Annotated in this window: 60 protein-coding genes; 44 read left to right on the forward strand and 16 right to left on the reverse strand. The window is 41.4% G+C overall.

Going from position 1 to position 56,423, the window contains the following annotated elements; genetic code table 11:
• From CRO04_RS22150 to CRO04_RS22160, 3 genes are all read right to left on the reverse strand, one after another.
• A partial coding sequence (locus CRO04_RS22150) for a restriction endonuclease subunit S (protein ID WP_207654500.1) occupies window positions 1–875 on the reverse strand: 875 nt, incomplete at its 3' end.
• Between the two features lie 196 nt (window positions 876–1,071).
• On the reverse strand, window positions 1,072–1,350 hold the full coding sequence (locus CRO04_RS22155) for a helix-turn-helix domain-containing protein (RefSeq protein ID WP_097006430.1): 279 nt from the start codon (window positions 1,348–1,350) through the stop codon (window positions 1,072–1,074).
• Window positions 1,351–1,722: 372 nt separating this feature from the next.
• Complete coding sequence (locus tag CRO04_RS22160) at window positions 1,723–2,937, reverse strand: IS110 family transposase (protein ID WP_166432654.1); 1,215 nt, start codon at window positions 2,935–2,937, stop codon at window positions 1,723–1,725.
• 303 nt (window positions 2,938–3,240) lie between these two features.
• On the opposite strand from CRO04_RS22160, the gene CRO04_RS22165 reads away from it, so the two are divergent.
• Both CRO04_RS22165 and CRO04_RS22170 read left to right on the forward strand, forming a co-directional pair.
• On the forward strand, window positions 3,241–3,540 hold the full coding sequence (locus CRO04_RS22165; protein ID WP_097006432.1) for a plasmid mobilization protein: 300 nt from the start codon (window positions 3,241–3,243) through the stop codon (window positions 3,538–3,540).
• Window positions 3,522–4,031, forward strand: a complete 510-nt coding sequence (locus tag CRO04_RS22170; RefSeq protein ID WP_097006433.1) for a relaxase/mobilization nuclease domain-containing protein — start codon at window positions 3,522–3,524, stop codon at window positions 4,029–4,031. The genes CRO04_RS22165 and CRO04_RS22170 overlap by 19 nt, the downstream gene beginning before the upstream one ends.
• Before the next feature lie 234 nt (window positions 4,032–4,265).
• Here the strand turns inward: CRO04_RS22170 and CRO04_RS22175 are convergent, their stop codons facing one another.
• From CRO04_RS22175 to CRO04_RS22185, 4 genes are all read right to left on the reverse strand, one after another.
• The gene (locus CRO04_RS22175) at window positions 4,266–4,607 is read right to left on the reverse strand and encodes an IS66 family transposase (RefSeq protein WP_242974600.1); all 342 of its coding nucleotides are present in this window, start codon (window positions 4,605–4,607) and stop codon (window positions 4,266–4,268) included.
• A complete protein-coding gene (locus tag CRO04_RS27070; protein ID WP_166432645.1) occupies window positions 4,544–4,927 on the reverse strand; it encodes an IS66 family transposase in 384 nt (127 codons plus the stop codon). The genes CRO04_RS22175 and CRO04_RS27070 overlap by 64 nt, the downstream gene beginning before the upstream one ends.
• A gap of 23 nt (window positions 4,928–4,950) precedes the next feature.
• A complete protein-coding gene (locus CRO04_RS27340; protein WP_166432646.1) occupies window positions 4,951–5,163 on the reverse strand; it encodes an IS66 family transposase in 213 nt (70 codons plus the stop codon).
• 540 nt (window positions 5,164–5,703) lie between these two features.
• Complete coding sequence (locus tag CRO04_RS22185; RefSeq protein WP_097006436.1) at window positions 5,704–6,642, reverse strand: LysR family transcriptional regulator; 939 nt, start codon at window positions 6,640–6,642, stop codon at window positions 5,704–5,706.
• A gap of 177 nt (window positions 6,643–6,819) precedes the next feature.
• Between CRO04_RS22185 and CRO04_RS22190 the strand changes: the two genes are divergently transcribed.
• From CRO04_RS22190 to galE, 10 genes are all read left to right on the forward strand, one after another.
• Window positions 6,820–8,085: an SLC13 family permease gene (locus tag CRO04_RS22190; RefSeq protein ID WP_166432647.1), complete on the forward strand. Its 1,266-nt coding sequence runs from the start codon at window positions 6,820–6,822 to the stop codon at window positions 8,083–8,085.
• 36 nt (window positions 8,086–8,121) lie between these two features.
• Window positions 8,122–9,033 (forward strand): alpha/beta fold hydrolase, encoded by a 912-nt coding sequence (locus tag CRO04_RS22195; RefSeq protein ID WP_097006438.1) that lies wholly within the window; start codon window positions 8,122–8,124, stop codon window positions 9,031–9,033.
• 11 nt (window positions 9,034–9,044) lie between these two features.
• Window positions 9,045–10,304 (forward strand): 3-isopropylmalate dehydratase large subunit, encoded by a 1,260-nt coding sequence (locus CRO04_RS22200; protein WP_097006439.1) that lies wholly within the window; start codon window positions 9,045–9,047, stop codon window positions 10,302–10,304.
• An 11-nt stretch (window positions 10,305–10,315) separates the two neighbouring features.
• The gene (locus tag CRO04_RS22205; protein WP_097006440.1) at window positions 10,316–10,822 is read left to right on the forward strand and encodes a 3-isopropylmalate dehydratase; all 507 of its coding nucleotides are present in this window, start codon (window positions 10,316–10,318) and stop codon (window positions 10,820–10,822) included.
• Window positions 10,823–11,192: 370 nt separating this feature from the next.
• Window positions 11,193–11,315: a hypothetical protein gene (locus tag CRO04_RS27080; RefSeq protein ID WP_278321381.1), complete on the forward strand. Its 123-nt coding sequence runs from the start codon at window positions 11,193–11,195 to the stop codon at window positions 11,313–11,315.
• A gap of 405 nt (window positions 11,316–11,720) precedes the next feature.
• Window positions 11,721–11,948: a hypothetical protein gene (locus tag CRO04_RS22210; RefSeq protein WP_097006441.1), complete on the forward strand. Its 228-nt coding sequence runs from the start codon at window positions 11,721–11,723 to the stop codon at window positions 11,946–11,948.
• A gap of 130 nt (window positions 11,949–12,078) precedes the next feature.
• Window positions 12,079–13,326 (forward strand): L-fucose/L-arabinose isomerase family protein, encoded by a 1,248-nt coding sequence (locus tag CRO04_RS22215; protein ID WP_278321382.1) that lies wholly within the window; start codon window positions 12,079–12,081, stop codon window positions 13,324–13,326.
• 409 nt (window positions 13,327–13,735) lie between these two features.
• The gene (locus tag CRO04_RS22220) at window positions 13,736–17,257 is read left to right on the forward strand and encodes an InlB B-repeat-containing protein (RefSeq protein WP_166432648.1); all 3,522 of its coding nucleotides are present in this window, start codon (window positions 13,736–13,738) and stop codon (window positions 17,255–17,257) included.
• Between the two features lie 301 nt (window positions 17,258–17,558).
• Window positions 17,559–17,765: a winged helix-turn-helix domain-containing protein gene (locus CRO04_RS22225; protein WP_334293631.1), complete on the forward strand. Its 207-nt coding sequence runs from the start codon at window positions 17,559–17,561 to the stop codon at window positions 17,763–17,765.
• Window positions 17,766–17,860: 95 nt separating this feature from the next.
• Window positions 17,861–18,880, forward strand: a complete 1,020-nt coding sequence (gene galE / locus CRO04_RS22230; protein WP_097006444.1) for a UDP-glucose 4-epimerase GalE — start codon at window positions 17,861–17,863, stop codon at window positions 18,878–18,880.
• 520 nt (window positions 18,881–19,400) lie between these two features.
• On the opposite strand, the gene CRO04_RS22240 is transcribed toward galE, so the two are convergent.
• The 3 genes from CRO04_RS22240 to CRO04_RS22250 all read right to left on the reverse strand — a co-directional run bounded on the left by CRO04_RS22240 (window position 19,401) and on the right by CRO04_RS22250 (window position 21,156).
• On the reverse strand, window positions 19,401–20,042 hold the full coding sequence (locus CRO04_RS22240) for a DUF3841 domain-containing protein (RefSeq protein ID WP_242974602.1): 642 nt from the start codon (window positions 20,040–20,042) through the stop codon (window positions 19,401–19,403).
• 258 nt (window positions 20,043–20,300) lie between these two features.
• On the reverse strand, window positions 20,301–20,636 hold the full coding sequence (locus tag CRO04_RS22245; protein WP_242974604.1) for a multidrug transporter: 336 nt from the start codon (window positions 20,634–20,636) through the stop codon (window positions 20,301–20,303).
• Between the two features lie 205 nt (window positions 20,637–20,841).
• Window positions 20,842–21,156 (reverse strand): helix-turn-helix domain-containing protein, encoded by a 315-nt coding sequence (locus tag CRO04_RS22250; protein ID WP_054739833.1) that lies wholly within the window; start codon window positions 21,154–21,156, stop codon window positions 20,842–20,844.
• Between the two features lie 138 nt (window positions 21,157–21,294).
• Here CRO04_RS22250 and CRO04_RS22255 point away from each other — a divergent pair, with 138 nt between their 5' ends.
• The 5 genes from CRO04_RS22255 to CRO04_RS26945 all read left to right on the forward strand — a co-directional run bounded on the left by CRO04_RS22255 (window position 21,295) and on the right by CRO04_RS26945 (window position 25,720).
• Window positions 21,295–21,495: a hypothetical protein gene (locus CRO04_RS22255; RefSeq protein ID WP_054739831.1), complete on the forward strand. Its 201-nt coding sequence runs from the start codon at window positions 21,295–21,297 to the stop codon at window positions 21,493–21,495.
• A gap of 20 nt (window positions 21,496–21,515) precedes the next feature.
• Complete coding sequence (locus tag CRO04_RS22260; RefSeq protein ID WP_207654501.1) at window positions 21,516–21,878, forward strand: hypothetical protein; 363 nt, start codon at window positions 21,516–21,518, stop codon at window positions 21,876–21,878.
• 2 nt (window positions 21,879–21,880) lie between these two features.
• Window positions 21,881–22,045 carry a hypothetical protein gene (locus CRO04_RS26410; RefSeq protein WP_166432649.1) on the forward strand — a complete coding sequence of 55 codons (165 nt, stop codon included), beginning with the start codon at window positions 21,881–21,883 and terminating at the stop codon, window positions 22,043–22,045.
• Window positions 22,046–22,244: 199 nt separating this feature from the next.
• The gene (locus CRO04_RS22265; protein WP_097006449.1) at window positions 22,245–24,569 is read left to right on the forward strand and encodes a hypothetical protein; all 2,325 of its coding nucleotides are present in this window, start codon (window positions 22,245–22,247) and stop codon (window positions 24,567–24,569) included.
• 329 nt (window positions 24,570–24,898) lie between these two features.
• On the forward strand, window positions 24,899–25,720 hold the full coding sequence (locus tag CRO04_RS26945) for an SH3 domain-containing protein (protein WP_242974605.1): 822 nt from the start codon (window positions 24,899–24,901) through the stop codon (window positions 25,718–25,720).
• Between the two features lie 234 nt (window positions 25,721–25,954).
• Here the strand turns inward: CRO04_RS26945 and CRO04_RS22275 are convergent, their stop codons facing one another.
• Window positions 25,955–26,281 (reverse strand): hypothetical protein, encoded by a 327-nt coding sequence (locus CRO04_RS22275; RefSeq protein WP_097006450.1) that lies wholly within the window; start codon window positions 26,279–26,281, stop codon window positions 25,955–25,957.
• 20 nt (window positions 26,282–26,301) lie between these two features.
• Between CRO04_RS22275 and CRO04_RS26020 the strand changes: the two genes are divergently transcribed.
• Window positions 26,302–26,559 carry a hypothetical protein gene (locus tag CRO04_RS26020; protein WP_141401019.1) on the forward strand — a complete coding sequence of 86 codons (258 nt, stop codon included), beginning with the start codon at window positions 26,302–26,304 and terminating at the stop codon, window positions 26,557–26,559.
• A 515-nt stretch (window positions 26,560–27,074) separates the two neighbouring features.
• On the opposite strand, the gene CRO04_RS22280 is transcribed toward CRO04_RS26020, so the two are convergent.
• Window positions 27,075–27,968 carry a LysR family transcriptional regulator gene (locus tag CRO04_RS22280; protein WP_097006451.1) on the reverse strand — a complete coding sequence of 298 codons (894 nt, stop codon included), beginning with the start codon at window positions 27,966–27,968 and terminating at the stop codon, window positions 27,075–27,077.
• 133 nt (window positions 27,969–28,101) lie between these two features.
• On the opposite strand from CRO04_RS22280, the gene CRO04_RS22285 reads away from it, so the two are divergent.
• From CRO04_RS22285 to CRO04_RS22370, 18 genes are all read left to right on the forward strand, one after another.
• On the forward strand, window positions 28,102–29,274 hold the full coding sequence (locus CRO04_RS22285; RefSeq protein WP_207654502.1) for an enolase C-terminal domain-like protein: 1,173 nt from the start codon (window positions 28,102–28,104) through the stop codon (window positions 29,272–29,274).
• Between the two features lie 11 nt (window positions 29,275–29,285).
• Window positions 29,286–30,536, forward strand: a complete 1,251-nt coding sequence (locus tag CRO04_RS22290; protein WP_097006452.1) for an SLC13 family permease — start codon at window positions 29,286–29,288, stop codon at window positions 30,534–30,536.
• Between the two features lie 364 nt (window positions 30,537–30,900).
• Window positions 30,901–31,836, forward strand: coding sequence for a DUF932 domain-containing protein (locus CRO04_RS22295; RefSeq protein WP_097006453.1), 936 nt, complete (start codon window positions 30,901–30,903; stop codon window positions 31,834–31,836).
• A 14-nt stretch (window positions 31,837–31,850) separates the two neighbouring features.
• Window positions 31,851–32,225 carry a hypothetical protein gene (locus CRO04_RS22300; protein ID WP_097006454.1) on the forward strand — a complete coding sequence of 125 codons (375 nt, stop codon included), beginning with the start codon at window positions 31,851–31,853 and terminating at the stop codon, window positions 32,223–32,225.
• An 84-nt stretch (window positions 32,226–32,309) separates the two neighbouring features.
• Complete coding sequence (locus CRO04_RS22305; RefSeq protein WP_097006455.1) at window positions 32,310–32,576, forward strand: hypothetical protein; 267 nt, start codon at window positions 32,310–32,312, stop codon at window positions 32,574–32,576.
• 109 nt (window positions 32,577–32,685) lie between these two features.
• The gene (locus CRO04_RS22310) at window positions 32,686–33,207 is read left to right on the forward strand and encodes a JAB domain-containing protein (protein ID WP_242974606.1); all 522 of its coding nucleotides are present in this window, start codon (window positions 32,686–32,688) and stop codon (window positions 33,205–33,207) included.
• 62 nt (window positions 33,208–33,269) lie between these two features.
• The gene (locus CRO04_RS22315; protein ID WP_097006456.1) at window positions 33,270–34,199 is read left to right on the forward strand and encodes a YqaJ viral recombinase family protein; all 930 of its coding nucleotides are present in this window, start codon (window positions 33,270–33,272) and stop codon (window positions 34,197–34,199) included.
• Between the two features lie 198 nt (window positions 34,200–34,397).
• Window positions 34,398–35,198, forward strand: a complete 801-nt coding sequence (locus CRO04_RS22325) for a recombinase RecT (protein WP_097006457.1) — start codon at window positions 34,398–34,400, stop codon at window positions 35,196–35,198.
• A complete protein-coding gene (locus CRO04_RS22330; RefSeq protein WP_097006458.1) occupies window positions 35,195–35,557 on the forward strand; it encodes a hypothetical protein in 363 nt (120 codons plus the stop codon). The genes CRO04_RS22325 and CRO04_RS22330 overlap by 4 nt, the downstream gene beginning before the upstream one ends.
• A gap of 87 nt (window positions 35,558–35,644) precedes the next feature.
• The gene (locus tag CRO04_RS22335; protein WP_097006459.1) at window positions 35,645–35,914 is read left to right on the forward strand and encodes a hypothetical protein; all 270 of its coding nucleotides are present in this window, start codon (window positions 35,645–35,647) and stop codon (window positions 35,912–35,914) included.
• Window positions 35,915–36,111: 197 nt separating this feature from the next.
• Window positions 36,112–36,270, forward strand: a complete 159-nt coding sequence (locus tag CRO04_RS26415; RefSeq protein WP_166432650.1) for a hypothetical protein — start codon at window positions 36,112–36,114, stop codon at window positions 36,268–36,270.
• Between the two features lie 151 nt (window positions 36,271–36,421).
• Complete coding sequence (locus CRO04_RS22340; protein WP_097006460.1) at window positions 36,422–37,381, forward strand: DUF5688 family protein; 960 nt, start codon at window positions 36,422–36,424, stop codon at window positions 37,379–37,381.
• Window positions 37,382–37,552: 171 nt separating this feature from the next.
• Window positions 37,553–38,308: a phosphoadenosine phosphosulfate reductase gene (locus CRO04_RS22345; RefSeq protein WP_097006461.1), complete on the forward strand. Its 756-nt coding sequence runs from the start codon at window positions 37,553–37,555 to the stop codon at window positions 38,306–38,308.
• A gap of 16 nt (window positions 38,309–38,324) precedes the next feature.
• Window positions 38,325–38,558: a hypothetical protein gene (locus CRO04_RS22350; protein ID WP_097006462.1), complete on the forward strand. Its 234-nt coding sequence runs from the start codon at window positions 38,325–38,327 to the stop codon at window positions 38,556–38,558.
• 102 nt (window positions 38,559–38,660) lie between these two features.
• The gene (locus CRO04_RS22355) at window positions 38,661–39,485 is read left to right on the forward strand and encodes a hypothetical protein (protein ID WP_097006463.1); all 825 of its coding nucleotides are present in this window, start codon (window positions 38,661–38,663) and stop codon (window positions 39,483–39,485) included.
• 13 nt (window positions 39,486–39,498) lie between these two features.
• Entirely contained in the window at window positions 39,499–40,200 is a 702-nt protein-coding gene (locus CRO04_RS22360; protein WP_097006464.1) for a protein-tyrosine phosphatase family protein, read from the forward strand.
• 118 nt (window positions 40,201–40,318) lie between these two features.
• Complete coding sequence (locus CRO04_RS22365; protein ID WP_207654503.1) at window positions 40,319–41,269, forward strand: hypothetical protein; 951 nt, start codon at window positions 40,319–40,321, stop codon at window positions 41,267–41,269.
• Between the two features lie 145 nt (window positions 41,270–41,414).
• Window positions 41,415–42,167, forward strand: a complete 753-nt coding sequence (locus tag CRO04_RS22370; protein WP_141401020.1) for an SAM-dependent methyltransferase — start codon at window positions 41,415–41,417, stop codon at window positions 42,165–42,167.
• Window positions 42,168–42,578: 411 nt separating this feature from the next.
• Here CRO04_RS22370 and CRO04_RS22375 read toward each other — a convergent pair whose 3' ends face one another.
• Window positions 42,579–44,237, reverse strand: a complete 1,659-nt coding sequence (locus tag CRO04_RS22375; RefSeq protein WP_097006466.1) for a hypothetical protein — start codon at window positions 44,235–44,237, stop codon at window positions 42,579–42,581.
• A 175-nt stretch (window positions 44,238–44,412) separates the two neighbouring features.
• On the opposite strand from CRO04_RS22375, the gene CRO04_RS22380 reads away from it, so the two are divergent.
• From CRO04_RS22380 to CRO04_RS22415, 8 genes are all read left to right on the forward strand, one after another.
• Complete coding sequence (locus CRO04_RS22380; RefSeq protein WP_097006467.1) at window positions 44,413–45,114, forward strand: hypothetical protein; 702 nt, start codon at window positions 44,413–44,415, stop codon at window positions 45,112–45,114.
• Window positions 45,104–46,249 (forward strand): hypothetical protein, encoded by a 1,146-nt coding sequence (locus CRO04_RS22385; RefSeq protein WP_097006468.1) that lies wholly within the window; start codon window positions 45,104–45,106, stop codon window positions 46,247–46,249. Before CRO04_RS22380 ends, CRO04_RS22385 begins: the two co-directional genes overlap by 11 nt.
• 1 nt (window position 46,250) lies before the next feature.
• Window positions 46,251–47,297 carry an ATP-binding protein gene (locus tag CRO04_RS22390; protein ID WP_166432651.1) on the forward strand — a complete coding sequence of 349 codons (1,047 nt, stop codon included), beginning with the start codon at window positions 46,251–46,253 and terminating at the stop codon, window positions 47,295–47,297.
• 62 nt (window positions 47,298–47,359) lie between these two features.
• Complete coding sequence (locus tag CRO04_RS22395; protein WP_097006470.1) at window positions 47,360–47,539, forward strand: helix-turn-helix domain-containing protein; 180 nt, start codon at window positions 47,360–47,362, stop codon at window positions 47,537–47,539.
• Between the two features lie 49 nt (window positions 47,540–47,588).
• Window positions 47,589–48,968 (forward strand): tyrosine-type recombinase/integrase, encoded by a 1,380-nt coding sequence (locus CRO04_RS22400; protein WP_097006471.1) that lies wholly within the window; start codon window positions 47,589–47,591, stop codon window positions 48,966–48,968.
• Between the two features lie 59 nt (window positions 48,969–49,027).
• The gene (locus tag CRO04_RS22405; RefSeq protein WP_097006472.1) at window positions 49,028–50,392 is read left to right on the forward strand and encodes an AAA family ATPase; all 1,365 of its coding nucleotides are present in this window, start codon (window positions 49,028–49,030) and stop codon (window positions 50,390–50,392) included.
• A 199-nt stretch (window positions 50,393–50,591) separates the two neighbouring features.
• Window positions 50,592–51,323: a DUF5986 family protein gene (locus CRO04_RS22410; protein ID WP_097006473.1), complete on the forward strand. Its 732-nt coding sequence runs from the start codon at window positions 50,592–50,594 to the stop codon at window positions 51,321–51,323.
• A gap of 15 nt (window positions 51,324–51,338) precedes the next feature.
• Window positions 51,339–52,547, forward strand: a complete 1,209-nt coding sequence (locus CRO04_RS22415) for a helix-turn-helix domain-containing protein (protein ID WP_097006474.1) — start codon at window positions 51,339–51,341, stop codon at window positions 52,545–52,547.
• Between the two features lie 397 nt (window positions 52,548–52,944).
• Here the strand turns inward: CRO04_RS22415 and CRO04_RS22420 are convergent, their stop codons facing one another.
• The 3 genes from CRO04_RS22420 to CRO04_RS22430 form a co-directional block, all read right to left on the reverse strand.
• Window positions 52,945–53,706 carry a hypothetical protein gene (locus CRO04_RS22420; RefSeq protein ID WP_097006475.1) on the reverse strand — a complete coding sequence of 254 codons (762 nt, stop codon included), beginning with the start codon at window positions 53,704–53,706 and terminating at the stop codon, window positions 52,945–52,947.
• 232 nt (window positions 53,707–53,938) lie between these two features.
• Window positions 53,939–54,904, reverse strand: a complete 966-nt coding sequence (locus tag CRO04_RS22425; protein ID WP_166432652.1) for a tyrosine-type recombinase/integrase — start codon at window positions 54,902–54,904, stop codon at window positions 53,939–53,941.
• The coding region (locus tag CRO04_RS22430) for a hypothetical protein (RefSeq protein ID WP_207654504.1) at window positions 54,897–56,423 on the reverse strand (1,527 nt) is incomplete at its 5' end. The genes CRO04_RS22425 and CRO04_RS22430, both read right to left, overlap by 8 nt.

Genomic DNA, 56,423 nt, shown 5'->3' on the forward strand with positions numbered 1-56,423 from the left:
ATGTCAAAGGGTATCTCATCGTCAATACACCGCTCATTTCCGTTCAACTTCTCATAATGAGAATTATCCCGTCTGAATATGACGCTCTCGCGCTTATCCCGCTTGATTTTGCCCGCTTTGATGAGGGCCTCCTTTTCCGCCCGTATGCGCTCCAATAAAACTGGCGCAGGTTCATCAGCGGGATCTTGCGGGACGAGCTTGCCCATCACCGCCGCTTGAAGAATGGACTTCTTCAAGTCGCTGGGGAACGCCGCGTTAAGGGCGGTCAGCTTTTGCTCGGCGGCGGCGTAGTCCGCGATGTTCGGGAGCAGTTTCTCTATGCGGGCGACTATGCGGTATTGCTCGGCGAGCGGCGGGAGGGGGAGCAACAGATGACGTAGTGAGCTTAACGACACGGTTTTTTGTGCTGTACCTGTCGCACTATCGTCGCATTGTTGCTTTATGAGTGGAGTTTGAAGTAGCATCATCAGATAATCGATGTTATCAATGATTGGTTTAATCAATGCAATATGGCGCTGAAAACAAAACTTTCGGCTATTTTCCACCACAAGTGGTATTCCATATGACCCAGTAACAGTAAACAGAATATCACCAATTTCCGCTTTCCGCTGGGGCTGAATATTATTATAGTATTCCTCTGATACGAAGCGCGTATTGCTCCAATCAAAATAACCTTGCGATACATTAGAAATCACAAGAAATGGAATTCCTGACGATGTTTGCGGCGGCGGTTGGTGGTCACCATCTGTAATTGAAGAGCAGATGTTTTCAAGCCGCACCCAAACCCATCCCTCCGGCACGTCAAACGGCAAGTCGGCATAAGGCAAATTATCTGAATCAGTAAATGACAAGTGCGGCGGAACTTTACCCTGCACGATATCAAATGTGGCTCATTTTATGAAAAACGAGGAAATTCCATTTCACCGTTAAGAGCTCAATTAATCAGTAAAGGTATTATTTACTCCACAGGGCATGGAGAGATAGATTTTACGGTGCCACTTTTTGATGAATATTTAAAGCGAATTAATCCAGGACTTAAAATTGATAAAGAGTAGTAACAAAGGCAGACGGCTATAAAAAAAATAAAAACAGTACTGATGTTCTCCCGCATATTTTTGCGGGAGTTTTTTCTTGGGATGTTTTGAAAATATAAATTGTGAAACTACTTTGACAATTTACATTTATCATAATGTATTCTTCCACGGCCTTTTTCGGCATCTTCCAGGCTCGGCCGATGTGAAAGGTTTTAATCTTTTTCCCTCGGAGTAATTCATAGGCAGCATTCTTGCCAATTCCAAGCATTTCGCATAAATCTTCAATCGTTACTAAATCATCGTAAGATTCAAACATATAATATTTCCTTTCGTCTTTTATTTTTTATAAGCATGTTAGTTGAAGATAAAAATCAAATCATTTAAGACGGGAATAATTAATCTTAGCTGGAGCATTTTGTATGACAAAATCGTTATCCTGTGTATATAAGAGAATAGATAAATCTATCTAATATGAAATGAGTACCAAAAGGGAAATAGAGTGATGAAGTATATTAAAATTAACACTATATCTAACTAACTAATAGATAAAAAATATTTAGTTAGTTAGCCTGCAAATAAAAAATCAAGTTAAATTTTAAAAAACTTTGAAAATTTTATGCAGGTTGAAAAATAGGTATTAAAATAAGACCGCCAGATTATGCCGGTCTGAAAGAAAGCTATGTGATGGTTAGTCCGATGTGGGAAGAGTGGCAAGATATTCTTTGACCCTTCCGTAGTAAATACGTAAAAACTTATTGGCACCTGCGGTCATGTAGACGTAATAAGGCTTGCCTTGAGTACGTTTCTTGTCCATGAATAGATATACCGCATCATCCGGTTTGGTCTTGATCAGTACATCCATGACCTGAAACAAGGTCTTGCGTAACACTGGCGAGCCGTGTTTGGAAGCATGTACGCTTTTCTGGGAATAATCCCCGGAATCATTTACGCCGGGATCCACTCCAGCAAATGCCGTGATAGCGCCTTTGTGGGTAAAACGTGCCACATCCCCGATTTCAGCCATAAGCTGAGGCCCTAGAGATGGACCCACGCCCTTCATCGCCATGACAACCGAATATTCCGGCAGTTTGGAGGCAGTTTCATTCATAAGTGAGCGCAGCTGCTCAACGGTCTGGGAAGCGGCGTTTAATTGCTGGATTGCCTGTTTGACGATGCGCTTGGTAAAATTGTCCTTTGGAAGTACGGGAATAAGCTCCTTAGCTGTCCTGTAGATTTCTTCGGCTTTTGACTTGCTGAAGTTGAACTTCTTGCGGCCACACCACTTTTGATAGCGGTCTGTAAAAGCATTCAGGGACATTTTACGGCCACAATCCACATGCCAGTATGTATCAAGGAAATCAACCCATTTCTGGCTGCCATCCTCACGGGCTGGACTGTCAAAGTAAGTGTTGGCCCCCGGATGAGTCTGATCGATAAGGCCAATCAGGTTGTTTTTCATGGCGGTTTTGTGCTTCATGTAAAAATCAAACTGTCGGTTCATGGTTTTTAGTTGGGTACGTAATTCATCCATAAGATTATACTGTTTCAGATTTGCCCAACAGTCAAGAGTGTAACGTGCGATTTTTACGGAATCTGCCTTATCCGTCTTTACCCTGCGGAGAGGATTGTCCTGTCCCTGAAAGTTATGAATGATCTGAGGATTCACAGCGCTTACGAAAAAGCCTGCCTGTGACAGTTGGCGAGCAACGGGTTCATAGTAGCGTCCGGTGCATTCCATGACAATGCGTGTTTCACCGTCAAGAGAATTAATAAGTTCAGTTAATGATTGGAAACCAGTTGACCGATGTGGAACATCAAATGGTTTTACCACAACTTCCCCGCCGGGACGTAAGACGGCTATCGTGCTTTTTCTCTTGGAAACATCAATACCTACTGCGTTCATGTTCATAAAAATGTCACTCCTTATTTTTGGATTGCAAATGGTCAGTGCCAGTTTTACTCATTGCCCATTCAATCTACTGTGATGTGACACGAACGCACCCATAAGGCGGATCAACCTGCGTAAAACGAACGCTGCGAATGAAGAGCTGGTTAGCAGACTAACTTACGGACGCGAAGTCCAAGGAGGTGACCGCTATACCGATTGCTCTTATCATTCTAACAGCTTAAGCAACAAGATGGATAATTCCTTACTGGCTGTAAGGGATATTAACCATAAATATATTGTAGTAGGAGGAAATGTCATATGAAAAAATCTAAAAGCCTTACGATTCGCTATACGGAAAAGGAGGATGCGAAGATTAGGAAAGGGGCGGAAAAATCGGGTATGACTGCTTCGGAATATGTAAGACGTGCTTCTTTAAATTCCAGAACAAGGGTGAGAAAAATTCCGGAAGAAAAAGTGCGGATGATATCTCAGACGCAGGCTAGCCTCAATGATCTTATGATAATGGAAGAGAATGGAAGTGAACCTTCCGAAGCAATAAAATTAAAGATTAAAGAAATACAGGAAGGGCTGAATAACATATGGACATTGTTAAGTTAGAAACAGGGAAAAACGGGTATAGAGACCGTAATGCATTAAGAGTCTTAATTGCTTATGCAACTTGTCCGGAGAAGACAAAGGGGTATATCGGAGCGATTGGAACCAATCCTGATGATCCGGCTAAAATGCTGGAACAAATGCAATTTGTAAAGAAAGCATATGGGAAGAACGATAGAAATTATAGACAACTCAGGCATATCATAATTTCTCCAGATCCCAAGTGGGGGATTACCGCAGACGTTGCTTACAGAATGGCTTATGATATCGCGAAATTTTATGGGAACCGTTATCAGATTTGTTTTGGCGTTCATTCCGACACAGACCATATACATATCCATCTGGTTCAAAATACAGTTAGCTATATAGACGGAAAGCTGTTTAGTGGAGCGTGGGTAGAGTTGAATGAGTTTAAGATGCATGTAAAACAGGTCGTATACCGTTATTTACCGCAGATCCAGACAACTATGGAAGAATTTGAATTTATGGAATAAATCCATTTTTAAGACCAATTTTAAACCAGCTTTGGGTTGCTGAGTTATGTTTTTTAGACAGGATTTAAACAATTAGAGATTCCGTTTTAATGGGAAATATGATTTATAAAAAGCATGATAAGCCCTGCCAAAAAGATAGAACAGTCTTGCTGCATGTGATCATGTTAAATATGTCTCTTGAATAACCATGAAGGGGGTGGCGGGACATAAAATGGATACAAGTAATAAATTTGTCTATTGCATATTTAATGTTTCCGCAATACTATACAGCGCGGCACTGGCCTCTGCACCATTCTCTGAATCGATGATGTGCCAGTTGTGATTCCCAACAGGCACCGCTTTCACACTTCTTTCCGCGTCGTTGTTATCGGGCGGTATTTCTGGATCTTCCAGAAATACTCCTAAAAATGGTTCCTGGTTAATCGAGTAATCAAGCGCACCGGCCAGGTTGGAACTTTTATCTAAGCCCTTTTTACCAGCCTGTTCCTTAACCCACGCAAAATAAGCATCTACTAAAGGGCGGACGGATCGTTTCCTGTTATCCAATCGTTCCTCTTTCGATGATTCTTTATCCATGTGATCGACATGGTAGATGGCTGCGATTCTCTTGATTGCTTCCGCAGCTGCCTTTTGTCCAGGAGTAGAAGGTCCTTTTTTCCGCCGGCTTTGATGATTTCAGCATACCTGCGTCTAATATGAGCCCAACATCCTGCAACTTTTAAGTCCTCAGTCCGCTCCTTCACCAGCGTATGGTATACCTGGTAGCCATCCGTTACAAGTGTTTCTCTGTATCCTTTTAAAAACTCTCTTGAAGCGGCAGTCCCTCTCGTTCCAGCATACTCGTGAAGGAATACTGGTGATTTTTTCTTCCTTTCTGACGAATGATAAACCCACATATACTGCTTCCCTTTCTCTGGCATTACAAAAGGTGTTCATCGCAGTGTATAAGTTCTGCTTTCATCATGCCTGTCACTGGGCCAAGATAGTATTGAAAGATGTGGAACATCCAACCTGCCATGTCCTGTCTTGGAATGTCTGCGTCAAGCCTTAAAAACTCCTCGGACAGCCTGTTCAGAGAGATTGCATTGACGTACTTGGCATGAAAGATAGCGGAGGCCAGCTCCGGAGTCAAGTTGCTGTGACTTAATAGAATCAGCAGAATCCCTGTGCGGAGAATCCCGCTTGTATCATGACTTCCAACATATACCTTGATGTAATGCTACAGTACTTCGAAGTAAGTCGGTACATGTTTAAGATCCTTGTATATTACACCCGGCAGATAATGTCAGCCCTTTGGAACGAAGTTTGCGCCTACTAACGAGGACTGTTTCCATATCCAGTTCTTCGGAAATTCCATTCTCATCAGTGACTCAGCCTCATTGAGGATACACAGGTTTTCAAGGTCAAATAAAATGAATATGTGATTAGGTCTAAATTATTCAGACCGTCCGCTGGAAGAACTTACGGAAAAAGATATGCGGAAATATCATATCAAAAAAAAATCTCAAATCTCTTCTAACTTTCCAAAGAAGTAGATGGATATTTATTCTTCCTCTTGGTTATTAGATAAGTGAATAACCGCTGACCCGTATACGTTGAGTTCGTATTTCTAAGATGACACAAGCATAGGAACGCATTTTTTAGGTTACTTATCCACAGATTATTGGGCACTTCAGATAAGCTGCTGGCATATACGGATAAACTCTGTCGTTGCCTTATTGGTATAGCGTTTTTTGTTAGTCAGGGCGTAGTAATTGCGATAGGTCTTTTTGCTTTTTATCTGATAGTAGACCATATCACAGGCAGGGGAATGAGTGATGATCAAATTGCTTACCCAGACGGCGCCGATACCGGCACGGGCCAGGTTATACGCAGTTGTGGACTGATCCACTTTGAAGAGGATATTAGGTGTAAAGCCGGCATCATGGCAGATTTCCATTGTTATTTGATGCAGATTTGTACCAGGGCTTAAAAATATCATCGGAATATCGGCAAAACATTCAGCCGGAATCTGTGGCCGCTCGTTCCATGAAAATTCTGGGCTGCATATCTGCTCATGCGAAAGGGCGTATTCTTTATATGCTTTATTGATCGCAAAAGAGCAGGGGACGGCCAGCAGGATATAGTCCTGAAAAACCGGAGCCTGGGTGAAAATCTGAGGATCAAAGGTACCGGCGTTGAATGAGACACTGACCCGACCGTTCTGTAAAGCCTGCAGATTAGCCTCAGGGCTGCTTTCATGAATTTTAATCCGGATACCAGGATACCGCTTCATAAACTGATTAATCATAGGAGGAAGAATATAGGAATTAGTATATTGGGTTCCGGCAATATATAATTCACCTGTAGACAAGTCAGAAAGATCTGCCAGCTGCTGTTTGAGTTCATATTCCAGATGCCAGATTTCTTCTGCCTTTTTTATATATAATTCACCCGCCTGGGTCAGTTTAAGCGGGTGGGCATTACGGTCAAAAAAAGCACTTCCCCAAAGCTCTTCTTCCTTGCGGACGGCGATGCTTAAGGCTGGCTGAGAGATGAAGAGCAGTTCTGCGGCCATTGAAAAACTTCTTGTTTTATAAATTGTATAGATATATTTCATGGCATTAGTCATAAAAAAACTCCTTTAATTCAAAATATTACACAAATGATATAAAAATAATTTATGGTTTAATTAATTATATAAATTTGATTTTAACACAAAGTTAGAGTATATTCAAGATACATCACAAGCTTAATGATGATCCAAATTTTCCGGAAGAAATGGAGAACAGAGCAAAAAGGAGGAAACATGTCGCATAGTACAATTGCAATTATTATTTTAATAATCACTATGATGATGGTAATGATAGATAAAATTCCGTTAGCAGCAACAGCTATGTTCGCTGCGCTGGCAATGTCTGTTACAGGGGTACAGCCGCTTAATAAGGCTTTCGAGTATTTTGGTAACTCAACAGTGGTTTTCTGCGGTGCATCCATGATCGTCTGCAATGGATTGTTTCAGACCGGTGCAATTCAAAAAATTACCAATGTATTATTCAGTAAATTATCACAGAGAAGTGAACGTGCAGTCGTAGCCGCCTTTTCTGCATTTACCGGACTGGTAACCGGTTTCACGACTAACACGGCGATTGCCGCAACGATGGTGCCGGTCGCCCGTTCAATTGCTCAGAATTCCAACGGGAAAGTGAAAGCAAAGAATTTGCTGATGCCGGTCGGGACGATGAGCACGATTGGATCCCCGCTGTCACTTTCCGGTGCTGCAGCAGTAGCCGCTGCCGGAGCGATGGTAATTGAGGCAGGAGCGGATATATCATTTTTTGCAATGGCACCCATTGCCATTGTAATGATTATTGCGAGTACGTTGTATTTTGCAACGATCGGCTTCAACATGATGGTGAAATACTTTGATTTTGATGATCCGGTGATTGAAATGGTAGCCGATGACGGCAAGGAGATTCCGAAATGGAAGACGTATCTGAGCCTGATTGTTTTTCTGCTTATGGTAGCGGGATTCATTACCGGTGTATGGAATGTAGCAATCTGCTCGCTGCTCGGCGTATTGATCTTGTGGTTCAGCGGAGCGGTAAGTGTGAAAGAATCCATTAAGAGTTGCGACTGGAATGTTCTGATTGTTATGGCAGGGGTAACCTCCATGGCCGATGGCCTGAATACGAGCGGTGCTGGTGAAGTGATTGCAGACTTTGTGATTGGATTGTTTGGCGGACAGAGTGCCAGTCCATTTACTATTATGATTGCGTTGGGCTTGATTGGATGGCTTCTTTCACAGTTCATGAGTAACACTGCGGCTAATGCAATCGTGGTTCCGATAGCAATATCCATGGCGCTGGCGCTGAATGTCAATCTGTTGTTCTTTTGTGTTCCGGTTATCATCGGTACAGCGATTGCAGTTACGACTCCACTGGCATCACCGACAACTGTAATTGTAATGCAGGGTGGCTTTCGTTTCAAAGATTTTGTCAAGATAGGACTGCCGTTAAGTGTCATATGCCTGATAATCATGTTTCTGATGGTACCGATTCTTTTTCCGGCATAAAAAAGCATCATATTAAAAGGAGTGGAATAACTGTTTATGATAAACGAAAAATATTTTAAAGGATTTAAGCACCAGATAATCGATACCGGTGAAGTGTTGATACATACATGGGTCGCCGGTCATGGAAAAGAAGCGGTTCTTCTGCTTCATGGGCACCCTGAAAGTCATCTGATGTGGCATAAGGTCGCACCGGAGCTGGCGAAAGATTATACCGTAGTGGTGCCGGATCTGCGGGGATATGGCGAAAGTTCAAAGCCGCATGGTAAGGCGGATCATTCAAGCTATTCCAAACGCGCAATGTCAGACGATCAGGTATTTGTGATGAAAGAACTTGGCTTTGAACGCTTCCATATCGTAGGACACGACCGCGGCGGCCGTGTTTGCCACCGGATGATGACCGATCATTCAGATAAGGTAAAGTCTGCGGTAATACTGGATATCATACCGACAATTGATGTATATGAACGTACGGATCAGATGATTGCCACAAAATATTGGCACTGGTTCTTTTATATCCAGGCGGAGCCATTCCCGGAGAATTTCCTGGGATCCCAGCCTGAGTACTTTATTCGCAGCAATATTTTAAAGAAGACGATTCCGGGTTCACTGGCGGAAGATACATTTCCGGAAGATATCGTTCAGGAATATATCCGCTACTATTCCGATCCGGCTACGGTACATGCGATTGCTGAAGACTACCGTGCCAGCGTGACGGTTGACTGGGAACTGGATATGCAGGACCGGAACAAGAAATTGGAAGTTCCGCTGATGTGCATCTGGGGATCAGATGGAAATATCTGCAAGATATGGGATGTTGTTGATATCTGGAGCCGGCTGTCGGTTGATGTAAAGGGATATGGGGTTCCCGGCTGCGGGCATTTTGTCCCGGAAGAAAAACCCGAGGTCACTGTCGAAAAGATCAGAGAACATATAGAACGCAATAAATAGGAGTGAGTTTTATGCATGCATTAGAAAAGATATTTGCTAAAAACAGCGGACGTGAGCAAGTGACAGCGGGAGAAATTGTAACGGCTAAAGTTGACTTTGCTGAGATTAACGATCTGTACCTCCAGACAGTCTATTCATTCTACGAAATAGGGGGCGATAAAGTCTGGGACTCAGAGAAAGCAGCGTTTGTATTTGACCATTATGCGCCGGCACCTGATATAAAAAGTGCAGCAAATCATGCTGAAATGCGGGAATTTGCCAAGAAAAACAACTTGAGATTCCATTTTGATACGAATTGCGGGGTATGCCATCAAGTGATGCCGGAGGCAGGGGTGATTTATCCGGGAATGATTGTTGTTGCAACAGATAGTCATACTACCACGCATGGTGCGTTTGGGGCAATGGGGACAGGCTGTGGAGCAACAGACATGGCAACTATTCTGATGACGGGTGAATTATGGTTCCGGATACCTGAAATCATTGAAGTACGGCTGGAGGGAAATGCACCGAAAGGAGTTTATCCAAAGGATGTAATACTTAGTGTCTTAGGAAAACTAAAGGCCGATGGAGCAGTATATAAAGCCATTGATTTTACTGGAAGCTATGTAGATTCATTAAATGTTGCAGGGAGGATGGTTATCTGCAATATGGCTGTGGAAATTGGTGCAAAGACTGCATATATGCAGCCGAATAAAGATGTCTTGAATTATGTATCAGAACGCGCAGTACGTCCTTATGATGTCCAATACACAGACCCTGACTTTAAGTATGAAGAGAGCTATGTGTTTGATGTATCAGTTCTTGAGCCATTATTAGCCTGTCCTCACAGTGTGGATAATGTGGATACACTGGCCAATGTGATTAAAGGTAAAACAGTTGAATTAGCGCAGGGGTACATTGGAAGCTGTACAGGAGGACGGGAAGAAGATATTGCAGTCGCAGCAGAGATATTGCGGGGAAAAAAAATTCCCAAATATACACGTTTGGTGGTAGTTCCAGCGTCTAATGAGGTGATGCAGTTATGTCTTGAAAAAGGATATATTGGAGATTTGATAAATGCAGGCGCGACTATAACAACCCCAGGGTGTGGCGCGTGTCTCGGTGCTCATGAAGGAATTTTAGCACCAGGTGAAGTATGCATTAGCAGTACAAATCGGAACTTTCCCGGCCGAATGGGTTCTACAAAAGCGGAGATTTATTTGGCAAGTCCTGCAACAGTAGCAGCGAGTATTTTAAATGGAAAAATTACAGACCCAAGAGATTATGTATAGGAGGGACGTATATGAAAAAAGAGATAACGGGAAAAGTTACCATCGTTGGTAACAACATTGATACGGACCAAATATATCCGGGGTGCTTTTTGGCAATTACGGATGAAAAAGAAATAGGAAGCCATTGTCTGGCTGGTGTAGATGAAAATATTGCACCTAATTTTCCAAAAGGCGGAGTTATTGTTGCCGGAACTAATTTTGGGTGCGGATCAAGCAGAGAGCATGCGCCAATTGCATTGCTTAATATGGGAGTATCAGCAGTTGTGGCTGATTCATTCGCAAGGATTTTCTTTAGAAATTCAATTAATCTGGGCCTGCCCCTGATTGTTTGTAAGGGAATCAGCAAAAGGGTAAAAGATGGTCAAACACTATTAATTGATCTTGAAAATGGTACTGTTACCATCAAAGAAACGAATGAAAAGCTTTGCTGTGATAAATTGGGTGATCAGGCAATGAAAATACTGGAGGCCGGCGGAATAAAGCCAATGATGCGCGCTAGATTTGGGAAAAGCGAATGAGAAGAAAAGGGAAAGATTTTCCCGTCAGAATAACTGGTTCCAATACTTGAACGGAAATCTGCAAAGAAGTAAGTCTTATTAAATAAGAAGCTGACAGGGGAGTGTTGCAAAATGATGTGAAATCTTTTTGATTTCATATCAGGAGCAATGCTCCTGTTCTTTTTAACAAGAAAATCAGTCGGCCTATCTTTTCAGAGGTTAATTATATTACCATTAACCGGATACCCTTTGTGGCATTTGATATTGCTAAATTTTACGGAAACCGATATCAAATCTGCTATGGGGTTCATTATAATACAGACGATGTTCATATTCATTTTGTACAGAACAACGTGAATTAATCGATGGAAGGCTGTTCAGCGGTAGCTTTATGGAACTGGAAGCATTTAAGCAGTATGTAAATTCTGTCATTTGCAACTATGCACCGGAATTAAATCCGGTACAAACCATAGAAGATATGGATTCCGATACGATATGGAGAGATGCTATTTAATAACATATTTATTACAAACATAATACGGATGAAAAAATTATTTTATAAATTCTTTAACGATGGTATCATGTGTTCAAACAACCATACAGGCAATGGAAATGATATGCAGGAAACATATAGCTAGATTATTCTTGATGTTTTCGTGTCGGATATGGATGGGAGTGTGCAGCCGCAAATAATCCGAAAGTTGTGTTAAACTTCGATATTGATCTTAACGAAGCAGTTGGGTATCAATTCGCAGAAGAAGACAAAGAAGCAGATTCATCCTTTTGGGAAATGATTGCGCAACGATATAGCCGAATTGAAACCTATCCATTTTATGTTTGGTAAAAATCTTATATAAATCATAGAGTTGTTGTGTTATGCTATAGTTATTGAATGCAAATAGGTAAGAGGAGCGTCTATATGACTAAGAGAATAAGAAAAACATCACTTGAAAAGCTTCAGGAAGAACTGGTTCAGGTGCAGACATCCATGCAGCAGCATAAAAATAATCTGGAAGCATTGAAAAAACAGGAAATGGAAATTCAGGAAAAGATAAAACTGGAGCAAATCAAAGAAATATCGATTATGATGGATGAACATAACGTATCCATTGGGGAGTTAAAAGCACTGCTTACAGGAACAGAATAGCTTCAAATATTAATTGGTATGATTGTGTATCAGGCCCTGTGGAAGTTCTATATTCTGTGTGGCCTGATCGTTTTATTTAGCGTTATGATTATTTAATTGATAATAGTTTGATCTTTATTGTCCGGAAATTATTTTCTCCGCGGGAGAAGGAAAGGAAGCCGCGAGAAAAATCAGGGAACGGGGAATAAAGGCGGTCATCATTCACCTTCCCATATGGGGGACGCCAGCCCTTTGTGAGGCGGCGGCTTTTGCCACGGAGTTTTCTGTTTTGCTTCTGGGAAATCTGCGGTTTGACAGCTCCAGTCTTGTTACTCTTCTGGCAGTTGCCGGTATGCTGGAGCAGGAGGGAAAGACCTGTATCCGAGTATCCGGGGACTTGAATGATGGGGAAATCCAGAAACAGATATCAGACTATGTATCTGCCGCAAATATAGTAGAACATATGAAAAACAGCCATTTTGGCCTGATTGGAGGCAGAAGCATTGGAATCGGGACGACTGTGTTCGACCCTTCTCAGTGGCAGAAAGTATTTGGAGTATCCATGGATCACAGAGACCAGTATGAAATTGTATACCGTGCAGAGGCCATAGAAGGAAAAAGGCTGAACCGGCATATCAATTGGATCAAAGAGAACGCCCGTATGGAGCTTGGCGGGCGGTTTAGCGAAGATTCTCTGATTCGCCAGGTCAGAAGTTATCTGGCGCTAAAGGATATGGCAGAAGAAGCCGGCTTTGATTTTATGGGTGTGAAATGCCAGACTGACATGAGCGATCATTATGCCCTCCAGTGCCTTGCCGTTGCCTTGATGAACAATGACCGGGATGCGGAAGGTGAGAAGCCGGTTATCCCTGTTTCCTGTGAATGTGATGCGGATGGAGCCCTGACCATGCTGCTGCTGTCTCTGTGTGCGGGAAGAACTCCCTCCAATTTAGTGGATATCAAGTTTTTCAGTCCGGAAAAAAAGGAGTTTATCCTGGCAAACTGCGGCTGCATGGCCCCTTATTTTTCAGCAGGGAAAAGCGGAGGCGGGGAATGGGAAGGGATTACACTGATGGAACATTCCTTTGGAAACGCAGGCGGGGCCGCCATGCAGATGATTGCGGCTCCCGGAACAGTAACAGCCGCCCGTTTTTTCCGGAAGAACGGAACCTATTTCTGTGGATTTTTTGAAGGGGAAACAGAGCGGAAGCCTATGGAGGAACTAAAAAAGACTGCCTGGTGTTATCCTCATGCATTTCTCCGGGCGGACATTGACTACGCAAGATTCTATCAGACTATGAATTCCAATCACCTTCATATGGTATATGGGGCCTTTAACGGCGTATTAAAGCAGTACTGTGAAATGATGGGGATTCCTTTCATTTGCTACAATGATTGAAAAGAAAAGGAAAGGTAACGAACTTTATATATTGAAAATATTAAAGGACAGAATGCTTTGGCAGTCAACGATCAAGAGAATGCCAGGCATGGTGACAATTAATTTAAGCAAGAGGGACTGATTATAAATAATTGGTCTCTTTTTTTGAAAAAGATTGTAGGTAGGAAGATGAAATGACTTACAATTTTCCTGATGTAGAGTTTAGTTTGAGGATATGACACCTCTCTTTGAGAGTTTAATGAAAAAATGGCGCTTAAACTTAAAGACAAAGGTTACAAATCGATAAAATACCGCAAAATGGGGGGGGGGGGGATGTAATTAGAAATATGTTATCATATAATCATAAAAATGGCTCAAAGCAGAGCCGACAAAAGGACAAATAAAAAGTCCGGAAAGGAAGATGGTTTTTATGGAACCAAAAAGAAAGTATTTGAGAAGATTAAAACGCGGTGTGGGAAGGCGGCTATGCAGTGTGCTGCTTATCATCAACATGGTGTTTTTGCAAAGTGGGATAACTGCTTTTGCGGAAGAGACAGGAGACCTTGGCGAAGGAATAGAAAGAGAGGTGGCTGATGAGTGGGAGATAATCCCAATGGCAACCCCATCGGAAGCAGAGCCTGAAGAAAGTCCGGAGGCAACCCCATCGATTGTGAGTCCCTCTGAATTCGTTTCTCCGGCACTGAGGGTTCTGGAGGCTAACGCATCAGCAGGAAACGCTGAGGAGTTAGAAGCGGCCATTCGCGCTGCCAGCGGAAGTGGATACGTTATTGAAATCACCTCTGATATTGACGTAAGTAATTTGTCTGCGGTGTGTACCGTTGGGTCAGGGAAAGATATCACGATCCGGTCGGATACAGAAGGGCTGTGGACATTAACTCAGTCCCAAATTAAAAAACGGCACTTTATAGTAGAAGGACAATTGACTCTTGAAAACATTGTATTGGATGGTGACGCAAAGGGCGGCGGCGTAGAAGTGAAATTGAATGGCAGTTTTATCATGAATGATAATTCCAGAATTCAAAACTGCCGAGCATTCAAGGGTGGCGGAGTGTACGTTGCAGGCACATTTACTATGGACGGCAATGCAGTTATCAGTAAAAACTATGCGGAAAAGAGCGATGTATGGGGAGCTGGCGGCGGCGTATATGTAGAAAGCTTGGGTTCTGCAGGAGCCACGTTCCATATGAAAAGCGGCGAGATTTCCGGCAACACGGCAGAAGGACCCGGAGGAGGGGTCTCCTGCCACGGCGTAAAGCAAAACTACCCTATTACATTCAATATGGAAGGCGGCAAGATTTGTGGCAACCAAGCAAGCCATAGTGGTGGTGGTATTTATCTTGAAAGTGGGGCTTCTTCCTCTGCCATTTTAAAGGTTACAGACAGTATGATCAGCGACAACAAAGCGGTGTCGGGCAGTGGAATTTCCGCATATTGCAATAGTAGCCACAATGCAGAACAGGTGTTAACGCTCACAAGAGTTACCGTCGCCAGGAATTGGTCAACGAATGAGTACATGGGAGGTGGGATTGAGATTAGTAGCTTTGATAACAGTGCTGTGGGGCAGACATTGACTGTCAAGGATTGTGAAATCATTGAGAACATAGGAACTGGAGGTGGGTTATCCATAACGTTTGCACGTGCCGTAAAGATTCAAGGAACCGTCTTTGCGGATAACGGGTCGTCGCAATACGGCGGTGGGATATTCATGAACGGTAACAACAATAAGCTCACCCCTGAAGTGGAGATTAAGGATTGTTCTTTCATACGAAATACGGCAACCCTCAATGGTGGAGGGATTGCTCTGTTGTGGAAAGGTGCTTTGAAAGTTGAAAACGTTTCCTTTGAAGGAAACAAATCTGGTCAAAACGGCGGTGGGATATATATTGGGTCCAACAGACCCACTGTAACCGTTCAGGGAGAGACTACCTTCACCAATAACGAGGCAGCAGCCGATGGCGGCGGTATCTATACGAATTATCCCGCTAATTTGACCATCGCCGGTGATACTGAGTTCAGCGATAACAAAGCGTCAGGGGCTTTTGACTACGGTATTGCAAACAAGGGCAGTGCAGGAGCCTATCCGAATATTGACTGGAGCGGCGAAAATAGCATACCACTGACCCATGCCTTAAACAATTACGATATCAGCTGGAAAACAGGGGTTCCCCCAACTGTATATACCCTGACCCTCGATAAGAGCTTCCCCAATGCAGTTAATGGAACTGTAGTGTCCATACCGGTTATCTATGACGGTCCGGCGGTGGATCTGCCGTATACAGCCCCTGAGGCACCAAGCATGGAGGGATACAAATTTGTGAGCTGGAATACCTTCGCTGACAATTCGGGTGTCGCCTATTATCCGCCGGGTAACTCCTGTGGTGCTCCGAGTCAATTTACATATAACGAAGACTCATTGTCGTATTTTCCGGGTGGAACAATTATAGAGGATCAGGGACAACAACCGCCGAGAGAACCTGGCAATATAACCCTCTACGCTTATTTCGAAGCCAATAAGTATACCCTAAACTTTGACAAGAACGGCGGCGATAAAGAGGCTTCACCCCAGTCAAAGCAGGTTACCTATGATGACAAGGTGGGAGACCTGCCGGAAATCGGCACAGGCGCACCCACCAGGGAAGGATATACCTTTGTCGGCCGGGCAACAGAGTCCGATGCCACCACTGCGAATGTTACCGAATCAACTAAAGTGGACTGGACAGATGAAAAGACCGTTTACGCTGTTTGGGAAGCCAATAAGTATACCCTAAACTTTGACAAGAACGGCGGCGATACAGGGGCTTCACTCCCGTCAAAGTCAGTTGCCTATGATGCCTTGGTGGGAGATCTGCCGGGAATTGGCACAGGCGCACCCACCAAAGCGGGATATACCTTTGCCGGTTGGGCAACAGAGCCCACAGCTCCTGCTGAGAACTTTACCGCAGCAACTCTCGTGAACTGGATAGGGGAAAAGACCGTTTATGCTGTCTGGTCGGTGGGTACAAGCCCCTATACAGTAGAGCACCACTTTGTAACATCCGCCGGCACGGCGATAGGTAGCACCGAGGAGAGACACGGCACGACGCTTGACCATGCGACCGCAACCGCACAACCGTTTGCAGGTTATACCTATGACAGGGAAAACAGCGGCAATGTTACAAGCGGTACCATATTGGCAGACGGAAGCCTGAAGCTTAAACTCTATTACAACATCAATATCTACACCGTTCTATTCAAGGATTATGATGGAACTGTGTTGAGCAAACAACTGGTAGAATATGAAAAGAGCGCAACCCCACCTGCAAATCCGGCCCGCGAAGGGTATACCTTCACAGGCTGGGACAAGGATGCTGCAGCTTGGCAAAGCGTGAAAGAAGAAGTTACCGTCACGGCGCTCTATTCTGAGAACGAACCGACCGATCCCGGAACCGGAGGCGGAAGCGGAACCGAAGGCGGAAGCGGAACCGAAGGCGGAGGCGGCACCGGCACAGGTAGCGGAGGCGGAGGAGACGGAAACAGCAGCGGAGGCGGTCCCAGAGTACCGTCTACTCCTTCCGGCGAAGGCGAAAACACTACAGAGCCGTCCAATCCTTCGGAAGCCGGAGATACAGAGGAAACGCAGGATTCTTCTGGTGGAACCGATCCTGAAGCCCTGCCCCGTCCCCAAAGCCCTGACAGTACAATCGTGGCTGGGGATGCTGGAAATTATATTGAAATTGATGCTGATGGAGTGCCTTTAGGTGAGTGGCATTATGACGATAGCCAAGGGACTTGGGTATTTGACACTTATCCACCCCTTGCCGGTATGCCCAAAACAGGAGATGCAGGAACGCCGATTTTGGTATATTTCTCCCTGCTGACAGGAATGCTCCTTCTTGGTGCAGGATTCATCGGCACCGTTCGGAGCAGAGAAGAGGAAAAGAGAAGATTTTAAGGTTATTTTGAAATTAGCCGCAGGATTTAGTGTCCTGCGGCTAATTTCATGCGTAGTCACGATTCCTTTGATTTTAAATTCAATTTCCTTTTGAGAAAATACGATGTGTTTCACTTTACGCTTACTATTAGGGTACAGTTTATCTTTTTTGATAGAAAATTCACAGCCTGGAATCCGTGAGCACAGATGCAACGGAAAAATTTACCGTTGGCGACTTAGAGATCGACTACAGGAAGCGGGCGGTATGTAGGGCCGGAGAGAGAATTCATTTACTCCCATCGAATGCAAGATCCTGGTTTTGTTGTCTAAGAACGCGGGCAAGGTGCTTCCCCATGATTTCATCATACGGGAAATATGGGGAATCTATACGGATGAGATCCATACTTTGCGGGTCAACATGGCAAATATCCGGCGAAAAATTGAGGTAAATCCGGGATCTCTCCGGTATATTCTCACAGAAATGGGCGTCGGATACCGGATGGTGGAGGAACTGTCTGAGAATTTATAAGAAAAAAATATAGGTTTTTCTAAGAATTTTGCATTGTTATTTTTTTCTCAAATGCTTATACTAGTACTAGTCATTTGAGATAGGAGGACAATAAAATGTCAATTTTAGTTACCGGAGGCGCTGGTTATATTGGCAGCCATACCTGTGTGGAGCTGTTAAAAGCGGGTTTTGAAGTAGTGGTTGTTGACAATCTGTGCAATTCCAGCAGAAAGTCAATGGAAAGAGTAATGGAGATTACAGGAAAGAGGCTGACCTTTTATGAAGCCGATTTATTGGACCGGGATGCACTGGAGCAGATATTTGATGAGGAAGCCATCGATGCTGTTATCCATTTTGCAGGCTTAAAAGCGGTTGGAGAATCGGTAGGGAAGCCTCTTGAATATTATCATAACAATATTACAGGAACGCTGGTGCTTTGCGACATCATGAGAAACCATGGGGTGAAGAGCATCGTATTCAGCTCCTCAGCCACAGTCTATGGAGATCCTGCCTTTGTTCCCATTACAGAGGAGTGTCCGAAAGGGGAAATCACCAATCCTTACGGGCGGACGAAAGGCATGCTGGAACAGATTCTGATCGATTTACATACGGCAGACCCGGAGTGGAAGGTCATGATTCTGCGTTATTTCAATCCAATCGGTACCCACAAGTCCGGCAGGATTGGGGAGGACCCAAAGGGAATCCCCAACAACCTGCTGCCTTATATTACCCAGGTGGCAGTCGGAAAGCTGGAGCGCCTGGGCATATTCGGAAGCAATTACGGCACTTCCGACGGCACCTGCATCCGCGATTACATCCATGTGGTGGACTTAGCTGACGGTCATGTAAAGGCTCTGGAGAAAATGGCTCAGAATAAGGGCGGCGTCTGGATTTACAACCTTGGAACAGGTACCGGCTACAGCGTTTTGGATGTCATCCATGCCTTTGAGGAGGCCAATGATTTAAAGATTCCTTACGTGCTTATGGAGAGAAGACCTGGGGATGTCCCCCAATGCTATGCGGCTCCTCTGAAAGCAGAGAAGGAACTGGGCTGGAAAGCGGAACGTGATTTAAAGGATATGTGCCGGGATTCCTGGAATTGGCAGAAGAACAATCCTCAGGGATATGAGGCGTAAGGTAAGGCAAGTAAGACAAGACAACGCAGGGCAAAGAACTCTGGCCTGAGCGAAGTGCATATTTTTGAAAACAAGACGGAATGGTGAAAAGCTGTACCGCCCTGCTTTTGTTATAAACTTTCTCTCCTTTAATTATGGGATCTGTATTGCACAGAATCGATTCAGAGGCGCGGCATGGCCGCATGCAAAGGTCGTTATCTGACTTAATTTAAGCGGATGAAAATTATGGGAGTTATAGAATCAAAAACACCGATCCTCATTCTTTCCTATTGTAATTGTGAAATATATTGCTGCTACCTGGACGGATACAGGTCGGACATCGGTGTCCTGCTTCACCGTCTGTCAAAAATTGAATCGATATTTTTAACTAAGCCTGCAGATACCCAATTCAGGATCTGGTATAACTTGGATGAAAATAATTTAGGAAAACACTGATTTTCTGCTCATTGAACCATTGGGAGGTACAGAAGAGGAGTACTATGGCGAGAAATTGCCCCTTTCCGTTTCTTTTCTTAACCTCTCATTTGGTTGGTTTTGCCTTACCGTAGAACTTTCTTACGCTTATAATTTGTTCTTTCCGCAATTCCCAGAACGTTGCCTGAACAAAAATCCATGGGCTGCAAGTTTTATCAAATATATTTTCCCAGGATTTCCGTTTTTCCCATTCCTGTTCGCAGGCTGGCAGGCGATTAAAATAGTCTTCTTCTGCCTCGTACTCCTTGATTGCATCATTCTTTCCGGCATGTTTGGCAAAATATCCGTTGTTAAGAACCAGATGCCATAATTCCTCGTCACTCAGCAAAACATTGGTATCGGGTATTTCCGCTTCAATGATATACTGTTCTCCTGCATAGTTTTTAAATTCAAATCTTCGCAGATCAGGTTTTGTGTTTTTGCCGAACAAAAGATACCATGCCCATATAGGGTATGCTACGCCATGGGGAGGTTCACCGATACGCTTTTTCATTTCAGAAACGAGCCAGTCATAGGATTGTTTAAAATTGTCTTCCTTTAACCAGTCGGCTAATGCTGCATTACAATGCAGAATACCTTTTTCACATAGGTCATCATATGCCGTTTTATCCTGAATCGTCCATAGACGCATAAATGCTTCATCCACCTTTCTGACATGACAACAATGTCCGTTCCAGTAAAAATCCATTCCTGTTAATCCTCAAATGCGGGATACCCATCTTTGTAAAGCGCCATGGGCCGCCAGGCTTCACATGCAGCCATAAGATGCAGGTTCCGCCTCAGACAAACGGCAGCTTTCATAACCTGCATATTCAGTTATTGTATAAAAGTACAATACACCAGGTCATTTTTAATCTCTGAGGTTCGATTCAAATTCACAACATCTTTAAACGGGAAGCTGTGATCGTTCGCTTTTGTTTCGATCTGAATTCCAATTTAAAACATCCTATACTCTAAACGATCTCTCAACAAAAAAGCTTACAGTTTCTTTCAGCTCATTACTGAACTCTTCTAGATCCTCAAAGTGAATCGCCCCTTCATTGATAAGGGAAATCATGTGATAAATCAGGTCTGATCGTCTCATTTCCAATTGAACGCCAGTTTTCTTCTTGTCTTCCTTTATTCTCTTGTCCAGCTTCCAAAACTTTTCTGATGGATTAGCGTCCTCACTTAGTAATTCTATATATTCCTTACCCAGCCTGTCCATATAGGCTTCCTGCCAGTCAGCAATTTTATTTCTAAAAAGTGTCCAGTCCTTTTTTGTAAATCTCTGTTCTTGCAAAGCCTTAAACCTCCCTTTAAATTCAATTTGTTTCAGCATAACAGAAAAGAAATCAAAAATAAAGCAGTGTACATTTATTATCACAATATACAGTATTTTAAGATGTAAAATATTTTGTCTACAGCCATAGCGTTGATTGTCAAGTTTTAAGTATAAATCAACGCCATAGCAGGCAGGAGCCTTCCTATTTGTTCTATGGCGGTATTTAATCCTCCTGGATGAGCAGGTCCAGGATTTCCAGAACAGCCTGTCTTTTTGAAGGGGTCAAGATCCCCCATTTTGTTAAGATCAGCAATTGCTGTCCGGTCAACTGCTTTTTGTCCCCAATGCTGAAAAAATCGGAAAGAGAGATTTCGAATGTTTCACAAAGAAGCTCTAATTTATCTACAGGCGGCTGTAAGTTTTTTTGATACCAGGTCGCGATTGTTGATTGCGGAATGCCGGAAAGCTTTGACAACTTGTAAACCGTCCATTTTCTTTCTGTTCTTAATTCTGTAATTCTGCCTAAAACATCAAACAAGGAAAATACCTCCCAACCATTCATATATGCGATAATGATATATCGAAAAACTGATAGACAATAGACGGAAAAAGCCGTATAATATATATCGTAAATACGATATATACATATGTATGTGAATGCAAGGGAGGAAACGATATGGCAGGCAAGTTATGCCCCAGTTGTGGACAATTTACCTTTTTTGAAACGGTGAATGGGCGGCAGTGTTCGAAATGCGGATATAAGATGGTTCTACCAGTGAATGCGGGAAAAGGTGGAAAAGGTCAAAAATGTGTCAATTGTGGACAGTTCACGGTATTTGATAACAAATGCCGGACCTGCGGCGCCCGCTACGAATGAACAATGTAAGGGAGGAACAAATGATGACTGATAATCAAAAAGCAAAATGTCATGCAATCATTCATTCTGCCAGTGCGGCGGCCGGCGGTGTTGGGGCGGGACTGGCACAGGTGCCGGGAAGTGATAATCTGATCATTACCCCAATCCAGCTTACCATGACGATCTCTCTGGGAAAGGTCTTTGACCTGACTCTTGGGGAAAGCGCTGCCAAAGCAGCGTTAGCGTCAGCTGCGGCTGCAACGGTCGGAAGAACTGCTTCCCAGCTTTTAATCGGCTGGCTTCCTGGAGTTGGAAATGTAGTCAATGCGACTACGGCGGGTGTGCTGACAGAAACAATCGGCTGGATTCTGGCAAAGGAATTTGAAAAACAGGCAGGTGAATGAGAATGATCGTGAAGATGCTTGACAAGTTCGTAAAACCAACGAACCGGAAGCCGCCGAAAAGCGATTTATATACCGGCAGTCATAACGTGCTCCGCCCGCTGGATAAAAAGGAAGAGAAAAGAAGAAAAAAGGCTGAAAAAGAATGGAAAAAAAATGTGAAGTATTAAAAAATAAATAGCGGTAGATGATCAAAGGCCTGAGAAAGCCTCTCCGGTTCATGGAATTGGGAGGGGATCAGGTCTTTTTCATATCAGTAGGAGTCGGTGGCCTTTTTCTTATTTTAGAAAGTTCTTGTATGCAGTTAAATATTATAGAGGAGATAATCAATAATCAATTACGATCCATTATGAAAGGGGACAAGTTTGTATGAAAGTTTTTCCGTTGGGAAAAGGTAAAGTCGTATACAATGATGATGCCGAATCCTGCCTGCTTTGTGTGAATTATTTTCAGGACCATGCAGTGACTGCAAAAGAAAAATTTGTGAAAGCCATGGAGAACTGCAAATCCATTGAAGAGGTTCTGACCCAGGCACCCATTTATGGGCAGAAGTGTATTGATGAGGAGATTGAGCGGGGAATCGATCTCCTTGTTAAGGCGAAGATTTATGAATATAGCGTTGCCCGGCTCAAAGCAGATTTTGACAATCTGATCTACGAGAATACTTCCGAATACCGGGAATTGCTGAAAAGATATTCGGAACTAAAGGAAGCGAAAGGGCAATATGATGCGTTGAAGAAACTGGAACGTGATAACCGGTCAAAATGGCAGGGCGGCGGCTTTGGAATCGGCGGGGCCATTAAAGGAAGTTTAAAGGCCGGAGCCATGAATGCAGCCACCGGTATGGTGCGGGGAGTAGGGGATACTTTTACCGATATCATGGACAATGCAAAGTTTGAAAATGAAAAGAATGCTTTGAATAATGCTCAGAACTTGGAAAGCCTTGCGGATATCGTGCTCATTACCGTAGGAAATGTATTACCGGCCTGTATCCTGGGTATCTTTGAAAAACATTTGGGAACGGATACTTCCAGTGTCATTGATTGTGATTATGATAAGGTAGACAGCATTCTGGCTAATATAGAAAAAATAGACAGCTGGGATGAAACATATGAACTGATCAGGCAGATCATAGAGACGACACCGCTGGCTGACGAGGCGTGGGTATTCCTGTTAAATAATTACAGTTCTATGGAAGTTGATTTTCATGAGGTCAAGGAGTTGACTCAATTCGTATGCCCGAAGCAATTTGCCTGGTGGGCATTTGCTGAAATGAATTTTATCATGGAAGCTTCCTACCATCAGAAAATCAGTGCCAAGAACGGCTATGATATAGTAAAAGAAAAAGCCATTGCCTATGACTATATGGATGAGAATGGAATTCTGCTTCCTCATGAGAACCAGTATTCGAATGCCATGTCGCTTTATACGGTCATCGCACTTTCCTGTCTGGAAATCCGGATAAGATATAAGGATGAACAAGGTATTCTGCATCTGATTTCTGATGCAGCCAGCGAAAAACTGGAGGAAATGAAAGAAAGTATCACGTTGATTTGCAATCAATACCATGTACTGGATGCATCAAATAGCTGGGCCATTGCCGGGAAATTTGACAGATGTCAACAGATGGATTTCTATAAAGAGCTTTCTTCTTTGCTGTCATTGTTGAAAAAGGGGTATGAAAAAGCCTGCGTTGTGGAAAAGAGGAGCTTTCAGACACTGGCAGAAGCGAACCGTTACAGAGCCGAGCTTAAGAGCTTTCAAGATATTTACATACCCGGTACGGATTATGCAGACTATGAGAGTGGTAAATTAAGTGAAAAAATAGTCCACTTAGATGGGATCGAATTTTATGATGATGAAATAAAACAGAAGGTGCTTGATCTGAAAGAAAAACAGGAACGGCTAAAGGAATACGAGAATACGGAAGTATTCAGACGGGGAGAACGGTTAAAAACTTCTTTTCAAAAATATGAGGTGCCCAATTTATTTGTATATGGAAGCAATCTATTTTTGGAACAAGCCAGTCTGGCAATCAAAAATAAAAATATCCTGTTAGTTGAGAAGGAGCCTTACATCATTGCAGTATACAATGAAGCGGCGAAAGGCAAAATGAAAGGTATTGTGATCACAGAACAATTTATTTACAATCTGACGAACGTGATATCTCTGTCAAACAGCAGTATCGAGCTTGAAAAGATATTGGCTGTAAAAGTGGTCAATGGAACGATCCTTGAGGTTACCTTAAAAGACAAGAAACAGATAAAGTGGAAGCTGTCAGGCGGTATGCCGTTAAATGAGATCGTGGAGGGATTAACAAAAGGTCTTAGCCTTAGTCCGGATATGAATGTGCCGGAAGCAAACGTACTAATAAAGATTCTGGAAGGATCTCAGACACCAAAAGCAGTCAGACTGGAAACGAATCATCGTACTTCTGATGCAGAAAAGCAAAGAGGAGCAATGTGGAAACAGGAATTAATGGCAATTATTTTATCCGGCATCACAATTGCCACAATGATCATCGTTCCCCTGATAGCAGTCAGTATGCTTTTGGTCATCCCCTCCTTTATCATGTGTCTGATTGCCTGGAAGAGCCGTCCATTGCATAAAAAACTGATCATTGCATTCACAATTACAGATGGCTTAATCTTGCTGTTGTATGCGGGAAGCCTAGTTCTGGCTTTTTTTGAATGATTTCCTTTATGATATTTCTCCTATGGGCTAATTCCTATAGGGGATTCCTTGTTATTGAAAAGAGATATATCCTGGTTTTTCTAAATTTGTTCCATTTGGATATTTTTTAGCTGAGTATCAATTATGCCATATTGTTTTATTGGAGTAGGGGATCAATGACTTTCTGTGATGAGATTCCTGTGTATTATAACAAAAATGAAATGGAGAAAAATAATATGAAAGAGAATATAAAAACCTTTGGTTGGTATTTGAAGTAAATCGGAAAAAGTTTACTGGTATTTTGGGTAATTGGATTTATTATATCGCTGATGGCAGGTTGCTCATCAACGGTGGAGACTGTACAAACCACATCAGCTTACGGTTCTCCGGTTTTTGAAACCACTAAGGCCCCGGAAACAACGGCTGTCCCCGTAGCTGAAACAACAGCGGCGGTATCTGTAAAAGATATAAAGTTGTCAAAAGATGAGAAAAAAGAGGATGCATTTAAAAATGAATGTGTGTATCTTCAATTTGAAGACGCATACAGAAATCCCCAGAACTATAAAGATAAAAAAGTTCATGTACAAGGAACGGTTACTAACATTGATGAAGAATTCTTTGTTATGACGACTAATTATGATACTGGCGGTGTATATGCCATTAGTCTGGAAGAGTGGGAGGGTGGGAATTTTATGGCAGGGGACATTCTTGATGTTTATGGATTATACTTAAAAGCAGCACCATATACAGATGATTTCGGAGATACAACAGAGTTTGTTTTCGTTAAATTAGTTTATGCAGACCGGTACGTTGAAATAACGGCAGAAACAGAGATTGAAAATGAATGGACATATTACAATCCCAATATGTGTGTTATAAATGTAGATGAATATACGACATTAAGACAATCACCAGATCCAAATGCGGAAGAGGTTGCGAAACTTCCATTAGATTCATATGTCATGTCACTCGATAGTACTGATGATGGCTGGTATTATGTCATGACCGAAGAAGGGCTTGAGGGATATGCCAAAACGATTAGACGACCTGTACCACAGTTTTTTAAGCAGCAGGATTTTAATGAGCTTAAATTATCCGTGAAGGAAAACCACAAGATTTTAATTGACCGATTGTCAAAGGAAGATAGGAAAAACAGTGCTGCGAATCATTGACGCCTTAGGAATGATTTGTAACTATCAAAGCAAGGCTAGCTTCATCTAAGGTTTCATGCTTGGAATGGAACTTACAAAGGAACTGAAAGATTATAACCACAGTCTTGAGAAGATTCTCAATGACTGTGGTCAATTTTATATGCCGAAGGGAGAAGCCGATGATGAAAAAGAAAGTTAAAATTATTACAGCAGCCTTTGTTGTTTTGCATAGGGAGTTGTGAAACAGGTACCCCATTAATTCGCCTTGATCTTTGTCAGCATTTCTTCGCCCGTAATTTTCCCATCAAGATAATCGTTCCGAGTTTGCCGCGCCAGCTTTGCCCACCGGGCATACTCCTCCGAGGACATGTCCTTGCAGCTAAACTCTTCCGGTATTTTACCGTCCACACGGAAACGGCGTGAGTACACTTTGTTGTACTCGGTCAGGAAAGCCAGCAAATAATCGTTTCCCTGTATGCCCTGATCATAAAACAGCTTTGCGCCAACCTGCTTGCAGGTGTGATTATCTTTATAAGGCCAGTCGAAGAAATTCTGCTTACGCTTATTCAGAACGGAAAACATGTCCAATTTGTGAAGAAGATATGTGGAAGAATCGTAGCAGTAATAATATTTCTGAATGTAGAAGTTGTGGATTTACTATAATTGATACACAATGCCCAGAATGTAAAGAAAAGTATGCTTTTACAAGGTATTCAATATTAAAGATAAATGCAATAAATGCTGATTATCCGGGATTTAAAGTTCTTATGAATGAGAATAAACTTGCGTATAAGAATATTACAGAAGCATGTATCGAAGAAAATCAGATAAATCCAGTATGTCCAAGTTGTGGTCATTAATAAAATAATGTAAAAAAGCCGTGCGAAGTTCAATGAATTTTCGCAAGCGCAACATAGGTTCTTTCCATTCTTAGTTGATTTGATAGTAATATTCGTTTAGTAGAAGCTTTGCTTTTGGGAAAAATGAATCGTATCATGATTGATGTCGGCTAGTATAAGAATAAAATTTCTTGATTTGGCCTCAACCTCTCCGTATGTACAAACAGTAAGGAATGAGATACATTACTTCTAATGCTTATAGTTCATGGAAATTGAAGTTTCAATTAAATAAACAATAGTTTGACTTAAATATTATAACCGTGAGAATACTTCAGGAGGTACACTTCATGTATAAAGAAATTCTCGCGGTTATTTTAAAAGCAGTTACCTGCATTCTTGAATTATTAGGAAAAGATGAATAACCGGACCAAGGGGCTGTAAAAAAACTCCCCAAATAGAAAATCGCTGAGGTCATGAGACCTCAGCGATTTTTTTGGTTTAGGGACTTGTTTTACGGCCCTTCAATGAAGGAATCACTAATGTCCCTGTTCATTTTTCATGTTATACTCTTTTAAAATAAATTGTATCATTTTCAGCGAATCTTGATACACCTGCCGCCCTTTTTTTATGGAGATTCCTACAGCTACATTCAATGGTTCTTTCAAAGGTATTGCTATAATATCTTCATCGTAAAAAACTGCTTCCTTCAGCAAAAAGGTACCGAGTCCTGAATTTCGAACAAGGTTTTTTATGGTATGGAGTTGATTCGAATGCAACATGGCATTCGGACTTATCTCTAACATCAGGAATCTTTCCTGAACCTTTTTACTGGTATAAAAATGGTTTTCCAGTAACACTAGTGGTACTTGGCAGGCCAAAGCAGTGGAAATGGACGTATACGCTGAAAAAGGATGAGATTTTTCAATACAAAAGCATATTTCTGTTTGGTAAAGCACCATTGTTTCCAGATTTGTGTTGTTAAAGTCAGCAGCACTGACTGCCATATCAATCTGATCCTCCAAAAGCATATCCATAATCGCAGAGGAATCACCTTCAATAACTTCAAGTTGTATATCAGGATAAACAGCATGAAACTCATTAATTAAAAGGGGCAGAAAAAAGGCACCTACTTGAATGGGCAGACCGAGCTTGATTTTATTTCGTTTTTTTCCCAAATCACGCATCTCTTCTGATAAAGAATCCACCTCGTTTAAAAGTTTATCGATTTTATCCAGAAAAAAGTGGCCCTCTTGTGTCAGGGTTATTTTTTTATTCGCAGCACGATGAAAAAGATTAATCCCCAGCTCTGCCTCAAGTTCACGTATAGACATGGTAATCGATGGTTGAGAAACATTAAGACTCTCAGCGGCTTTTGTAATATTTCCATATTTGCAGGTGGCTTGAAAATATTGTAGCTGTAATAACTTCATTTCTTCCCTCCAATTACTTAATAATCAAATTGTACAATAAATTTATCTGATAAGCAAATAAAAAAGATATATTTAACAATGAAATCTCTTTGTATTATGCTTAGTATATCAAAAACAAACAAGGAGGAATACAGTGAAAATATTAAATATTATTGACTGTAATATGGGATTTAGTGGAAACATGAGAAATTCAGTGATTGACTTCAGCCAGATGACTACAAGTGTGGTTGCCATCATTACGGATGTTGTTATTGATGGGCAACCGGTTATCGGATATGGATTCAATTCCATGGGACGGTATGGACAAAGCGGAATCATTCGTACCCGTTTTGCACCGAGAATTCTTGCGGCAGCAGAGTGCCAGCTATTAAACACAGAAGGAACAAATTTTTCGGCACAAAAAATCTTTGATATTATGATGAAGAATGAGAAGCCAGGAGGGCACGGGGATCGGGCTCATGCTGCCGGAGCTATTGACATGGCGGTGTGGGATATCATCTCAAAGATCGAAAGAAAGCCATTGTGGAAATATCTAAGTGAAACCTTTAATCAAGGAGCCTATGATGATCAGGTGTTCTGCTATGGTGCCGGCGGATACTATTATCCCGATCAGGGAATCGAGGGTTTGAAAAGTGAACTACAAGGTTATCTGGAACAAGGGTTTGACTGTATAAAAATAAAGATAGGTGGTGCAAGTCTGAGTGAAGATTTAAAGCGTTTGGAAGCAGCAATTCAAGTCGCCGGATTCAGCCGGAAGGTTGCTGTCGATGCAAACGGAAAATTTAATCTTGATAAAGCAATGGAATATGCCAAAGCACTTGAGCCATATTCCATCCTGTGGTATGAAGAACCTGGGGATCCCAACGATTATCTTCTTCATTCGGTGTTAGTCGAAAGTTACTCAGGAAGCATTGCCACAGCAGAGAACCTTTTTTCTGTTCAAGATACTAAGAACATGCTGCTGTTTGGACGCCTCAGACCAAACAAAGATATCATACAGACGGATGTAAATCTCGCTTATGGACTAACTGGAGCAATTCAGATTATCAAAATGATGGATCAGATGGGCTGGAGTCGGAAGCAGATATACCTCCATGGCGGACACTTGTTATGTCTTCACCTTGCCGCAGCCATGCAGTTGGGAGGAAGTGAATGTTATCCCGGTGTATTTCAACCATTTGGTGGTTTTAATAGCGAGGTTATGCTTAATAACGGAATGGCAACTCTCCCTGAAAGCCCGGGAATTGGAGTAGAGCAGAAAACAGAATTGTATCAATGTCTACGTGAATTAGTGAGGAAAGAATAGGGAGGACATATATGAACTGGGCACTTATTTCATTGCTTACGCTGGTTGTAATAACTGTATTGGCGTTTGTAATTAAAGTTAATATCGGACTATTAGCAATTCTTGCCGCAGTAATTTTGGGCTGGGTTGCCGGATTTGCAGATAAAGAAATTATTGCAGGTTTCAGTTCCAGCATGTTTCTAATGATGCTGGGAGTATCTTTTCTGTGTGCGATTTCCGTAGCAAATGGCTCACTGGAATTATTTGCACATAAGTTTATTAAGCTAACGGGAGGAAGAGCCTGGCTGGTTCCACCGATTATATTCATCATCGGCTATCTGGTCTGTGCAATTGGACCGGGAGCTGTGTGCGGACTTGGAATTGTCTGCACCCTATCCGTACCGATGGGGAAAACAAGTGGTTATGATTCGGTTATGCTTGGGATTATCGGAGAAATGGGAGCGCTTGCAGGCCGCCATTCGCCTCTGACCCCTACTTCAGTGGTGTTCAGAACGATTCTGGAACCGGAAGGAATTATGGAAAGCCAGTATCAGAACCCCCTGATTGTTTACTCTCTTTGTACATTTATTCTGCTGGCTGTTATTACCTTCTTTATGTTTAAAGGCCATAAGGTGAAAACCAATGTAATGGAAACCGACAATCTTCCTGAATTCACCAAAGCCCAGACCATGACCTTATTAGGATTTGTGGTGCTGGTGATTGGCAGTATGTTGTTTAAGCGTAATGTTGGGCTTGTGGCATTTTCTGTAGGAATTGTGCTGGTTATTTTAAAGGCCGCAGATGAAAAGGAAGTGTTCAAAGCAATCTCCTGGTCTACCCTGCTTGTTGTAACTGGTGTGGGAGTTTTAATGAATCTGGTGATGAAAAGCGGCGGAGTGGAGCTTTTGTCAAGTGGACTGTCAAGCGTTATGACGCCAAGAACAGCGGTGACAATTTATGGTTTAAGTGCAGGATTTTTATCCTGGTTCAGTTCTGCTATCGGTGTAGTTTATCCAACTCTGCTTCCAACTGTAAAGGATATTACGGAAACGGTTAATGTAAGCCCTATTGGTCTTTTGACAATGATTGGCCTTTGTAGTTCATTCGCAGCATTCAGTCCTGCATCTACAGGAGGAGGTCTTATTATGGCGGCACAGGCATCTGAGCCTGGATTTACTAAGCAAAAACAAAATAAATTATTTGTACGTTTATTTTTACACTCTGTGTTAATGCTTTTGATTCCATGTGTATTATCTCTGACCGGAATTTATGGAATTTTATAAAAAAGGAATACAGATTATTAATGTGAAATCGGTGGGGCTGTAAAAAAACTCCACAAATAGAAAATCGCTGAGGTCGTGAGACTTCAGCGATTTTTTTAGGGACTTATTTTACAGCCCCTTCTTTCGCGGAAAATACCAGGTGTAAAGAACTTGCGGCTTTCTGGAAAATGCAGCTTTTGAAGGCCGACCTGGTAATTCGCAGAATCCTCCCGTATTTGGCTACAGGAGGGGATTTTATTGTTCAGAAAGGGGGAAGAAAACATGTGCAATGACGAAAAAGAATGGTAAAAGAACTTAATGTACATGAAAAATCATATAACAGACACAAAAAAGTAAGGTCAATAAATGACAGGAGGAAAGAAGAATGGCTGCAGAAGTTGAAACAATGTTTTACACAGGAAGAAAGGCGCCCTGGCATGGCCTTGGCACCTCCGTATCAGAGGCTTCCACCTCAGAATCAGCCCTGGAGCTTGCCGGGCTTAACTGGCGGGTCATCCAGAAAGATATCATGACCAATGACGGCATTCCCGTTTTGGGATTTAAGGCAAATGTAAGGGACAATGATGAACGGATACTGGGCGTGGTGACGGACCGGTATAAGGTGGTGCAGAATCAAGAGGCCTTTTCCTTTACGGATGAACTGTTAGGAGAAGGGGTCACGTATGAAACGGCCGGCTCCTTACAGGAGGGTCGGCGGACCTGGATTCTGGCAAAGCTTCCCCAGCGGTATATCATCAGCGGGGATGAGGTCGCTCCCTACCTGGTATTTATGAACAGCCATGATGGATCGGGTTCCATCAAGGTGGCAATGACACCGATCCGCGTGGTGTGCTTAAACACGCTGAACCTGGCTCTGTCCACGGCAAAGCGTTCCTGGTCCACCAATCATGTGGGTGACATCCGGGGAAAGATGGAGGATGCCAGATATACACTTTTATATGCAGATGCCTATATGGCAGAGCTTGGAAAAAGCATTGACCAGTTGAACCGGCAGAAACTGACGGATAAACAGGTCTATGAATATATTGACGCCTTGTTCCCATTGCTTGACAATGCGACAGATCAGCAGCTGAAAAACCTGCGGAAAATGAAAGAAGAAGTAAGAGACCGGTATTATTCCGCCCCGGACTTACAGTATGTAGGGAAGAATGCATACCGGTTTGTCAATGCGGTCTCTGATTTTGCCACCCATTCCAAGCCGCTTCGGGAACGGACAAATTACCGGGAAAGCTTATTTGCCCGGACAGTGGACGGTAATGCCATGATCGATAAAGCATATGCGCTGGTAACGGCGGCGTAAAGGAGGGAAAAACCATGTATGTTCGTGATGAAGAAGAATTTGGTCAGGCAGTGCGGGAGGGAAAGGACCGGATTGAATTGGAGGGAGACCTGGCTGCTAAGGTAAAGAAGCTGTATAAGATCAACCTTGCTCTTTGGAGCTTTTGCCTGGTCTGTTTGGGGGTAGCTATCATAGCGCTTATGCAGGTGCCCATAACGGGTGGTGCTTCCGGTGTTGTCAGCCTGGTTGCCGGGACGCCTGCGGCCGCCATTTTAGGAACAGAAGCAGCGGTGACAGCCGTCATGATCGGAGTAGCCGGCGGCGGTATTGGGGTTTTGAAAAAATTAAGGCGGGATTACCGGATAGCAACCGGAAAAGATGGCCGCATTATTGTATACTTGAAAAAATAAGGTGATCCGGGTGGTATCATCTGTCGGTCCCAGGGGATATTCCTTTCAGTGTTCTCTGGGACTTTGTAAAGGAGGCTGCCGGATATGCAGGGGAAATTACAAAGGGAAGCAATTGGGCCGGAGGATGGAACCCGTGTTAATGGGCGATGGAAGACCTTGTGTGCGTGCCGGGATTTTAGGCTTTTGTTGGAGTGGGCATGTCCGGATGTTCTTGATCTGTTCGAGAGGCAGATCACAGAATACCTGGCTATGACGGAACTGACCGAAAGCTATCTTAGAGAGGTCCCAAGAAGTGTCTGTTGGTATGAGGGGCTTGTTAGTACAGAAGTGCTGTTAATGGAACTTTTATAGGATGTTTGGAAAAAATTCTGTAAGGATGGAAAAAACAAGTGGAGAAAAAGGGAAGCGTCCTGTTTGGCAGAGGAAGCGTCCTCTTTTCGTTTGGAAAGGAGATTCGCAGGTGAAATGTGGAATACAAGAAAAAAAGATCGTTGACATGATGAAACGGCCAAGCCCGAAAAAGATTGTCAGCATGATTCACCTTCAGATGGTAAAGGAGGGCAGGACCTTATGCGGGATGAAATGTTTTTCTTCTCCGATGGGGGCAGTTGAGGCGGTAAGGCCCCTGTTTGACTTAGCAGACAGGGAAATGGTCCTTGTCATGTCCTTAAACGCAAAGCTGGAGCCTATGGCTGCGGAAGTAGCCGCGGTTGGAGGCGTCAGTATGTGCAGTGTGGACGTAAGAAATATTTTTAAACACGCTCTTTTAAATAACGCTTCCTATGTAATTTGCTTTCATAATCATTTATCAGGAGACCCAAAGCCCAGCAGTGAGGACCAGGCGATTACTAGGAGAATCCGGGAATGCGGAAATCTGCTGGGAATTTTCCTGATAGATCATATCATTGTGGGTGAGGCCGGGTTTTACAGTTTCAAAGAGCAGGGCCTGATTGATCTGGCTTTGCCAGATGATGCAGCTTGATATAAGAGGGATATAAGAAGATCATTTGTAACACGGAATATTTTTACAATAGGAGGCTGTCTATGTCAAAAAACATATCAACCGCAGAGTTAAGCCATGAAGAATGGCTTAAATTAAGAAAGACCGGGATTGGCGGTTCTGATGCCGGGGCTATATGTGGTTTAAATCCATATGCAAGCCCCATGAGCGTTTATCAGGATAAGACCACTATGGAAGTGGAAGAGATCAATAATGAAGCCATGCGTCAGGGAAGAGATTTAGAGGATTACGTTGCCCGGAGATTTATGGAAGCAACCGGGCTAAAGGTGAGACGCTCCAATATGATGTACCGCAGTGAAGAGCATCCATTTATGCTTGCGGATGTGGACCGGCTGATTGTGGGAAAGGATGCAGGGCTGGAATGTAAGACGGCCAGTGCTTACAACCTGGACAAATGGAAAGAGGATGAAATCCCCGCCCATTACTTAATCCAATGCCATCATTACATGAGTGTAACCGGGAAGCAGACCTGGTACATTGCTGTGGTCATTTTAGGGTGTGGATTCAAATATGCTGAAATTCCAAGAGATGAGGACCTGATCAAGAACCTTGTTTCCATTGAAAAGCAGTTCTGGAACAGTCATGTAGTGAAGCGGATCATACCGGACCCGGATGGTTCCGAAGCCTGTGATGAAGTGCTGGAGCAGTATTTTCACACGGCCAGAAAAAATTCAGCCATTTTGTTGACCGGATTTGACGATAAAATCCGGCGCAGGCTGGAGATCGTGAAGCTGATGGACAAGCTGGGAGAGGAGAAGAACCAGATCGACCAGCAGATCAAGCTGTTCATGAAGGATCATGAAATGGCTTACAATGAAAAGTACCGCGTGACCTGGAGCAACGTGGACACGCTTCATCTGGATTCCAAACGGATCAAGGCAGAGAAACCGGAAATTTATACAGAATTCAGTTACAGGACCAGTTCCAGGCGGTTTACTATCAAGGCGGCGTAATCACTGGAAGGGTTCCGTGCTGTCAAAGCTTAAGTTTCCTGCATCACCTGGTTTTTTATAAGATAAGAGAGCGGGATCAAACGGTAATGATATATGCAGTTGTTGATTCCAGACGTGATTATGTGAATTTAATATTTTAATTGTTGATGAGAGGGCCGTCTGAGAGGATGGTCCTTTTTCAATGGAAAGGTGGAAACAATGGCAGTTGATGTAAAAAATGAATTGGAGAGAAAGGCTTCCGGTCAGAACAGCCAGGTGAAGCTGACAAAAAGCATGACAATTGCAGACATGGTAAAGGCGCTGGAACCGGAAATCAAACGGGCACTGCCTGCGGTACTGACCCCGGAACGTTTTACAAGGATGGCGCTGTCCGCCATCAATAACACGCCGGAGCTGGCAGGCTGTACCCCCATGTCCTTTATTGCAGCCATGATGAATGCAGCCCAGCTTGGATTAGAGCCTAACACTCCACTGGGTCAAGCGTATTTAATTCCTTATAAAAACAAAGGTGTGCTGGAATGCCAGTTTCAGATTGGATATAAAGGCATGATAGACTTGGCTTACCGTACAGGGCAGATCCAGGTGATTCAAGGGCAGGCCGTGCGGGAGTTCGATTATTTTGAATATCAATACGGGCTGGACCCCAAGCTGGTCCACCGTCCGGGAGAGGAGGAACGGGGAGAGATCACGTTTATTTACGGCCTGTTCCGGCTGTCTAATGGCGGATATGGATTTGAGGTCAGCAATAAGGCAGATATGGATGCGTTTGCCGCTAAATATTCGAAATCCTTTGGGAGCAAGTACAGTCCGTGGACGGAGAATTATGAGGATATGGCGAAAAAGACGGTCATTAAGCGGGCGCTGAAATATGCACCTGTATCTGTGGATTTCCAAAAGGCCATGTCCATGGATGAAACGATTAAGACAGAGATTTCCGTGGATATGAGCGAAATCCGGAATGAGTGTCCGGAGATATCAGAAAACGGAGAGGCAGCATGAAAGCGGATGGTTCTGGTAGAAAAGTTGCTTCTCAGGCAGCCAGGCAGTCCGGACAGTTTCCAAAGAAGTGCTTTTTTACGAATGGGTTCTATAAAGACCCGGAAGCGTTCTGTCATTCCCTGGACAGCCCCTGTTATATCCCGGATAGGACCGGGCGCTGCTATACCGGAGAGGAGCTTCTTGAAATGAGCCTGGGGCAGAAGGAGATCGCAGAGGAAATGTTCCTAAGTATTACCGGACAGGACCCGGAGGCATGGCTTGATGAGCAGTTTCGGATCGGGGAATTGGCGATCTGCCCTGTTTGCGGGCGTATCTACCAGAGCTATATGAGAAAGGACTGCCCCCTGTGCAGAAAATAAGCAGATTCAGGAGCATTATCATGGGGCACGCTATTTTATCTGTGCAGGGGTGCTCCTGCCGTGGAAAGAAAAGGGAGGTGATAAAAAATGAGTGTGGAAGATTTACTGGATCAGGTAATCTGTGAAAGGATTGAGATGCTTTTAAATGCCCGTCCGGAGGGACCTGTCCCGAAGGAAGCAGGCTTTGAGCATAAAATGGAAGGTCTCCTGGAACAATTGGGAAAGGAATGGAAAGAGGAAATGGAAACGTTCTGGGATGACTGGATCGCCCGTTGTGCGGATGAGAACCGGTATTTATATTTCGCCGGAGTGAAGGATGGGTTCCGCATTTACAGAATGATGCTGGAAAACAAATGAATCCAGGAACAGAAACGGGGGTCTTTGGCGGACCACAGATTAATAAAACGTTTTATAAAATTTAAGAAAGGTTCCTGATGAAAACCGCATAAAGTTTTTGAACTGTCAGGAAGAAGCATGGATAGAAGCATTCGAAAAGGGATGCTTCTTTTTTAAGTAAATAAGGGAATCAAAAGATAAAAAGGCAGGGAATGGAAATGGGGAAAGAAATGAATATCCAAAAGCTGATTGCAGATGACGGCATAGACCTTGATCACATGTATTCTATTTTAGAGAATGCTGGTCTGACGCAGTACCTGATTGTTAAACGGGTGGCAGCCATAGGAAATGAGTGGCTCATTTTTAAGATGGGATAGATTAAGAAGGCTTCCCATAACGAATGCTCAAAAAGCATGGACAAAGGTTCCCATTGTTTGCTCAAAAAGAATGAGAACCTTGAAAATATAAGTTTTTTATAAAAAATGAAACATCAGATTTTACACTACCAGAAAAATGGAGGAAAAGCAAATGGAATATAATCAGTTCTTATTGAAGGTTCAGACAGAGATCGAAAAGCAGTTAGGAGATGGTTTTCATGTGAGGGTTCAACGGGTTCTTAAGAATAATGATACGGTGCTGGAGGGGCTGGTAATTTCCAAAGGAAAGGAGCATCTTTCCCCTACGATCTATTTGAATCCATACTTTGAAGAGTTTCAGCGGGGAATGGGAATGCAGGAAATCATAGGACGGCTCCTACGTGTCTATGAGCAGAATGTAAATATTTCCTTTGGAAATGCAACAGTGGAGGAGTTAGTTGATTTTAACAACTTAAGAGATAAAGTGGCTTATAAGCTCATACATCGAGCGTCTAATCAGGAGCTGTTAAAAGAGGTTCCTTATGTGGAATTTCTGGATCTGGCGGTAGTTTTCTATCTGTTCTTAGGTGAATGCAGAAGCGGACAGATGACGGCCCTTATTTACAATACCCATATGGTATCATGGGGCACAACGAAGGAGGAATTATTTCAACTGGCAAAGAGGAATACTCCAGAGCTTTTCCCGGCTCATATCAGGAATATGAAAGATAGCATAGAGGAACTTTTAAAAGTAGATTTGGAAGACTTTGGTGAATCTGGAATCATGGATGAACTGCTGGGAGAGGACCAGTTTCCATTTTATGTTCTGTCCAATCAAAGAATGACGAATGGAGCCTGCTGTATCCTGTATGAGAACTTTCTGGAAGGATTTGCTAAGGAGCAGGGAGCGGATCTTATCATACTTCCATCAAGTATCCATGAAACGCTGCTGATCCCGGACCAGGGGGAGAACTCTTACGAAGAACTTGGCGCCATGGTGAATGAGATCAATCAAAGCGAGGTTCCGGAAGAGGAGCGTTTGTCCAACCAGGTATACCGTTATTCCCGTTCTTCTGGAACGGTTGAGATCCTATTTCAATCAGAGGCATGTTTGATTAACAGGAAGGAGTAATACCTATCCCGGTGGAACCGGGTTTGCAAGCGGAGAACAGCGATGGCCTGCAGTAAAATTACTCATCGTGGCTACAAGTTCCAGTAAGGCTAAAACCTAAACAGAAACGGCTGGTTCGTATCATAGCAATCTAAAAAATTACCACTTCACCGGAAACGGTAAGTGGCTGGTATGAAAGTATGTTGGTTCAGTACCGGAATCTCGTCTTTTGCAGCATGTTATCTTACGAAAGATATCGATAAAATTGTCTATACCCATGTGGAAGATCAGCATCAGGACAGTCTGCGTTTTTTACAGGACTGTGAAAAGTTACTGGGCAGGAAGATTGAAATCCTTCAATCGGATCTTTATAAAGATGTCAACGATGTAATCGAAAGAACCAGATACATAAACGGTGCCTATGGCGCTGCCTGTACAAAGTGGTTAAAGAAACAGGTGAGGAAGAAGTGGGAAAGAGAAAATCCAGGATTTCACAGTTACGTCTGGGGATATGATGCCAACGAGAAACGCCGGGCACAAGCGGTCAGAGAAGCTCTTCCGGATTATGATCATGAATTTCCGTTAATCGAACAGGGATTAACAAAGGCAGAGTGTCATGGAATTGCGGGCCGGCTTGGACTGAAACGTCCCGTCATGTATGACCTTGGCTATCCCAATAATAACTGCATTGGTTGTGTAAAAGGCGGTATGGGGTATTGGAATAAAATCAGAGTAGATTTCCCGGAAGTGTTTGAGCGGCGGGCAAGGCAGGAAAGAGAAATAGGCCGCAGCTGCATAAAAGGTATATTCTTAGACGAACTGGAACCGGACCGGGGGAATATGCACATGGAAGTCTTTGAGGATTGTTCCATAGCATGTCAATTATTGACATGGGAAATAAATGAGAAGCATAAGGAAGTCCATCCGGGAAAAACAAAAGATTCTTAAGCGAGGAGGAAAGCTCATGAAAGAGAAACTTGTAACATATCTGCAGGAGTTTATTGCAGAAAACAACTGGGATGAGAATAACGTACCGGAGCAGACCAGAGCCATATTTACGACCCTGTGCTTTGCCGGGGGTGTAGATCCTGATACTAAAGAGGCGGATTACATTTTACAGATGATCTATCAATCAGTGACAGAAAAAATCATTCCATATGAAGCGTTCCAAAATTTCATGCTGGAATTGGTCGTGTAAAAAGGAATGACGGTCACAGGATTGTTTCCCTGTCAGGGGGTGTCAGTCTGACAAATACAAAGAACAAGGAAACCATTCTTATAGGTAAAGAGAGGGAATCATATGAAGTTGTTGAATATCTATTGTCTGGTACAGGAATTTTATGCCATTGAGGCAATCTCAGCCCTGCTGTCTTCCAACCAGGGCAGCCATCTGGAACCAATGAGACATAGTCATAGCCGGTGGTTTCGAGATTTTTGTGATTTCCGGGATACATATATCCCGAAATTTGCGTCAGCCATTTATGATTATACGGTTTTGGTTGTTGCGGCGGAACTGCGCCATTGCAGATCTCAAGCCTCCCAGTATATACAGGACTATTACTCGTCGGACCAGTCAAGAAATGACGTCTATCGTGATTGCACCGTATACAACAAAAGCGATATTTTAAAAGCGGGCCTCCGGATGTTTGATACGGAGCGGGTAACCTGGAGTTCCTCTTTCGGTGGAGAAAAATGGAAACAGATCGCAAAGGCAGGGCTTTTAAAGGGGAAAGTCAGCGACATCATATTTGTTGACCACTGCGTGGATCTGTCTCACAATTGCAGCATTTATTTTGATAAAAAAGCAGGGATTTTTTTCCTGGAGAACTTAACGCAATACAAAGAACTGCTGGATTTAAAACAGGTTTGTGAGCCCCAGGTTTTGCTCCGTACCAGGCAGGGGGCTCAATTCAACCGGCTCCTATTCCGGGCAAATACCTTACACATCCTGGAGGGAAAGGCAGAAGGAGATCCCCATCTTACTGACTACAGCGAGGCCGAAACGCTTCTGCTGGATTACCGCCCTGTTGTGTGGGGAAATAAGCGGTTGGATTATTCAGAAAGCAACATCATAACGCAGCAATATTTCGGCAGCAGAGACCGTGAATATGCGCGGGCTGCGTAAATGGGGGATTGACATGAGTAAAAGAAAAAAGAATGCGAACAGGAGAGTGCACGCACGGGTATGCCATACCGGACCGGTGGAAGTAACGAAAAACTTATTTTGCGGCAGCGAAAAGGAAGCCCTCGTCATGGCGGTGGCGCCAATTCAAGTGGATATGCTGGTTCCCTTAAATGATTTGGATGCAAAGGTATGGGACCTGGGTTTTCGCGGGGAAATCCTGTACTGTCCGATCAGGGATTTTGGGACTTTACCGGATGATGTGTTAGAATCATTCATCACAAGAATCCTCGACAGGTTAAGCAGCAATAAAAAGGTAGGCCTGTTCTGCGTGGGAGGCCATGGAAGGACCGGCTATATCGCCTCCATTGTATTAGGCCGTCTGGGATATCAGGACCCCATTGGATTCTTGAGAGAGCACTATTGCAAGGAGGCCGTCGAAAGCAATGAGCAGGTTCAGCACATCGCCGATGTGTTAGGCCGCCCGGAGCTGGCAGAAAAGTATAAAAGAACATATGGGGGCGGGAACGGTTTCATGGCTTACAGACACTTTGGATTTGACCGTGAATATTTCTCGTGGTTTTCCGCAAGGGAGACTGCAGAGGCGCATATCTGTGATGAATGTACTTACTTTGGCTCGTGCGGATGCCAAATTTATGCAGATTATTTTGTGAGAGAATATGACCCGGCCTGTACCGACTTTATAGAAAAAGATTGATGACGCTCCAGCATTTTATAAAACCCTTAATGGAACGGGGCAAATTTAAACGATAATCTGGCCGGAGCTGTGTGCTTCGGCTGGGAAATTAAAACAGATCAGGAGGACAAAGACAGAGATGGAAAGGACATATGATACGATCAACGAACAGACCGCAAGGACGGCAAAACATATCAATTCATTTGATGATTATGCAGCAGGGAGTGCCACTGCGGAGTATAAAAAATATGTAGACCGGATTTATGCTGTTGTGGATCAGATCAAAGAAAGAAAACCCCATTTAACGGGGAAAGCCGTAAAAATGGCGGACCGTTACAGCCGGAAGCTGGCAGAATATTATAACAACTATTACCGGAATGAAGCGAGTTGTCCCAGTGTAATGATTTCCGGTCCTGCAAATTTCCCTGTAAGAAAGAAGGAGAAGCAGAACCGGCGCAGGGAAAAGCTGATGAAAGACTGGGAGTATTTACAGTCTTATGCAGGAAAAATCGAATATCTGCTGACGATGGAGCAGCCGATCTTATCAGGAGATGAAAATGCAGTTATGCTTCTGGAAGAAAAGCTGAAAAAGCTGGAATCTGACCAGGCCATGATGAAAGCTGTCAATGCCTACTATCGGAAGAATCAGACACTGGAGGGCTGCCCGGAGCTGACACCGGAACAGACGGAAACGCTGAAAAAGGAAATGGGTTGTGATTTTCATTATGAAAATAAGCCATTCATGACCTACCAGCTTACAAATCAAAATGCCACAATCAGAAATACAAGATTTCGTCTGGAACAGCTGAAAAAGGAAAAAGATGCCGGAACAACGGAACGGGAGAACTGCTTCTTTCAGATGGTAGAGAACAAAGAACTTATGCGGTTACAGCTGATCTTCGACGGAAAACCGGAGCCGGAAGTCCGGGAAATATTGAAAACCAATGGGTTTAAGTGGAGCCCGAAAAACGGCTGCTGGCAGAGGCAGTTGACAGGCAATGCAAGGTATGCTGTCGGGAGGGTCATTCAGGCGCTGGAGAAAATGGAAGCTGCGGGAACAGAAGCGGATGGAGCTGTGAACATCAGCTGAGTAAAACACTAGTCTATGGAAAGCGGCCCAACGTTATCTCATTGCCAATTCCATCTATTCTAACTGCATAAGCAGCAAGAGGGATATAGATACGAAAGATTTGTTGTATCCGATAAATATATTGAAGGAAAAAAGAAAAAGAAAAATGAAGATTGCAGAAAACATTTTAAACATTTTAGCGGAATGCAGAACGGAAGAAAATACACTTTATTTACCAGAGAGACAACTTGACCGAAAAACTTATGAGGCTGTAAACAAATGTCTTGCGGCTATCGGAGGCAGATGGAACCGTAAGGCAAAGGGACATATATTTGACTATGATCACCAAGAAGCATTTGAAAACCTTATCCTTACTGGAGAAACTGAAGACATGAAAAAAGTCTTCCAGTTCTTCCCGACTCCCCGTCCGGTTGCCAAAATCGTCTGTGATCTGGCGGAACTTGTAAACGGGCAGAGCATTTTAGAACCATCATGCGGCAAAGGCGATCTGGCAGATGTTATCTATGAGAGAGCACCGGAACATCTTGTTTGCATTGAGATCAACAAGGATATGAAAAAATATCTTGATGAAAAACCCTATTCGTGCATGGTGGGGATTGATTTCCTTGCCTATAAACCAGAGAAAATCAGACCGTTTGATCGCATTGTGATGAATCCACCGTTTAGCAGGCAACAGGATATCGACCATATTTATCATGCATTTGGCCTGTTAAAATCAAGAGGAATCCTGGTGTCGGTCCTGTCTCCGTCTCCATTCTTCCGGACGAACGAAAAATCAATTCAATTCAGAAAATGGCTCCAATTTCTGGATGCCGAAATCATAGATGTTCCAGAGGGCGCGTTCAAGGAAAGCGGTACGATGATCCGAACCAAAATCATAAAAATCGTTAAACCGTAGTTGCCTGAACTGGACAAGGGTTTATAATACATCAATTCAACTGGGCGGAGTTATGAATATCAGCTGTAGCAGGAAGATTACAGAAATTAATTTGATAAATGAATAAGGAAAGAGGCTGCTATCCGATTTAGAGACAGCAGTCTTTTTGCTTGAAATAGCAGCATAATATAAAATGAAAACTTAGATACAATGGATTTCCTATCGGCACATATTCTTGAATGAACCTGTTTCTAGATAATCATATTCATCAGGTAAAGCCAAACAGGTCTAGTCCATAATTCCAAAGACAGGCTTACCTGTGATTCTTAAAAACCCACATATACTACAACATGTTCTTCAATATTTGCCTAAAATCTTATTTTTGTGCAAAAAAATGGAACAAAGCACAAACTATATGTGGGTTTTGAGCGGTTAACGACTTAATAATTCGGCAGTACATGAAATGATAAAGCTTTCGCTTAAACGCCTAAAATTTTCATTTAAATATTCTTGACTGATTAACGCAGGCATAGGCTTTGACTGGTGATTGTATGTGCTTAGAATGACCTTTCTTAAAATATCATAGTCGATGGAAGTGTTAGGATAATCCGGGAGGATAAAATTATCCTGTACTGGTTTCTGAACTTCCTCCTTTGCATTTGGTTTTTTAGGAAAACAAACATCATTGGCTTTATCCATCAAGTATTTCGTTTTTTCTGTTACATCATTAAAAGTAGTACTCTCTGAAAGATGTTTATTTAAAACTTTATATAGATCCAGTAAATTTTGTGCTGTTGATTGTTCGGGCTTTGAAAAAGAATCATAGAGCGATACAAAAAAATAACTTTCATAAATGGGAAAAGCGAATGTGACCATGTAGTTTATAAAATTACGATAACAATTTTTCCATTGACTAAGCGTGTCAAACGAGTCAGTGATTTTATTGGTTCGTTTATCAAAGTAAGCCATAGAATCAGGTTTAAGAATCTTCTCAATCAAAAAGGAAGAATTGAAATCACGATAATCTGTACAACAATCAAATGCCATCTGAAGCAACAAATGGCGACTGAATGTATTTGGAAGATTCATGCCGCTTGATACAAATTTGATAAAAGAGTCATCGTTAAATGGAAGATTGTGCCTTTTGGAAAGCGCTTCAATATTTTTTGTAAGACAGTAGATAAAATCAAAATGAAACGTTTGTTCCAGCTTATACTTATAATATATAAGATCGGAGCGGGTCATAAAGTTTTCAATGTCATCAGCTGGCATTTTTGTAATTATATTTTGAAGCTCTGCTACGCTTTTTATAAATTGCGTTATCTTTGCTGGTGTAATATTTTGTGTCACATCATACAGTCTGAATATATTTTTTAATAGAGGGACATTGCCTCTTAAGGACTGTAACAGAGGTACACTGTTTAATGGTATCGTAAACTTTTCCTGTTTATCTCCTGATTTGGATAACGATATTTGTTCACCAATATATTGGTAGTTTGGGTATTTGTCAAATAATTTTTTTAGCGTCTTAAAACTTTTAGGATAGGAATTATAGGAATCATTTGAAGCTTTAACGGAATTTACCGCGCCATATAAGCAGTAATCGTCATCATTGTTAAAGATAAAAGGTTTATCAGAACCTTCGGATATTTTAAAATAGTCATGGTCATAGGCATAATTGAATCCCAAATAATTGATATGACGGGCGAGCTGATATGGTTTAATAGATATAATATGGAAAATCATATGATGAAGTTTATCAAACGTTGCAAGAATGCAGTGGTCGTTGATCATTTTTTTCCAGACATTGTGATAACCATGGAGAGTACCAAGTTCTCCTATTGGAGGAAGTGAAACCCCTCTGGGTATATTCGTTTTCTCATTTCCAAAAAATTTAACTCCTCCTTCACCCAAAATTTCTTTACAGGATTCATGCATATGCTCCAATATTTGTTCCAGTACAGGTTCATCGTTTTGAAGAGATGATTGATATTTCTTTGAATGATAAGAGATGTTAGCGCCATAGATAAGAATATTTCGTGCCTCTGTAATATATACTTCAAAATTTTTTGGATTTATAGACTGATACATATAGTAACTTCCCCTTTTTTGTCTTATATCATTGAATGATACTATATATTAAATTAAAAAACAATAGATTTTGTCATATTTTATTTATAGTAGCTATGTGGCATAATTATGTTACGGCAGGGAAATAGGTTTGCGCAAACGAAATTCCCCATTAAAAAGTGAAGGAGAAAGATTTATGGAAGAGAATCAATTTAATCCCTATCCGCAGTATAACTCGGTTGGCTATAATGGTGCGTTAAGTTCACAGCCCCCGAAGGTTCCGCTATATTCCGCATACGAATATAAGGCCAGGGTGGATTTTGAGAAAGAAGCGAATTTAATACAAATGAAGACATTTACAGAGATAGAGAAGCATAAGGAAAAAAGGGCTATTGATAAAGAGAACTTCGCGGAATTGCTGCGGGTCAAAACAGACTTACAAATTAAACGTGACATGTTGTCTGAAACAATCATGATTACGGATCAGGGAATGCTCAGACGGAAGCAGGATTTTATGCTGGAAGCGAGCAAGGATTATTATTTTGCAAATTTTTCTATCCCAATACAACCGGTTCAATTTAAGACGGCAGGGATTGACTATACAGTTCTATGTATGCGAACGAGGATAGAGCGGTTAGGTGAAAAAGATTTATATTTTGATTTAAGGAAGGATGATGCCAATTATTATCGCCGAAAATTTCGTAATGCAGGCATAATTTTTAAGAAAAAAAGAAGGGAGGGTGATGAATTTTTTTTCGATGTTATTCAGGCGGTTATAGGTATCTCCCGAACCGTGGAAGTGCCCGGAGCGTATGGTTTTTATACGGTAGAGGGCATGTTACAGTATGCGGATAAAAAAACAATGCTCTGGAAAGCGGTGTTAGATTATGCAAAATGAGATTGAATGGAACTTCCTAAATGAGTGTAAAGCATTTGGTGAATCCGTAACAGGAGAATTACTCCTTTTAATTGAAAGCGGTGGGTTTACTTATAGTGTTTTGAAAAGATGGGGCTACCGGATGCATTATCCTGTAGCAGCCATTATTAAAGAGCAGGAAACGGCAAGTGTGATCGCAGACATGATGGGAATTTTTGGCTCAAGGCTGGTAAATACGAATATTTCACCGAAGGTTTTTACACGGGAATTAGCAAGTTATCATGATGATGTTGCACTGATAGCATACTTGCCCGGAAGAAATACGGAAGAGAATATGGAAGCACTGTTTGGCATCTGTACATGTGGAAGAATCGGCGATCGTGAAGTTTGCTCGCCTTTTCTGCTGGTATTCCATAAAATGATTCCGGAAGCTTATCAGGGAAGATTTTCAATCGTATTTTCAGCAGAACAAAAGAGTTCTCAGTTTATGGATAGGACCTGCAGAGATAATTTTTTTAATGTATTGAAAAAAAAGTTTCTCGAAAAGAATCAGATTCTGGAGCATATGTTTCGAGCGGAGTCCGTTAATAATGAACTTGCCCAGGTAAAAGATGGAATTTATTGGAATACGGTAATCACGATGCTGGAACTCACTTTTGAAGAAGGTATGGGGAAGGATAATCGCTGTAGGATGAGATGGCGCTTTGAGAATGCTGTAAAAAAAGGCCATGATTCATCTGATGCGTATGAATATATCAGACAGATGCCGGCAGCTTTTGTAGAGGAGTTTATTGCATTTATTCCAAAGATGGAAAGGATGATGAATAAAGCAGATGCCACCGCATTAACCGGAGAACGTCAGAAACGAACGGTGCTGTTTGATGAGGAATATTATTATATTCCAGAGGAGTTGTTTGCGCAAATTTGCGAGCCACTGAAAGCTGTTTGTTCCTTGAACCAGATAAAGGAAGCACTGGAGAAAGAGGGGGTCTTGTGCACGCAGGGAAGAGGAAGGATTTACAGAACGATAAAGTTATCCATAAGGGGGTCGGATGTTTCACCAAGATTTGTGTGGTTAAAAAGGAAAAAACTTGATACTGATTGTACAGAAATGACGCTGGAAGATATAGTGAATTGCAGAAAGGATGGTAAATAATATGGGTAAGTTTATAAAAATCGGTGGAAGCAAAAATGGGGATGTATCTTTTGATATGGCCCGAAGCGGGAACCGCCACATTGCAATTTGCGGAAAATCAGGTTCTGGTAAATCGGTTGCGGGTCAGAAAATCATCAAAAGCATTATTGAGAGCGGAGGAACTGCAGTTGTGTTCGATATGCATTGGCTTTTTGACCCAGATCATATTTTTATGCCCATTAGAGCGGACATTGAAAAGATGATGAATGAGACGGATGCCTTTTCATCTGGAATTTCTTTTCCACTGTTTACGCCGCTTAGATATGCGGATGGAACCATGGAAGACGAATTAGATGTAGTTACATCGATCACCGATATATTGACCGGCTCAATGAAATTAAAGTGCAGGCAGAAAGAAGATTTATTTCGGGCGTTACAGTACGTGGCAGAAGAAAATGTTTATGGGAATCAGGGGATTGCTGCCTTAAATGAAGCACTTTATATGGTCGACTCAGAAGTTGCGGCAAATGTCCAGGATAAAATGCGCTATATCCTCAATAAGAATGTATTCCGTGATGGAACTGGTTTTATTGAGGAAAATAGGATCAATGTCCTGCGCTTGTCTAAATTTACAGAGACAACGCAGGCATTGATAGCAGAAATTTTGTTGACCTACATATGGCGTCTGGCTAATACAGGAATCTTTTTAAAAGAAGGCCTATATCTTTTTTGTGATGAATGCCAGAATTTAAATTTGGGAAGGAGCGGTATTATTGATACGATTTTGGCTGAAGGCAGAAAACTTGGTCTTCATTTGATTTTAATTACGCAATCGTTAGGAGGTAGTTGTAGGACCAGAGCAGCACAGTGCCTATTGCAAACTGGACAGCAATTATATTTTATGCCTTCGGAGGGAGAGGCTTCTATAATTGCAAAGATGATTCATGCAGCAAGATATAAAGATTGGCAGATGGTTTTGAAAACATTGAAAGTGGGAGAATGTGTAGCAGTGGGATCTTTGAGCGTAGACGAGACTGCTTACAACAGGCCGCTTAAAATTAATATATAAAGAGATAGATGTAATTTTTAACAATAACCATTGATGGGGATTTCTTACGAGGAGGAAATATTATGCTAAATGAAGAAAATATTGCAATTGTCTATTCGGTAAAAGAAGCGGCTCAAGTATTAGGCATTTCTAAATCATTGTTATATGGCGAACTGAAACGGAATCCGTTATTCCCTAGAAAAATGATCGGCGGACGTATCATGATACCAGCGCAAAAATTAAAGGAATATTTTAATACATGACTCATGGGGGGATACGTCTCCCCCATAATTAATAAAGGAGTATAATTATATGAATAAGGAACGGGCGACATATGGATTGGGAACGACCTATAAGCAAGGAAATAGCTTTGTTTCTCAGTTATCATATACAATAGAAATTGATGGGGATTTTTATACAAAAAGAATAAGCGGAAGCGGAAAAACAGAAACTGCTGCAATAAGAAACCGAAATAAAAATGCAAAAAAATGGGAAGCTGATTTAAAGAAATCTGCAGAACAGAAAGGTGGAGAAGAGCAAACATCAGATCAATCGGATAATGGACCTTCCTTAAATGAAGTGTTTGACCTTAATATTGGAATTAAAGGGACCAATGTGCAAATATCAACCTCTGACAATTACGAATCTTATTACGAGGGTTATGTGCGGAACAGCGAGCTGGGGAAAAAGCCTATTAAATTTATTACAGAAGAAGATTTATTGATATTTTATATGGAAAAACGAAAAAATGGCAGAAAGCGTGTTAGAAAGGATATAAATGGAAAACCAATTAATCCAAAACCACTTAGTATCAATACAATTAATCATATTCGATTTGTTTTGAATAATACGTTTCTATATGCAGAGACGAAAGGCATTATAGAAAAAAATGCCCATGCGGGAATTGCTCCATTTAAAAATGGAACGGCTGCTATGATTGATTTTGAACAGGAGGATTTAGACGCAGACAGTGATGATTCTGATGCACTGCAAAGAATCATAGCTGTTGAAGATATGGAACGTATTCTAAACTATGCTTTTGAGCATTCTAGATTTGCAGGTTTATATGCATGGGCGGTTAATTCAGGAATGCGTGAGGGGGAATGTTTTGGATTAAAGAGAACGCTTGCTTTACCTGACAATGATTATATATTTGTAAAGAAAAGCCTGGCCTATGTAAAGGATCGAAGGGAGGAGAGCGAAAGGCGGTTGGTGCCTATTTTGAAAAAACCTAAGAATGGAAAAGAAAGAAAAGTTCCGTATAATCAGAGCCTGAAAAAAATATATACATATCAGATGGAGTTAATAGAAAAAGAAAAAAAGGCTGCTGGAAAAGCATACCATGACAGGGGATTATTATTTCCTGATGAATATGGAGATTACTTAAGACCATGGAAAGTATTAAAGGAGTTTCAGCAAATATTAGAAATCCTTGGAATAGAAAAACGTCGTTTTCATGATTTGAGACATACGTTTGTATCACTTTTGATAAAAGAAAGTCAACGGGCAGGAGAAGGAATCAGTATTCTTGAGGTTAGTGCCATAGTTGGTCATCGGGATGCTTCTATTACTATGCGAGTTTATGGAGGTTTATTTCCTAATTCTACAGAAAGAGCTATGAAAATACTTGATAACTGTAATCAGATAATACCGTATCAATTAAAGAACTGTAATAAAACCAATACTGCATAAATAAGTTGTGATTTATGCAGATATTGGCTATAATAAAGAAAAGGTGAGGTGGTTAAGAGATGGATTTTAAACGGGATATTTATAAGCGACTGCTGGAATGGAAGAATGATTATACTGGAAAGGTTTTGGAAGTATCCGGAGCCAGGCAGGTTGGAAAGACGTACATTCTGAAAAAGTTTGCAAATGAAAATTTCAAACATGCTATCTATATAAATATGGCTGAGCTCACTGGCGAGCGGTTTATCATGTGTCTGGATGAGGCGGAGTATTGGGAGCCAGGTACTCCAATGAGAGAAAAACCTGTTCATGAGGCCTTACGTCTATTTTACCAGGAATTTGAGGATACGAGAGATAGCATTATTATTATTGATGAAATACAGGAATCTTCCAGGATATATAATCTGATCAGAACTTTTGCCCGTGAATTTTCCTGTTATGTAATAGTGACAGGCAGTTATTTAGGACGTTTGCTGGCAAAGGAATTTTTTCTGCCAGCAGGCGATTTGGAATCAGTAACGCTGGAGACACTAACATTTGCTGAGTTTGCCGAAGTCTTTGGTCAGCGAGAAATATATGATTCGGTTGATTTATTTGGAGGGGCAGATGCGAAGCAATACGAGGCGTTAAAAGAATGCTATGATCTTTATCAGAGAATTGGAGGATATCCATCCGTTATTAAAGTTTACTTAGAATATAAATCGTATGAGCGGTGTGATGAGGAACTGGCACGCTTAATGGGGATTTTTACGAATGAATCTAAAAGGTATTTTGATGATGTAATGGAAACCGAAACATTTGAAAAATTATTTCATGGCATTGCTGTTACTTTAATTCGTGAGAAGCAAGGTGTGCGGGATCTTGTGGAGGATTTAAGTAAGATTGTATATAAAGGGGAGAGTGGTAGGTTTACAAAGAAAATGATAAACCACGCAATTGGTTGGCTTCGGGCATCTCATATCATTGCATATGCTAGTAAAAGTATAGATTGTGATTATTTGAATATCAAAGAGAATTCCAGATTTTATTTTCTGGATGTTGGAATTGCCCAATATTTTGTGAAAAGGGCTGGTGCAGATGAGACAACTGTAAAGAGTATTGTTGCAGAGAATTTTGTCTATTTGACATTGCTACGGCGGATGCCCAGAGAAATTGCTGGAAATGCTCCATGGTTTGCTTTTTTTGAAAAAACAAAAGGGGAACTGGATTTTTATGTGCGGAGTTTGATGGATAATAAAAATTATGGTATAGAGGTGAAAAGTACAGATGCCCAGGCCAAGACTGCCAGAGCATTATTTGATGCCCGTAAGTTGGATTATGTGTATTATTTAAAAGGCGGAAGCAATGGGGGGATTGCGGAAGGAGGGCGAATCATGACAGTTCCAATCTATTTAGCAGATAGAATTTCGTTTGATTTGGAAAAATAGTAATTTGTTTGTGAATCGGCACTGAAACTTTCAAGGATATATATTCCGTTGAATGTTTCAGTGCCGATTATAGTTTTACTTGAAAAGGTATTAAAATAATTAAAAATAATAGACAAATTTTTAAATAAAATAAACCCACTTGACAAAATTATAAAAAAATGAGATTATTAAGTTATATTATTATTGTTCGGAGGAGTATATGAAAAATTATACCTTTTTGGAATCGGTAGAGGAAAATTTTTATCGACGAATTATTTTTTGTTTGCAGAAAGTTTTTGACCAGGATTTACTTCGCTATCTTGATGAGTTCCGTATGAGAAAGACTTCGGCAGTACCCAATTTTATTTGGGATGCATTTTGGGACAATTTGGAGTCACATATGGAAATGAAGAACGTAAGGGTAGAGGAGTTCACTAGAAATGGCTGGTCTGGTGACATGATTATTGATGATGACCACAAATTTGTTATTACAGTGATGCGTGAAAATCGATTAGCACAGTTGAAAAAATCGAAACGTAGAACACTGCATTATCTGGAGACATTTGTAGGGGTTTTGAATAGAGAGTTCGAGGCACCTGAACACCAAATCACCTTAGGAGACCTTGGGCTTTATAGTGAAGAAGATTTGATAGAAGACTTTGATAAGCTGTGTAAAGGTCGTATAAATGTAGGGGAAGGATATCATCATTGCTTACTGGTTTTTCAAACGGTTAAAAATCAGTTATTAGATGCGCGTTTGTGTATACTGGATAAGCATTTAGAATTATGTAAAGAAGTCCCACTAAATAAATACATTAAGCCCGATTATGCAAGTATATTATTTAAAGAGCAAATTGAACCTAATAAAGCTATTGGTGAAAATGATCCTAGTATACCAGTTCCATATAAAGAGGAATCATCAGCCTCTCTGGTAAAATTAAAAAATATATAGAATTAGGGAAAAATTATGCAGAAATTAAGTGGATTTAATAGCGAGCGTTTGAAGAGTGCGAGAATGTATAGAGGGTTGACTCTAACTGAATTGGCTAATCAGATTGGTATTAGTAAACAGGCATTATCCCAATTTGAAAATCCATTAAGTAACGTTAGACCGGAGTTTCAAAATTCATTAAAACTGGCAGAAGTATTAAATTTCCCGAGAGATTTCTTTTTTACAGAAGAGAAAATAAAAGTTAGTGCAGATGCAACATATTTTAGATCTCTTTTATCTGCCGATAAGAAAGATAGGGCTGCTCAGAGAATAAAATTGGAATATATAGCCCAAATCTATGTTTATTTGAGCCAATATCTGGAGTTCCCGAAATTAAATATTTTAGAGGAAACTCCAGATAAAGAATATGAATATGAGTATACTACAGATCAAGAACTTGATATACTGGAACAGATGGCGATGGATTTAAGAGTATACTGGAATTTGGGTAATGGTCCTATAGAAAATCTTAAATTTGTATTGGAGTCTAACGGTATTATATTTTCGGCAGTTCCATCAGATAGTAATAAAATTGATGCATTTAGTCAAAAAATAAAGATTACCTCAGGCGATTTATATATTGTAGCCATATCAAATTCTAATCAGTCAATAGCTAGAGCTCGTTTTGATATGGCACATGAAATGGCACATATTATTTTGCATCCATGGAGTGAGGATTTAGAGTTAATAACAAAAGAAGAATTTAAGGCAAGAGAGAGACAAGCGAATATTTTTGCAGGGGCTTTTTTATTACCTAGAGAACCATTTTTAAAAGATGTGTCACATTATCCGACTAGTTTGGACTATTATGTCAGCCTAAAAGAGAAGTGGAATGTTTCGATATCCGCTATGATATATAGAGCACATCAATTAGAAGCTATATCGTACAATCAATATCAGTATTTAATGAGAACTATAAATAAAAAAGGTTGGAAACAGATTGAACCTGGGGATAAAAAATACCTTTTAAATAATAGTATTTTACAAAATGCTTTGGATATTTTAATTATGCAAGGCAATAAGCAACCACATCAAATTATGGATGAACTCTGGGATTTGGGAATTGTTATGTATTCGGAAGAACTAGAGCATTTATTGTGTTTGCCTCCAGGAACATTAAAAAGCACTGAGAAAAAACCAGCCTCTATATTAAAAATAAAGGACTTTATTTCAGAACCTGATTGATTTTGATATTCAGCAGGTCTTTGCAAATTCTTTGCAAATTAAAAAATATTAAGACATAAAATAAAGGATTTATAAGCCTGAATCGAATCCAAAATAATGAAAGAGCATAAAAAATTACTCTAAAAACCTGGTAATGGAACTCTTAATCTATTTGTCCAGGGTTCGAGTCCCTGAAGGCGCACTAAAAAAGTACTGGTTTTGCAGACGGAGAGCTGCGGGGTCGGTGCTTTTCCTTTGTGAAAAAATAATGGTCGGAATCTATTTGTCCTTTGGGAAGGACTTGAGGGTAAAAAAAGTACTGTCTTTGACGGCTGCGAGCGTCGGGGACAGTACTTCTTTTTGCATATCTACTTCATTATATATATAATAGGAAATTTATTTTTACCAATAAAGTTTATCACAGCTTATTCAGTAATTGCTCAATTTTGGCTTTTTTTGAGGTTTCAGCCAGTTCTCCAAACTTTACTTCCAATTCGAAATTATTAAAATTTATTGGAGCTAACAAATAAGATATATCCTCTAAATACTTTTCTTTAACACTTCGTAAAATTCCAATTATTCTTGTTTCCGATTCATCACTATATGAAGTTAGTACTGTTTGAGAGACACTAGATATATTTAAGTAATTTTGATTTATCATTGAATCCGGCATTTGTTGCTTATATATTACATCAGACAATATTAAATCAACAATAACATCTGTATAAATATTTTGTGATACAGTAAATTTGTCCGACCTTGTACTACTAACATTAAAGCCAAATTTGTTAATTAATATATTATCTTTAGAATATGCTTCTATTTCTTTGGATTTATCAATTATTGTATCATGAAAAGCCCCTTTATATTTAAATGATAATTTGGCTCCCCTTTTTTTGTCTCCAAATTTCTCCCACATTTCATCACATTCCGTACAATACGTCATACAAGAAATAAATATACAACCTCTAAAATTTTCGTTAATTCCTTCTCTCTCATACGCATGTTCAGTATCAAAGTTATTTAAGTTATTAAATTTTAATTTTCTCCCCTCTAAAATTTTTTCCAGTCCAGAAAGACTTGTATAGTGATACAATTCTGTTCTGTCCTCAGCTCTTTCTCTTAAGCTTTTATCTTTATCTATTTCTATTAATTGCATTTTAGGGTCAATACATATCATATACATCCTCCTGCATATACTCAGCTATTTATTCTATAGTTACACTATGTTATTTTCTTTTCAACTACTGGTTATTATTATGTTAGGCTCATGAAGCCGCGCTATAAAAAATGGATAATTCTATGTTTTAATTATATAATAAATGGAAAATTTTACAAGTAAAAGAGTGTATCTCAACCAAGTTCCCGGCCGGAGAAGCTCCGGCCGATCGGAAAGATTAATTGAGATACTTTTATTTTATCTGACGGAAGAAAATAGCATCTAATTTATACACATCTGCATCCATCATGCGGTACTGGTTTGCCATTTTCACATAATCCCTGGTAGTAGTATAATCACTATGACCAAGCATATCACGAAGAAATTCTAGGTTTCCACCGCCTACCAGATAGGAGACAGCAAATGTATGTCTTAATAAATGCGGATGCAGCCTTTCAACACCTGTCCATTTCCTTATTCTGAAAAAGAGCTGCTTCAATACATTATAGTTGATCGCTTCCGAGCTGTTTGTTTTAAGAATCAGTGCGTCCATAGGTATAACATCACGATAATCCAAATAACTGCGTATGTATATTCGCAAATTCCAGGCCAGGGGAACAATACGGGACTTGTGATTCTTTGAATCTTCTATTAATATGTAATCTTTATCGAAGCAGATATCCTTTACCTTTAAACCAATGACTTCCTCACTTCTTAGACCGCCATCAAGCATAAGATGGATAATGCATAAATTTCTAAGCCCCATTTCAGTTGAGTTTAAGAATACCTGATCTAGTGCCTGAACCTCATGGCTGTATAAAGGGAGCTGTATCCGGGAATCGTTGGTTGGAAGCCGGGCTCTTTTAAATGTAACTTCACAGTCCAGGTCATCACGAATATAGTTAAAGAACACTTTGACAGCTCTGGTATAAATTCTGATGGTAGAATTTTTCAGTTTTCCTTTCTTTTCGTCTCCGATCTTAAACGGATGATTTTCATATTTGGGCTTAAACCTAAGATGTTTTATATAGCTTTGTACGATATCAGGAGCCAGGCTATCCACCGGAATACGGTCAATGGGCTTTTCAAACTCCGATTCCAAAAACTCAAAGAAAAAACTTAAGTTCTGCTCATAATATTTACAAGTACTATTATCACAATAAGATTCTTTTAACCCCATAAACTTTTCAAATGCTTTTTTAACTGTTATCTTATTCATTCGTAAAATCTCCTTGAAATTCATTTTTGCTCATGCTATTATGACTATAGACTTCACCAGTTATTTTATCTATGATCGTGAGTTCAGACCTTGCAGTATATGTAAGGTTGCCCGGCAGTTCATCCGAGTTGAGCTGCTGGGCCTTTTTCGTTTTATACCGTAAAGCCCTTTCAACATCATTATCATTTAACGTACAAAGTGCATCTACAACATCCTGCATGATATCATCTTCATTCATACCCTTATTATAAAATCCTAACGTTACAATACTATTGATCGCCCGTCGTTTAACCAGATCAGCATTTAGATGGCGGCTATATTCCCGTACCAGTTTAAGCTGCTTAGGGGGAATATGCGCATCAACCAGTTTACAACTGCGCAGAGACTTCCAGAAACCGCACATTTCACGGCGAGATTTATTCACATCCCCTTCCGGTTCTACCATACGAAATACATAGTTTGTCAGATAATCCATAATCAATTTCCGGTTGTCCAGGTAATCATAAATCCTTTTAGCGGTTAACTTTGACTTATTATCTCGAAGCGGAAGCAGTACATAAGATTTTGAATGGCGGCGGCGTGTCTGATACTCTACATTCATAATCAGGTTTACTTTTGGCGTAAGAGTATCAACAAATTTCTGTAAGGTATCTTCCTCCATAGTCTGCTCCCCAGACAAGAGCCTGCGACAGACTGACTTTGCACTTTCATTGGAACCATGTTCCAGGTAGAAGGAAGCGCGGGCCATATTAAGGTACTGCCAGCTCCTACGCTTATAACATTCTTCATAAACGTGCAGATCATAGCGGTTAATCAGTCCGTTGAATAGCCAGAAGTAAAAGAACCAGCCTTTATAACCCATTTCAACAACTTCTTTGCTTTTCATATAGATTCGTACAAAGACTTTATCCGTTCTCTTTCCCAGGGCAACATAGTCAATCTCATAATCCTGACTGCCTTTCTTCTCTGTATGGGTAACTGCATCATTGAAGCGATCTACACGCATTTTATAAAAGTTTTCCAGGGAAAAGAAGCGTTCCGGATTACTTAAGTAGTTGCTATGCCAGCAGTAATCAATTCGGTTTTCCTGCGCATAGGCGATCTGTAAGCCGAAATGTTCTGCTAATGCCTGGACATATTCATAAGAACGTTCGAATGATTCATTGACCCCGTATATCCAAAGCATATAACTTCTGATCTGTACCACCAATTCACAGGTGACGGATACCGCCGAATTGGAAGATTTTGGAACGACAGGAGCTAAGAAGATATCAAACCATTCAGGGTATTCTAGGCAAACATTATACATTTTTGCAAAACTGAATGGTCTAAGGTTTAAGGAGAAGCCCGAACCAAAGTCAAGACGAAGAAAGTCGACGTTTACATTTTTTGAGAGCTTTCGGTTCATAGCATCAAAGTATTTTCGGAACTGCATGACTTTGCTATCCAAAGAATCAGCGGTAAAGTCATTTATAAATTTCACGGAATAATAAAATGTATCAATATTATGTAGAAACTT

The organism is Lacrimispora amygdalina (genome assembly GCF_900205965.1).
Lineage (GTDB): Bacteria > Bacillota > Clostridia > Lachnospirales > Lachnospiraceae > Lacrimispora > Lacrimispora amygdalina_A.

Coding starts and splice junctions, on each gene's coding strand:
- CRO04_RS22205 (WP_097006440.1), top strand. CDS start 10,316: ATGAAAAAAGAGATAACGGGAAAAGTTACCATCGTTGGTAACAACATT.
- CRO04_RS22370 (WP_141401020.1), top strand. CDS start 41,415: ATGAAGATTGCAGAAAACATTTTAAACATTTTAGCGGAATGCAGAACG.
- CRO04_RS22295 (WP_097006453.1), top strand. CDS start 30,901: ATGGCTGCAGAAGTTGAAACAATGTTTTACACAGGAAGAAAGGCGCCC.
- CRO04_RS22345 (WP_097006461.1), top strand. CDS start 37,553: ATGAAAGTATGTTGGTTCAGTACCGGAATCTCGTCTTTTGCAGCATGT.
- CRO04_RS22325 (WP_097006457.1), top strand. CDS start 34,398: ATGGCAGTTGATGTAAAAAATGAATTGGAGAGAAAGGCTTCCGGTCAG.
- CRO04_RS22415 (WP_097006474.1), top strand. CDS start 51,339: ATGCAGAAATTAAGTGGATTTAATAGCGAGCGTTTGAAGAGTGCGAGA.
- CRO04_RS22330 (WP_097006458.1), top strand. CDS start 35,195: ATGAAAGCGGATGGTTCTGGTAGAAAAGTTGCTTCTCAGGCAGCCAGG.
- CRO04_RS22195 (WP_097006438.1), top strand. CDS start 8,122: ATGATAAACGAAAAATATTTTAAAGGATTTAAGCACCAGATAATCGAT.
- CRO04_RS27080 (WP_278321381.1), top strand. CDS start 11,193: ATGGAACTGGAAGCATTTAAGCAGTATGTAAATTCTGTCATTTGCAAC.
- CRO04_RS22210 (WP_097006441.1), top strand. CDS start 11,721: ATGACTAAGAGAATAAGAAAAACATCACTTGAAAAGCTTCAGGAAGAA.
- CRO04_RS22410 (WP_097006473.1), top strand. CDS start 50,592: ATGAAAAATTATACCTTTTTGGAATCGGTAGAGGAAAATTTTTATCGA.
- CRO04_RS22170 (WP_097006433.1), top strand. CDS start 3,522: ATGGACATTGTTAAGTTAGAAACAGGGAAAAACGGGTATAGAGACCGT.
- CRO04_RS22185 (WP_097006436.1), bottom strand. CDS start 6,642: ATGACTAATGCCATGAAATATATCTATACAATTTATAAAACAAGAAGT.
- CRO04_RS22155 (WP_097006430.1), bottom strand. CDS start 1,350: ATGTTTGAATCTTACGATGATTTAGTAACGATTGAAGATTTATGCGAA.
- CRO04_RS22405 (WP_097006472.1), top strand. CDS start 49,028: ATGGATTTTAAACGGGATATTTATAAGCGACTGCTGGAATGGAAGAAT.
- CRO04_RS22335 (WP_097006459.1), top strand. CDS start 35,645: ATGAGTGTGGAAGATTTACTGGATCAGGTAATCTGTGAAAGGATTGAG.
- CRO04_RS27070 (WP_166432645.1), bottom strand. CDS start 4,927: ATGTGGGTTTATCATTCGTCAGAAAGGAAGAAAAAATCACCAGTATTC.
- CRO04_RS22290 (WP_097006452.1), top strand. CDS start 29,286: ATGAACTGGGCACTTATTTCATTGCTTACGCTGGTTGTAATAACTGTA.
- CRO04_RS22275 (WP_097006450.1), bottom strand. CDS start 26,281: ATGTTTTCCGTTCTGAATAAGCGTAAGCAGAATTTCTTCGACTGGCCT.
- CRO04_RS22365 (WP_207654503.1), top strand. CDS start 40,319: ATGGAAAGGACATATGATACGATCAACGAACAGACCGCAAGGACGGCA.
- CRO04_RS22400 (WP_097006471.1), top strand. CDS start 47,589: ATGAATAAGGAACGGGCGACATATGGATTGGGAACGACCTATAAGCAA.
- CRO04_RS22315 (WP_097006456.1), top strand. CDS start 33,270: ATGTCAAAAAACATATCAACCGCAGAGTTAAGCCATGAAGAATGGCTT.
- CRO04_RS22305 (WP_097006455.1), top strand. CDS start 32,310: ATGCAGGGGAAATTACAAAGGGAAGCAATTGGGCCGGAGGATGGAACC.
- CRO04_RS22190 (WP_166432647.1), top strand. CDS start 6,820: ATGTCGCATAGTACAATTGCAATTATTATTTTAATAATCACTATGATG.
- CRO04_RS22380 (WP_097006467.1), top strand. CDS start 44,413: ATGGAAGAGAATCAATTTAATCCCTATCCGCAGTATAACTCGGTTGGC.
- CRO04_RS22355 (WP_097006463.1), top strand. CDS start 38,661: ATGAAGTTGTTGAATATCTATTGTCTGGTACAGGAATTTTATGCCATT.
- CRO04_RS22175 (WP_242974600.1), bottom strand. CDS start 4,607: ATGGATAAAGAATCATCGAAAGAGGAACGATTGGATAACAGGAAACGA.
- CRO04_RS22280 (WP_097006451.1), bottom strand. CDS start 27,968: ATGAAGTTATTACAGCTACAATATTTTCAAGCCACCTGCAAATATGGA.
- CRO04_RS22220 (WP_166432648.1), top strand. CDS start 13,736: ATGGAACCAAAAAGAAAGTATTTGAGAAGATTAAAACGCGGTGTGGGA.
- CRO04_RS22375 (WP_097006466.1), bottom strand. CDS start 44,237: ATGTATCAGTCTATAAATCCAAAAAATTTTGAAGTATATATTACAGAG.
- CRO04_RS22350 (WP_097006462.1), top strand. CDS start 38,325: ATGAAAGAGAAACTTGTAACATATCTGCAGGAGTTTATTGCAGAAAAC.
- CRO04_RS22425 (WP_166432652.1), bottom strand. CDS start 54,904: ATGAATAAGATAACAGTTAAAAAAGCATTTGAAAAGTTTATGGGGTTA.
- CRO04_RS22260 (WP_207654501.1), top strand. CDS start 21,516: ATGATGACTGATAATCAAAAAGCAAAATGTCATGCAATCATTCATTCT.
- CRO04_RS22385 (WP_097006468.1), top strand. CDS start 45,104: ATGCAAAATGAGATTGAATGGAACTTCCTAAATGAGTGTAAAGCATTT.
- CRO04_RS22420 (WP_097006475.1), bottom strand. CDS start 53,706: ATGATATGTATTGACCCTAAAATGCAATTAATAGAAATAGATAAAGAT.
- CRO04_RS22340 (WP_097006460.1), top strand. CDS start 36,422: ATGGAATATAATCAGTTCTTATTGAAGGTTCAGACAGAGATCGAAAAG.
- CRO04_RS22165 (WP_097006432.1), top strand. CDS start 3,241: ATGAAAAAATCTAAAAGCCTTACGATTCGCTATACGGAAAAGGAGGAT.
- CRO04_RS22265 (WP_097006449.1), top strand. CDS start 22,245: ATGAAAGTTTTTCCGTTGGGAAAAGGTAAAGTCGTATACAATGATGAT.
- CRO04_RS26415 (WP_166432650.1), top strand. CDS start 36,112: ATGGGGAAAGAAATGAATATCCAAAAGCTGATTGCAGATGACGGCATA.
- CRO04_RS22390 (WP_166432651.1), top strand. CDS start 46,251: ATGGGTAAGTTTATAAAAATCGGTGGAAGCAAAAATGGGGATGTATCT.
- CRO04_RS26410 (WP_166432649.1), top strand. CDS start 21,881: ATGATCGTGAAGATGCTTGACAAGTTCGTAAAACCAACGAACCGGAAG.
- CRO04_RS22160 (WP_166432654.1), bottom strand. CDS start 2,937: ATGAACGCAGTAGGTATTGATGTTTCCAAGAGAAAAAGCACGATAGCC.
- CRO04_RS26020 (WP_141401019.1), top strand. CDS start 26,302: ATGTGGAAGAATCGTAGCAGTAATAATATTTCTGAATGTAGAAGTTGT.
- galE (WP_097006444.1), top strand. CDS start 17,861: ATGTCAATTTTAGTTACCGGAGGCGCTGGTTATATTGGCAGCCATACC.
- CRO04_RS22395 (WP_097006470.1), top strand. CDS start 47,360: ATGCTAAATGAAGAAAATATTGCAATTGTCTATTCGGTAAAAGAAGCG.
- CRO04_RS22300 (WP_097006454.1), top strand. CDS start 31,851: ATGTATGTTCGTGATGAAGAAGAATTTGGTCAGGCAGTGCGGGAGGGA.
- CRO04_RS22360 (WP_097006464.1), top strand. CDS start 39,499: ATGAGTAAAAGAAAAAAGAATGCGAACAGGAGAGTGCACGCACGGGTA.
- CRO04_RS22255 (WP_054739831.1), top strand. CDS start 21,295: ATGGCAGGCAAGTTATGCCCCAGTTGTGGACAATTTACCTTTTTTGAA.
- CRO04_RS22240 (WP_242974602.1), bottom strand. CDS start 20,042: ATGGATTTTTACTGGAACGGACATTGTTGTCATGTCAGAAAGGTGGAT.
- CRO04_RS22200 (WP_097006439.1), top strand. CDS start 9,045: ATGCATGCATTAGAAAAGATATTTGCTAAAAACAGCGGACGTGAGCAA.